The organism is Pseudomonas sp. XS1P51 (genome assembly GCF_054897845.1).
In genome coordinates, this window is sequence record NZ_CM142707.1 from 1362577 (window position 1) to 1420247 (window position 57671).

Below are 57671 nucleotides of genomic sequence, written 5' to 3' on the forward strand. Positions count from 1 at the left end.
CTTCCTCGTCCTCGCGCACAACGAGCCGTACTTCCCGCAGTTGGTTACGCAGGTCCCAGCCAAGTGACTGACCGACTTGCAGTTCACGCAAATTGCCATTGGCATCGAAGCCGTTGGCCAGTTCGTCATCGGTCGGTGGCCGGTTGTCGCGCTCGGGCAAACAGCGGTTGCTGTAGCGGGCACGGGTCAAGGTGCGGCCATGCGCTTGCGCGCCGACATGCACCAGATCCAGCAGGTTGCCGCCGGCGTCGTAGTAATAGGTCTGCGTGTAGTTGGCGATCTGGTTGGGGTCGGGGGGCAGGGGTTGCAAGTCGGGCAGGGTGGGGCCGCCGCGTCCGTTTTTGGCCTCGCATCCCGTGGCGTGGATCAACTGGTAGAGCGTGTCGTAGCGGTAGATCTTGGTCGTTGCGATGCGCTGGTTGTTGAAGTAGCGGATCGGTTGCGCGGCATCTTCGATGCTCAGCACATTGCCCACGGCGTCGTAGTGGTAGTTCAAGTCTTGTAGCGGCGTGCCATCGGCTTTGTATGCGCTCAGTCTCGTCAGCCGGCCGTTGGCCTCGTCGTAGTGATGGCGGGTGATGACCTTGTTGCCTGCCGTTTCAGACTCAATCTGGCCCGTGGCGTTGTAGTGGATAGCGCTGACCAGCACTTGTTCGAGCTGCCCGTCGCCAGCCAGCGTCAGGCGGGTGTCTTTCAGTTGCCCATCGACGGTGTAGGCGAAAGCCTGGATGTTGCCCAGTGCGTCGGTCTGCCGGAGCGGTTCGCCGGTGGATGCATAAGTATTCCGGGTAATCGCACCGTCGACGGATTCGAGCAGGTTATCCCGCTCGACGTCGTTGTTCGGCCAATTCGGTGGATTTGTTTCCCGCAGGAACTGTCGGGCCTGTTTCAGCAGCGCACCGCTGAGACCCAGGTCGAGGATACGCAGGGTGCCGGCCGGGTCGTCATGGCGAATCAGCTGACCGCACAGGTTATGAGCACCAGCGTCAGTGCCCGCATAAGTAAAACACTCCAGCGTATGCCCGGCGACGTCCCGACCGCTTTCGCGCACGACCACGGGGCGAAGCAGCGGATCGTATTCGGTCAGTGAGTGGCTGCCGCGTCCGTCCCAGCGTTCGACGATGTGCCCAGCGTGTCCCGGCAACGCCAGTCGCCACCCCGCATCCACACTGTCAGTCAGCACCGTAACACCAGACAGGCTAAAGCTCTGATTCAGGTTCTCCGGAACGCGCTCTTCGGTTTGGGTCAACACAAACAAATACGGATCACGTCTGCCCACCAACCGGTCAGCCGCATCGAACCGTTGCTCCATCACCCGTGTTTCAAGCGGATCGATAGTCTCCCGCCGATGAAACTGCACAGTGCGGACCACCAAGCCACGCGCATCCGACACCACCAGGGTCGGTGTGTCGGTATGTACGTATGTCGAAGCCTCTGTTGGCATCCCTGCGGATCCTGATCAAAGTGGACTGCTCACCACAATGCATGACCACCAGAATCCTGGATACTGTAAGAACTAACAGGTCGGAGGTGTCGTGTCAGGCTTATCGGGTTGGGAGAGGCTGGTTGCGGGGCGTTGGACTTAGGTGATTAACAGTGATGTTGCGATCTATGCTGGGTCAAATTATGGAAACAGTAGTGGGGCGTTTACCGAGGAAGAGGCGAGTCATGGGCAGGTATTGTCGTTGGTGCTGAATTTGTCGCCGTTGGCGGTTTTGATGTTGCGGTCGGAAGTGTGATTGCATCGTGTGAATATCCGGCGATATGTAAAAAGTCGCCAGATAAGCACTCGTCAATGCCCGTGTGCGAAAACTGTCTCGATAATTCGCTTGGTTTGTGCCCATTATTTTTTTTCGTCACATGTCTACGCTCAATTGTTAAGTGGCTCTTTATGAGCGTTGATGAGTTGCAGCTGATTGTCTGCGCACACGGAGTGTCTCTAGATGCGCCATCCGTTGTCCAACTATCTGAAAGGCTTGAGTGGCTCTTTCCGCAACATCAGGTGTGCTGTCCAAGTGCAGTCTGTCGGGATGAATAAGTAGAGCGATACGCCGATAACGAGTTGTTGTTTCGTGTTCGCTCTCCTCAGGCAACATAGTGCTCGTGGTAGCCGGGTTATTAATGATATTGATGGAAAGCTCATACCCTTGGATTATCCTAGTGTCAGTACCCAATGGGAGTGGTACCGTATACGCCATTTGATTCGGTTGGTCGGCAGCATAGCCAGTATTTGAGCGATCTGAGGTTGGGCCATTACTTCCAGATCTGTTACCGCGGCGTGACTGCTGCGAACTGCTTGAATCCCTTGGTCTTTGATCTCTATGAAAACGATCTGAACCACTAGTGTTCGGAGTGGCTCCAGTTGCTCGATCTTGCCGATACCCTTGTTGGTAAAGGTTATCAAAAGGTTTAAAGTCTTTAGCGCGAATGAGAATCTCAAAAAAAATGAAATTACTATCTTTGTCGTTGTTGGTGAGTTTTGAGGATGCGTAAACTGCTTCCTGAGTTGGAAGATGTTTGCCAAGCTTGCGAATCTGCCTATTAAAATATTCGCGTTCTTTCCTGTTTCTTATACTTTCTATTTTAGATATTTTATCTCGGTAATATGTTACTTTGTTAGGATCAAGCGTGACTAGGTTTTCCGGTTCAAACTTGTCAAATAGCGTTTTAAACTCTTCTAGGTAACGTTTGTGGTTGAAGTCATCTCCAACTTTTCCCAGCATGTCAATATAAGTAACAGGGTTATTGTTGACCATTGAAAACAAATTCATCCCGTCCACATATCCTGCCGGATCCGGATTGATCCACCGCTGCAACCACGGCGCGTAATAGCGGAAACCGTAATAATAAAGTCCCGTTGCATCCCGCTCCTTGCCGGAATAACGCACGATTTTGTAGTTGGCCTCGGTTGCGTCTCGACCTGCCCAGTAAGCCGTGCCGCCGAACGGGTAATACCATTCCTGGCTAATCAGGCCGGCATTCTGGTCCAGTTCCAGGGTGCTGGATTTCAGGTGATCGCCAAGGCAGTAGCGCACCTGCTCCTTGGGAGCTTTCTCCGGTTGTCTGGTTGCCCAATGCAGCACTTGCACGCTGTTGCTGCCGGCACTGGCAGCGATGACGTGAAGGGTTTCACCGGTGCTGCTGTGGCTGCGGATTTCCAGGCCGGGCAGGTAACGCACTTCGCTAACAAGGGTGCGGGCGTTGGTCTGGCTTGAGCGGACCTTGCGTACACGTTGGCCACTGCCATCGTAGATATAGCACTCGCAATCGTCTTCCTCATCCTCGCGCACAACGGGCCGTACTTCCCGCAGTTGGTTACGCAGGTCCCAGCCAAGAGACTGACCGACTTGCAGTTCACGCAAATTGCCATTGGCATCGAAGCCGTTGGCCAGTTCGTCCTCGGTCGGTGGCCGGTTGTCGCGCTCGGGCAAACAGCGGTTGCTGTAGCGGGCACGGGTCAAGGTGCGGCCATGCGCTTGCGCGCCGACATGCACCAGATCCAGCAGGTTGCCGCCGGCGTCGTAGTAATAGGTCTGCGTGTAGTTGGCGATCTGGTTGGGGTCGGGGGGCAGGGGTTGCAAGTCGGGCAGGGCGGGGCCGCCGCGTCCGTTTTTGGCCTCGCATCCCGTGGCGTGGATCAACTGGTAGAGCGTGTCGTAACGGTAGGTCTTGATCGGCTCGATACGCTGGTTGTTGAAGTAGCGGATCGGTTGCGCCGCATCCTCGATGCTCAGCACATTGCCCACGGCGTCGTAGTGGTAGTTCAAGTCTTGCAGTGGCGTGCCATCGGCTTTGTGCGCGCTCAGTTCCGTCAGCCGGCCGTTGGCCTCGTCGTAGTGATGACGGGTGATGAGCTTGTTGCCTGCCGTTTCAGACTCAATCTGCCCCTTGGCGTTGTAGTGGATAGCGCTGACCAGGATTTTCTCGACCTGTCCATCGCCGGCCAGCGTCAGGCGGGTGTCTTTCAGTTGCCCATCGACGGTGTAGGCGAAAGCCTGGATGTTGCCCAGTGCGTCGGTCTGCCGGAGCGGTTCGCCGGTGGGCGCATAAGCGTTCCAGGTAATCGCACCATCGCCGGGTTCGAGCAGGTGATCCCGCTCGACGTCGTTGTTCGGCCAATTCGGGGGATCGGTGTTGCGCAGGAACTGTCGAGCCTGTTTCAGCAGCGCACCGCTGAGACCCAGGTCGAGGATACGCAGGGTGCCGGCCGGGTCGTCATGGCGCATCAACTGACCACACAAGTTGTGCGCGATAGCCTCGGCCCCGGCGTAGGTAAAACGTTCAAGCGTATGTTCGGTCACGTCCCGACTGCTTTCGCGCAAGACCACCGGGCGCAGCAGCGGATCGTATTCGGTCAGTGAGTGGCTGCCGCGTCCGTCCCAGCGTTCGACGATCTGGCCAGCGCTACCCGGCAACGCCAGTCGCCACCCGGCATCCAGACTGTCAGTCAGCACCGCAACACCGGACAGGCTAAAGCTCTGATTCAGGTTCTCGGGAACGCGCTCCTCGGTTTGGGCCAGCGCAAACAAATGCGGATCACGGCTGCCCACTAACCGGCCAGGCGAGTCGAAGCGTTGCTGGGTCACCCGTGTTTCAAGCGGATCAACAGTCTCCCGCCGATGAAACTGCGCAGTGCGAACCACCAGGCCACGCGCATCCGACACCACCAGGGTCGGTGTGTCGGCATGCACGTGTGACGAAGCCTCTGCTGGCATCCCTGCGGACCCTGATCAAAGTGGACTGCTCACCACAATGCATGACCACCAGAATCCTGGATACTGTAAAAACTAACAGGTGGAGGCAGTTTTTTTCACCACCGCATCCGTACCCCAAGACTCCCAATCAACCCGTTCAAGTCATTGTCATCCACGTCACTGCTGTAATCGGCGCTGATGTACAGGCTTACGGCGGGCGTCACTCTGGCCACCAGCCCCAACCCCACTTCGACCGTCGATGAATTACGGCTGCTGCTGATCTTGTCGACCTGATCGAGGGTCACGGTATTGCCGGTGTACACGGTGTGCCACAAGTTGGTCCGCACGTAAGGTTCGACCCCCAGGCCGTTGATGTCGTAGCTACCTTTCAATCGTGCACCGACCCGTCCGCTCCAGGACGTCAGGTCGCTGGACGACGCATTGCCCGAGTCTGCGTAAGGGGTGTCCAGGGTAATCCGCTGATTGATCAACTGCGCCTGAGGTTCGACGACCCAGTTTTCGCTGATACCAATGGGGAATCCACCTTCTACCGACAGCGTCACAGCACTGCCCTCGGTGACCTGCCGGGCACCCTGGTCATTGCGGCTGTAACCGTTGACGCGCCCACCACTGGCCGTCAAATCCACGTGCCAGCCTTGGGGGCCGGTCAGGCTCCAGTAGGCGCCGAGGCTCTGGCCTTCAAGGTTGAGGGTGTCGGTGGTGGGGTCAGCGAGGGCGCGACTGGTCAGCAAACCGTTGCTGTTGCCCTGAAAGTGACTCGTGCCGCCGACCAGCCCGACCCGCTGAACATGGCCACTGCCGCTTTGCAGCGTCAGGATCGCCGGGCCTTTGAGATCGTTGACGCCGGGGACGGAAGAACCCTGGGCCTGAAAGTCGGTTTGTGCCTGCCGCGAAGCCTGTCCATAGAGCTGATCCCAGGCCGAAGGCGCGGCGTCTTCGACCGTCAGGCGTGTACTTCGCAAGTCAGGGTTGGCGCTGAAGCGGCCGGGGTAGGTTGAAGCAAGGGCGGGCAAGGTGAGCACCGGGATCTCCTGGTCGTACCAGGGCGCTGTTTCTTCCTCGGCAGGCGAGGCCTGCACTTCCATGGAGGAGCACAGCAGGAGGGAGCTCGAGACAGTGCAAAAAGTAACTTTGATCTCTTGTGGGGTGAGTGATGTTTTCATGGAGGTCTACCTTGCAGTCGCATGCGGTATCTCGCTCTGGCGTCTCTCCTACCCCGAATGAGGGGCGACCGAATGGATTGGGGCAAGCCTCTGCCCGCCCGTTTTCGCGGGTGTCTGGGGGTTTGTCCCTGATGGTGATTCCGGGGGTAGTAACGTGAAGCTAAGAAGACTGATGGCGTCGCGTCAAGAAAATGAACGATGAGCGGTATGGCTAAATTAGCCGATGCAACTGATTGTTTTTCTGTGATTATCTAAGTTCTTGTTTGTACGAAAAATCATCAGTGGAAACCGTGTGCCAGAGGCGTTCGGCAACCGACAATCGGTATTGGTATTTGTCCGAATCGTCGGATTACCAATGCCGTCTCGTAAAGGATTGCTGTCAATACTGATGCAGAATCGATGCCTTTCCCGCTCACGCGTAGCGTGTCACAGACGCACTTCAACGGCCAACGGCAAATGGTCCGACAGGTGCGTCCAGGGCTTATGCCCCAATATTCGCGGGTCATGACTACTCGCGTTACGCAGATAAACCCGGTCCAGACGCAGCAGCGGAAACCGCGCCGGATAGGTCTTCGCGGGGCGGCCATGGTGGCGTTCGAAGGCTTCGTGCAGGTCACTTTCACTCCTCTGTATCGGGGGCCTGCTTAAGTATGCGACTGATGTTGGCACGTGCAGTTCAGCGTGATTCGTCGTGATGTTAAAAGATCGCAGCCTTCGGTAGCTCCTACATTTGAACGGTGTACACCTGTAGGCGCTGCCGAAGGCTGCGATCTTTTGATCTTCTCAGACAAACACGATTTCATAGGGCAACCGCATACGTTCCAGCAGCACCGGTGGCAGCAGCGGGGCAAGGCCGATGGCCGGTTCACCGTCGAGCTGGCTGGCATAGGCGTGGGTGGCGTGGCTTTTGCGCGCGACGGTCCAGGTGTCGAGGCGAACCTTGCGTGCGCGATGCCAGGGGATCAGCCCGCGATCGCGCGTCGGCCAGTGCCAGGCCCAGACCGGCACTTCGTTGAACGCCGCACCGACCATGGCCGCCGCCTTGGCGCTGGCCCGGCCGACGGTGTCATGGTCGACATTGCCGTCCTCGCACCAGGTGCTGAACACCACATCGCCGGGGCGCAAGTAACGGGCAATGAATTGAGTCAATTGAACCTCCCGCTCCGCCAGGGCATTGTCGGTAAAACCGCCGCGAATCCACTTGAGGCTGTGCATCGGTAACCCGAGCCGGCGCAAGGCTTCGACGCTTTCCTGGGGGCGGAACACACTCAGGCGTTTCTCGGACCACTGCTGTGACCCCGGATGGCTGGCGCTGCCGTCGGTGATTGAGATCAATTGCAGGGGGTGGCCCAGGGAGCTGAGCAATTGCAGCAGGCCGCCGCACGTCACGACTTCATCGCCGGGATGCGGCGCGATCACCACGGCGCGCGCGCCCGTCGGTACCAACGTCTGGGTGTTGATGACAGGAATATTGTCCAGCTGAGGGGCGTTGTTCCAGATCTGTGCTGACAGGCTGGTTTCGCTGATGGAAACAGGTTTCATCGGGCTACGTCCTTGTTCTGGTTGATAGCAATGTGCCGCGCTCCGAACCCTGGATTGCCGCGTGCAGAGTATTGCTCATGTAACGTTATTCGTCGCGTCGATGTTCCATCCCGTTCGTGGTTTTATCCGGCCTGGACCAAGTCCCGCAAATAGTCACCGAAACCGCCCCGTGCCCGACTGTCCAACCGGGCACTGGTGAGCACCTGAGGACGCTGACTCCAGGCGATCGTCGCACCGCAGCGTTCAAGTTGCCGCACCAGTTGCACGTCTTCGTCACACGCCAGCGGTTCGAACCCGCCAGCGCGTTGGTAAGCGTCGGCACTGATACCCAGATTGGCGCCGTGGATGTGCCGATGACCTTCGCGTGCCTGGTAATGCCGGTGATAGCGAATCTGCGCCGACTCATCGAACGACTCGTGCCACACCTCCACGGTCACCGTGCCGCACACTGCGTCGGCGCCGAGCGCCAGTTGCGCCACCAGCCAATCGTGGGCCACCCGGCTGTCGGCGTCGGAGCAGGAAATCCAGCGTACCCCGAGGTTGAGCAGAAACCGCGCACCGGCGGCGCGAGCCCGACCGACGTTACGCGCCTCGATCTCAAGGCTGTGCACCGGGTAACTGCCGACGATCTCTGACGATCGATCGGTGCAACTGTCGAGCACCACCAGCACTTCGACCGTTTCACCGCCCAACAGCTCATGTTGCGCGGCGCGCAGGGCGGCTTGCAGGCAGTCTTCGAGCAAGTCTTCTTCGTTGTGCGCCGGGATCAGAATGCCAATCATCGCAAGCCCTCCAGTGCCGCCACGGAGCGCGGTTCGCGGCTCCAGACCTCCAACAGAAAATCGGCTTCCTGATGCAGAATCAGGCGCGGCAGGTGCAAGTGCTCGTGGAGCAAGTCATGGACTTGTCGGGCGTTCAGCGGGCAGCCATCAATTGGTGGACGCCAGTGGCAGGCGAGGAGTTGGCCATCGGCGGTCAGCGATTGTGCGGCGTGTTCGATCAGGCGTTTGAGGTCATCGGCGTCCAGGTAATAACCGACCTCGCTGAGCACGATCAGGTCGAACTGTTCGTTTGGCCAATCCCCCGGCAAACGACTTTGGCGGACTTCGGCATGATCGAACAGGCTCAACCGCGTGCGGGCCAGCGCCACGGCAGCGGCGGCGGTGTCGCAACACAACAGGCGGTCGCAGCGGGTGGCCAGGTCAGCGCTCAGTTCGCCGTTGGCGCAACCCGGCTCGAAGATGGCGCGGTAGTGGGGCCTGGGCAATGCGGCGACGGTGATCGCGCGTTTGCGTTGTTCGTACCAGCGTTGACGAAAGGCCCAGGGATCGTCGCTGCCGGCAAACAAACCATCGAAGTAGCGATCCTCGACGCTCATAGAAACACCACTTCGAACGGCTGCAGCAATCGGTCCAGTACATAAGGCGCCAATACCGGCGGCAAGCCGATTTGCGGGTCGCCTTCCAACTGGCTGGCGAAGGCGTGAATGGCATGCCGCTTGCGGGCTACCTGATGCGGCTCCAGCAGGATTTTCCGCGCCCGGTGCCAAGGTACAAAACTGTCTTCGGGGGTTGCCCAGTGCCAGGTCCAGACGGGAAGTTCATGCAGGGTCGCCCCGACTTTCCGGGCAGCCTCGGCACTGGCACGCCCCACGGCTTCGTGATCGCAATGGCCATCCTCGCGCCACGTGGTAAACACCACGTCGTTGGGGCGCAGATGGCGTTCGATGAATTGGCTCAACTCGGTTTCCCGTGCCGCCACCTGACTGTCGGCGAATCCTCCGCGCAACCATTTCAGGCTGTGCAACGGCAGGCCGAGTCGTCGCAGGGCTTCGACGGATTCCTGCGGGCGCACCGCGCTCAGGCGTTCCACCGGCCAGCGCCCGGAGCCAGGATGGCTGGCGCTGCCATCGGTGACCGAGATCAGCAGTAGCGCACGACCCGCGGCGGCGAGCATTGGCAGGAAACCACCGCAACCCAGCACTTCGTCATCCGGGTGCGGTGCGACGATCACCGCTCGCGAGCCTTCGGGCACCAGGGTCAGAATGTCGATCACGGGGAGTTGCGCCAGATGGCTGGAGGTTTGCCACAAATGCAGGGGGGTGCCCTGGCCAACGATCGGATTGGTTTTCATAACGTCCATGTCCCGGTGATAACGGTCTGCCCAAGGGCGGCGAGGTCCCGTTCGGCATGGCTTTGACGCAGGAACACCGGCAGGTCGGCGATCAACCGGGCAAACTGCCGATCCCTGCAATAGGGCGCGGCCCCCAGTGCGTGGCCGACGTGCTGGATGACCTGTTCAGCACAGTGTTCAACCACCGCCCGGACACGTCGGGCCAGCAGTTCTGCGTTGTCCTGAGGCGCGGCGTCGATGGTCAGTGCGCTGACCCGCAGCACCTCGGCAGCGGCATGCAATGCGCTGTCGACCGCACCGAGGTGGGCGAGGGCATGAGGTTCTTCGTGGTGCGCGCAGTGACTGCGCAGACGTTCGGCGATGCTCTGCGCGGCGCCGTACCAGCAGGCGGCAATGCCGATCCCGCCTTGCCAGAAGCCGGGACGTTGCAGGTAATCGCCGGGGTTACCGATGGCTTGCGCTTCAGCGCCGTCGAACAGCACCTCGACGCTACCGGTCGCGCCCATGCCAATCGCTTGCCAGCCCTGATCCGTGATGGTCACCCCGGGTTGATCCAGCGCCACCGCCACCAATTGCTGACGGTTCTGTCCATCCCATGCGGTCAGCAATGCATGACTCAACACTGCAGCCCCCGAGCACCAGGCCTTGCGGCCATTCAGCGCAACCAGTTGGCCCAGGGGGCTGACCCGCACCCGAGCCTGGGGCGGTTCGGCGGCCCACATGCCCCACGTGCTGGAAGGCGTGGGCGAACCGCCGAGCTGCTGGATGATCGCCAGCGCGTCGGTATGGCCTTCATACAACTTGCACAACCCCAGATTATGACCGCCAACGTCAGCCAGACACCGAAACCGCTCCAGCGTCTGGCCACTGCCGGGCAGTGGAAGCTGATCGAGACCGGCCTCCACCAGCGCCCGCAGGCACCGGCCTAACGCCTGAGTGTCGGCGTAGTCCGGTGACTGGCGATGAAGAAACGCCTGGAGGTCCATTTCACTCTTCTTCCTCATGCTGCAATTCGAACAGCAGCAGCGAGCGACCGGTGACCGAATATTCGTGACCGAACTCGAAACGCTCCTGACCACGGATCGACGGTTGATTGGTGTCGATCATGCAGGTCCAGAAACCGCCATCGGGCACCTCCGGCAGGAGGAAATTGACGATGTCGTGATGGGCATTGACCACCAGCAGCAACGTCTCGTCGGCACCTTTGCGACGGATGCCGGTTTCCTGTGCGCGCCCGTCGAGCAACATGCCCAGGCAGCGGCCATGGGCTTCTTCCCATTGCTCGATGCTCATTTCGCTGCCATCGGGCGCGAGCCAGGTGACGTCTTTGACGCCGATGTCCTCGTTGTAATTGCCCACCAGGAACCGCCCGCGCCGCAGGATCGGGTAAGTCAGGCGCAACTTGATCAGGCGCTTGACGAACTTCAGCAACGCCTTGCCGTCTTCGCTCAGGTCCCAATTGACCCAACCGATCTCGCTGTCCTGGCAATAGGCGTTGTTGTTGCCGTCCTGGGTGCGGGCGAACTCGTCGCCGGCCACCAGCATCGGCGTGCCCTGGGACAGCAGCAGCGTGGCGAAGAAGTTGCGCATCTGCCGCTGGCGCAGCGCATTGATTTCGGGATCGTCGGTCGGGCCTTCGACACCGTGGTTCCAGGACAGGTTGTTGTTACTGCCGTCCTGATTGTTCTCGTCGTTGGCTTCGTTGTGCTTGTCGTTGTACGACACCAGGTCGTTGAGGGTGAAACCGTCGTGGGCAGTCACGAAATTCATCGACGCATACGGCCGACGGCCACGCTGGTTGAACATCTCCCCGGAGGCGGTCATGCGGCTGGCAAAGTCCGCCAGTTGGCCGTCATCGCCTTTCCAGAACGCGCGTACGGTGTCGCGGAATTTGTCGTTCCACTCGACCCAGCCCGGCGGAAAGTTGCCGACCTGGTAACCGCCCGGGCCGCAGTCCCAGGGCTCGGCGATCATCTTCACCTGACGCAGGACCGGGTCCTGGCGACAGGCCACGAGGAAGCTGTGACGCTCGTCGAAACCGTCGTGGTAGCGGCCGAGGATGGTCGCCAGGTCGAAGCGGAAACCGTCCACGTGCATTTCCGACGCCCAGTAACGCAGGGAGTCGGTGACCATTTGCAGCACGCACGGGTGACTCAGGTCCAGGGTGTTGCCGGTGCCGGAATCGTTGATGTAGTAACGCTTGTCGTCGGGCATCAAGCGGTAATAGGAGGCGTTGTCGATGCCGCGCATGGACAGCGTCGGCCCTTGTTCATTGCCCTCGGCGGTGTGGTTGTAGACCACGTCGAGGATCACTTCGAGATTGGCTTCGTGCAGGTGCGCGACCATCTCCTTGAATTCGGCGATCTTGCCGCTGGCCAGGTAACGCGGATCGGGGGCGAAAAACGCAATGCTGTTGTAGCCCCAATAATTGGTCATGCCCTTGTGCAGCAGGTGCTGGTCGTTGACGAACGCGTGAATCGGCAGCAACTCCACGCTCGACACCCCAAGCTTGCGGATGTGTTCCAGCACGTCATCGACCATCAACCCGGCGAAGGTGCCACGCACGTTCTCGGGGACGGAAGGGTGACGCATGCTGAAGCCGCGCACATGAGTCTCATAAATAATGGTTTTGTCCCACGGCACGCTGACCCGATGGTCGTGGCCCCAGGTGTGGGCCGGGTCGATGACCTTGCATTTGGGCACGAAAGGCGCGCTGTCCCGCTCATCGAAACTGAGGTCGGCATCGGGGTGGCCGATGGTGTAGCCGAACAGTGCCTCGGACCATTTCAATTGGCCGACCAGTTGTTTGGCGTAGGGGTCGATCAGCAATTTGTTGGGGTTGAAGCGGTGACCGTTGGCCGGGTCGTACGCGCCATAGACGCGGTAGCCATAGATCAGCCCCGGATGGGCGTCGGGCAGGTAGCCGTGGTAGATCTCGTCGGTGTATTCGGGTAACTCGATGCGTTCCAGCTCCACCTCGCCGGCATCGTCGAAGATGCACAGTTCGACCTTGGTGGCGTTGGCGGAAAACAAGGCGAAGTTGACCCCAAGGCCATCCCACGTCGCGCCCAGCGGGAAGGGCAATCCTTCACGGATTCGCGAGGCCTCGACGTGAGGTTCTGGCGCGGCTTTCTTTGGACTGGTCATAGGTGCTCCTGCAATAGGGGGACAAAGCTGCGCCTCTGTAGGAGCGAGCTTGCTCGCGATGAACTCAACAGCGGCGCGTTTATTCAGAAAATGCGCGTTATCGTTAGCGTCCATCGCGAGCAAGCTCGCTCCTACAATGGCTTACTGCTTGGCTCTGGTTTTTTTCGAGGACGAGCGAGCCCTCGGTGGCGAGAGGGCTCGCCACGAATCAAATCAGGACAAAGATAAGAAGCGTCAGACAGCGGGTGGTTTACGCGCTGCCCGAGGCTTTTTCTCGGTGGCTTTTTCGCCCGGCGGGATGACCTTTGAGGCCTCGGCTGGCTTGGCTTTGGCTTTGGTTTTTGGCTCGCCGGCCTTACCGTTCGGGGCTTTGCTGGCCGGGGCCTTGGTGCCGGCGGTTTTGCTGCCAGCCGCTTTCGGCGACTTGCTCGGGGCGAGCGCTTCGGCTTCGGCCAGTTTGCGTGCCATCTCCCAGTGACGGGCTTCCTGGCCCTCGGGTTTTCCTTCCGATTCCCAGATCTGATAGGCAAATTCGCGGACGCGTTTATCGTCGGTACTCATCGCAATACTCCTGAACTGAACTCAAGTGTGGGTAGTTTGGATAAAGAGATTGACCGGGAAATCCCCCAGCGCGGCGCTAATCATCAGCTCCTTGTGATTTGTGACTGCGACGGTTGAAAAAAGTCCCTTCAGATTTTCATCAGGGGCGGCGTACGGCAATTTGACCCGCGTATCGCCCCACAGCAGCGCGCCGATCTGCGGGTCGGCACTGTTTTTCAGCAGTTCGGCGCAACGTATCGGGACGATCACGATGGCCCGTTTTCCTCCTTGCTCGCGAGCAAATGCCAACACCCGGTGAGCTTCGCTGCCAACGACTTCCAGGGCTTGATACGTCCCTCGCCGAAACAGCTCGGCATGCTCGGCACGCAGGTTCAACGTGCGTGCAATCAGGGTTTGCTTGATGCGCCCGTCACGCCAGTTCGCCAGCAGATCGGGCAGGTTCAACGGCAGCCGCAGTGCGTGTTGTCGGCTGACGTAATCCACCGGCCGGCGGTTGTCCGGATCGACCAGGGTGAAATCCCAGTAGTCGTTGCCCTGATAGAGGTCCGGCACGCCCGGCACCGTCATGCGCAGCAAGGTTTGCGCCAAACCGTTCAAGGCACCGGCGGTGGCGATGGACTTGATCGCCTTGCCGAGGGCCACGCGCAACAGTTCACCCTCAGGGCTCAACAGCAGACGCTGGATAAACTCCTGCGTCGCATTTTCATAAGCCTCGTTCGGCGCGCCCCAACTGCTTTGCAGCTTGGCTTCGCGCAAGGCTTTCTGTTGCCACTGCCAGAGGCGTTTGGCGTATTCCTCGAGTGCGGGCTGATCGTCACTGCGCAGTTCCAGCGGCCAGCTGCCGAGGATCGCCTGGTACAGGATCAACTCATCACCCGCCGAAGGCATCTGGTCGTCGTTGCGCAGAGGCCGGGCAAGCGCCTGCCACAACGGCACCTGCTCGGCGTACCAGGCGCTGCGCTCGCTCAACACCGCCAGCCGTGCGCGGGTGTCTTCGCCGCGTTTGTGGTCGTGGGTCGCGGTGGCCAGCAAGTTATCCGGGAATGCTTCGAGGCGACTGAGGCAGACCGCATGAAAATCGGCAACCGGCGCACTGAACTGTTCGGTGCTGAAACCCACGTCATTGCGCGACAGCAAAACGGCCGAGCGATAGAACGCGGTGTCTTCCACCGCCTTCGCCGCCGCCGGAGACGTCAGTTGCTGAAAGCGCACGCAAGCGTGCTTGAGCATCTTGCGTGGCCGACCGACCGGGCGTTTGCGCCAGGGCTCGCCGCCCAACCAGCCGGCCAGGCAATCGAGCACCGGCCAGTCGGCCTCGCCGAGGGTTTGTCTTGCACCGTCCATGGCTTGCTGGAAAAACACATCGTCTTCAGCGGAGCGGCCTCGAGGGCTGATATAGGTACGATACACCGGGAAATGCACGATCAGTTCCTGCAACGCCCGACGGATCGCGCCGAGGGTCAGGTCGCGGGTCATCAGGTCATCCCGGGCCACTTGCAACAGGGCCTGGGCGACACTTTCGAAATCGCCGGCGAGGGAACCGTTGAGTATTTGCTGGCGCGCCAGTTGTGCTTCCTGACGGAAATCGGCAGGCCGTTCGCTGTAGCGACTCCACAGTTCGCCCAACGTTCGGGCGCCTTCGGGATCGTGTTGCAGCAACGACAACTGGTTCATGAATTCGTAGCCGGTGGTGCCATCCACCGACCAGTCGCGGTGCAAGGTTTCGCCTTCGCCGAGGATCTTCTCGACGTAGATCGGCAGGTGCCGGCCCGGAGACAGGCTGTCGACCCGCCGGCGCAGTTTGCGGCAATAACCGCGTGGGTCTGCAAGGCCGTCGATGTGGTCGATGCGCAGACCGTCGATCAGCCCTTCACTGATGAGCTCGAATATTTTTGCGTGCGTCGCTTCGAACACGGCAGGCCGCTCGACCCGCAGGCCGCCCAGTTCATTGACATCGAAAAAGCGCCGCCAATTGATGTCGTCCGCGGCGGTGCGCCAACTGGCGAGGCGATAACTCTGGCGTTCCAGCAGCGTGTGCAGGCGCTGGAAACCTTCCAGGGTCAGCGAGTCGTAGCCTTTCAGGTTTTGTTCAATGGCTTGAAGAATGGCCGGATCAGTGACCAGTTCACGCAACTCTTCTTTCAACGGGATCGCCAGGCTGTGGGCGTCGGTCTGGTAACTCAAGGTGCTGAAGCGGTCCGCCAGGAATTTGAGCTGCTCAGCCCGTTCGGCGTCCAGTTGATCGTCTGCCTTGAGCAACTCGCCATAACTGGTCGGGCAGATCGGGAAGTGATGCTCGTAATGCTCGACAAAAAAAGCACCGTGCTGCGCATCGAACCGCAAGGGCAGGGTGCCGTCCTGCAGCGCGATGCCGTAATCGCTGCCGAGGAACGGCAGCAGCAACTGGCCCTCCATCAACGGATCGGGCGAATGCCACTGAATATCGAAGAACTCGCCGTAAGGGCTCAGGCGCCCCCATTCGAGCAAGTCCAGCCACCAGGGGTTATCGCTACCGCCGACCGCCATGTGGTTGGAAACGATATCGAGGATCAGCCCCATGTTCTGCTCGCGCAAGGCGCTGACCAAACGACGCAACGCCGCTTCGCCGCCCAGCTCGGGGTTGACCGTGGTCGGGTCCACCACGTCGTAGCCATGCATGGAACCGGCACGTGCGGCAAGCAATGGCGAAGCGTAGAGATGACTGATGCCCAGGCTGGCGAAATACGGCACCAGCGGCACCGCTTGATCCAGCGTGAAGCCTTTATGAAATTGCAGCCGCAGGGTCGCCCGCAGCGGTTGGATAAGCGCTTGATTCATTGGTCACGCTCGGCCGCCTGAAGTCGCGCACAGGCCAGTAGTTCCAGGCGTCGGGCGGCGTCCGGGTCATCGAGCAGGGCTTCGCTGTCGCCGGGCAGGCGTCGGGACCAGTTGGGATGGGTGTTGGTGGTGCCGGGCAAGTTGGCCTGCTGTTCGATCCCCAGGGCATCCTCCAGCGGCAGCAACACCAGCGGCGCACGGGTATGGCCGAGGAAGCGAATGGCGGCGTCCAGCACCTGATCGGTTTCATGGGACTCTTCGCGGAAGTTCTGCGGGTCTTCGCTCAACACCCGACGCAAGCCTTCACGCTCCCGTTCGCGATGATGGCGCCATTCGATTTCACCCGTGGCGTCAACCAGGCCGAGTCGGGCGTTCCAGTCGATATCGCGGCCATGCCACCAGCCATTGAGGGTCGGCAGGTCATGGGTGCTGGTAGTCGCCAGTGCGTTGTCCGGCCAATCGAGAATCGGTTTGAAGTGTGTGTTGTCCTGTTCAAACAGCAACACGCGCATGCCAAGGATCGAACGGGCGATGAGTTTCTCCCGCAGGCCGTCCGCCACGGTGCCAAGGTCTTCGCCCAAGACGATGGCCTGATGGCGATGGGATTCGAGGGTGAGCAACCGCAGCAGGTCGTCCACCGGATAATAGAGGTAGGCACCGTCAGCGGGCGATGCGCCGTTGGGGATCACCCACAGCCGTTGCAGACCCATGACGTGATCGATGCGCAGGCCACCGGCGTGAGCGAAGTTGGCCCGGAGCATTTCGATGAAGGCGCGAAAGCCGTGGCGAACCAGGCCTTCCGGGGAGAACGCGGAAATCCCCCAGCCCTGACCGCTGCGGTTGAGGATGTCCGGCGGTGCGCCCACGGTCAGCGAGGCGAGCAGTTCGTCCTGACGACTCCAGGCCTGGCTGCCGCCGCCGTCGGCACCGACCGCCAGATCGGCGATCAGCCCGATACTCATGCCGCTGCTGCGGGCGGCGGTTTGCGCGCGCTCCAGGCAGCGAGTGATCAACCATTGGCAGAAGGCAAAGAAGCCGATGCGTGTGGCGTTTTCTTCGGCGAATTCGGCCAGGGCAACGCCGCGCGGGTCGCGCCATTGCTCGGGCCATTCGCGCCAGTCCAGGCTTTCACCCTTGGCGGCGCGGGCTTCTTGAATGGCTTCGAAGCGACAGTGGTTTTCCAGTGCTTCGCCGGCGGCGTGACGGAAGCTGCTGAAGTCAGCGTGCAGCGGGTGTTCACCCTGGACAAACCCTTCGTACAACGCCTGCAACAGCCGATGTTTGGCCTCGGCGGCGACTGGCCAATCGATCAATGGCTGCTCTTCCAGGTGTTTCAGTTCCGCCGCCAGCCCGGTGGCATCAATCGCGGTACGCAACGCACGCTCCCCGAGAATGGCACCGGGCGCGGCATACAGGCTGTTGAGGAACAAACGACTGGACGGTGAATAAGGGCTGTAGCGCTGGGTGTCGCTGCTGAACATCGCATGCAGCGGGCTGATCGCCAGCGCTTCGGCACCACGTTCGCCGGCCACGCGGGCGAGGTCTTCCAGGGCCTGGGTATCGCCGAACCCGCCATCGCCGGGACGACGCAGCGAATACAGCTGCACGCTCAGGCCCCAGGCACGTGGGATCGGGCTGTCGACGGCATCGCCGACGCTGTAGCAGCGGGTCGGTGCAACGGCCAGGGTGAATGTCTGACCGTCGATGCTGACGTGCTGATAACCGACCGGAATCAGGCCCGGCAGAATCGCCTCGGCATCCAGTTTCAGGTTAAGTCGCGAGCCATCTTCGAGGTGGACCTCGCAGGGTGTTTCAGGCTCAAAGTAATGCGCCAGATTGAGGCCGACGCCGAAGTCTGCGGTCAGCAGTGGCGGCAGGTGACGGGTCTGTTGCACCTGTTGCAGTTCGAGCAGGCTGGCGTCGATTTCCTGAGCGCTGCCGGCCGGGTGGCCGAGTCCGGTGAGGACGGCGCGCAAGACTGATGGAGCGACTTTCTGTGGGCGGCCATTGGCGTCGATCCAGTCGACGGCCAGGCCGGCTCGGCTGGCCAGTATTTCCAGTTGCGCATCGCTCATTGGCGCTCTCCATCCGGGGGTAGCAAAGGGGCTGCGGCCGTGAGGCTGACTAGCGCGCAATACGGGGCAAGCGTGCCCTGTTCCAGCAGGCCGGCTGATTTCGGCGGGTGTTCGAACAACAACGCAGCGCCGACCTGTGGGGAGTGGACCACGGGCGTGTCGCTGAGGTTCAGGTCAATGCGCAACTGACTGCCATCGCCGAGTTGCCAGCGTGCCGACACCGCGCCTTGCGCCAGTACCTCCGCGCCCAGCGGATGGGCACCGGGCAGGCGCGCAATGATGTGCTGGTGGCGGATCTGCAACAGTTGGCGATACAGCGCGTAAATGGCCGATTGTCGGCTCGCCGTCAGGTTCGGACGGGAGTCTTCAAAGGTCTGCCGCGCGTTTGGATCGGGAATCCTTTCGCGTTTATGGGGATCGGCAAAGGCGCTGAACGCGGCAAACTCGTTACGTCGTCCTTCGCGAACCAGCTCCGCCAGTTCGCCGTGATGACTGGTGAAGAACAGGAACGGTTGCTCGGCGGCGAACTCGTCGCCCATGAACATCAGCGGGATCATCGGCGACAACAGCAACAGGGCTGTCGCGGCTTTCAAGGCGTCGGGGTGGGTCAGTTGGTGCAGCCGTTCGCCAAAGGCGCGATTGCCGATCTGGTCATGGTTTTGCAGAAACAGCACGAACGCGCTGGGTGGCAAGTGGCCGCTGGGCTCGCCCCGGGCTTCACCGTGGCGGTTGATGTGGCCCTGGAACACGAACCCCTGGCTCAGGCAGCGCGCCAGTTGTTCAGTGGGGTTGTCGGCGTAGTCGGCGTAATAGGCGTCGGTTTCGCCGGTCAGCAGCACGTGCAAGGCATTGTGGCCGTCGTCGTTCCACTGCGCGTCGAACCCTTCTTGCAGCAGGCTGGCCTGGTTGTGTTCGTTTTCGACCGTCAGCCACACGTGCCGCGCCGGATCGATCTGCTGGCGAACCCGTTGCGCCAGTTCCTGAAGAAAGTCCGGGCTTTCGATGGCATGTACCGCGTCGAAGCGCAAACCGTCAAAGCGGTACTCCAGCAGCCACATCAACGCATTGTCGATGAAGAAGTCGCGCACCTCGCGTCGCCGGAAGTCGATGGCCGCCCCCCACGGCGTGTGCTTGTCTTCATTAAAGAAGCCCTTGGCGTAGCGATGCAGGTAATTGCCGTCCGGGCCGAAGTGGTTGTAGACCACGTCGAGAATCACCGCCAGGCCATGGTCGTGGGCGGTGTCGATCAGGTGCTTGAGTTGTTCGGGAGTGCCATAGGAGGCTTGGGGCGCGTAGGGCAGAACCCCGTCGTAGCCCCAGTTGCGATCACCGGGAAACTGCGCCAGCGGCATCAGCTCGATCGCTGTAATGCCTAACTCGACGAGGCGCGCCAAGTGTTGCTCGACTTCGGTAAAGCCGCCGAGCGCACCGACGTGCAATTCGTAGATCACCGCCTCATTCCATGGCCGCCCCAGCCAGGTACTGTGTTGCCAGGTGTAGGCGAGGGGATCGACCACCACGCTGTGCCGATCGATGTCGCCGGCCTGTGCGCGGGAGGCGGGGTCAGGCACGTCCAGCTCGCCATCGATGTTGTAGCGGTAACGCGTGCCAGCGGGGCAGCGGGTGTTGATCACGAACCAGCCATCGGCCTGAGGCAGTAGCGGCAAGGATTGTCCATCTTCCAGTTCGACGCTGACGTAAAACGCATCTGGCGCCCACAAGGCAAAACGCGTGTGCTCTGCGTCCAGCATGATTGCGCCGTGGGGCCAGGTCTCAAGGGTCCGTAACGGCATCGTTGAAAACCTCTTACTATTTATTTATGGCCCGATTTACCCAGGGCTTTAGCCACCAGTTGTTCGTAGAGTTCGGCGTAGGGTTCGACCGCCTTGCACCAGTTGAAGGGTGCGGCCATGGCTCGGCAACGCATGGCGTTGAGAAGGTCGGGGAAGGCAAACACCTTGAATGCCCGGCTCAGGGCTTCCTGGTAGCTCTCCATCGTCGATTCGTCGAACAGGAAACCGGTCACGCCGTTTTCAATGGTGTCGGCCAAACCGCCGGTGTTGCGTGCCACCGGTAACGAACCGAAGCGCTGGGCGTACATCTGGCTCAGGCCGCAAGGTTCGTAACGCGAAGGCATCAGCAGGAAATCGCTGCCGGCGAACATGCGACGGGCGTCGGTTTCGTTGAAGCCGATACGTACGCCGATCTGGCCAGGGAAGCGCAGGGCCAGTTCACGCATGGCCTGTTCTTCTTCCGGCTCGCCACGACCGATGATCGCGATCTGGCCGCCCGACTTGACGATGTACTCGGAGACCGCTTCGGTCAGGTCCAGGCCTTTCTGATAGACCAGTCGCGACACCACCGCGAACAGCGGACCTTCGGAACCTTCCAGGCCAAACAGATCACGGACGTGGGCGGCGTTGACCGCTTTGCCCTCCCAATCGCCGATGCTGAAGGGGCAGAACAGGTGCGGGTCGGTGGCGGCGTCCCAGCTTTCGTCGATGCCGTTGGGAATGCCGCTGAGCAGGCCTTGCTGGGTCTTGGCGGCGAGAAAACCGTCGAGGCCGCAGCCGAAGGCCGGGGTGGTGATTTCCTGGGCGTAGGTCGCGCTGACCGTGGTGATGTGGCTCGAGTAAGCCATGCCGGCCTTGAGGAACGACATCTTGCCGTAGAACTCCATGCCTTCCTGTTGCAAGGCATGCATGGGAATACCAAGTTCCGGGCATGAGCCGAGACTGGTGACGCCTTGATACGCCAGGTTATGAATGGTGAACAGCGTCGGGGTGCGCTGTCCACGCCAGTGCATGTAAGCGGGCGCCAGACCGGCAGGCCAGTCATGGGCATGCACCAGGTCCGGGCACCAGTGAATTTGTGCGAGGTTGGCGGCGATATCGGCAGCCGCCAGGCCCAAGCGGGCGAAACGAATGTGGTTGTCCGGCCAGTCGCGGCCGTTGTTGGCGCCGTAGGGCGAACCTTCGCGCTCGTAGAGTTCGGGGCAGATCAACACGTAAATGACCAGACCGTCGGGCATGTCCATGCGCCCGATCTTGCAGGGAGGCAACGCGGCGTGACCACCCAGCTCACCAATGATATGAATCGGGTTTTCGCTGTGCAGCACTTGCGGGTAACCGGGGATCAGCACCCGCACATCGTGCAGTTGAGCCATGGCCCGGGGCAGCGCTGCCGAGACGTCACCCAGGCCTCCGGTCTTCACCAGGTCGGCAATCTCGGAGGTGACGAACAACACTTTCTTTCGGTTGGGATTCTGTCTGGCAATCGGTGCCATCGTCTTCGTGCCCGGGATACTGATCGACTGGGCACTGGGGGCACTCACGGCGCTCGATTCGCCGACCTGCTGATGAGCACGTTCTCCCTGAATGTCTAAAGCCGTACTGATCATATGAATCTCCCGTGTTGTTGATCTAATTCTTAGGTCTGGCAAACGGTGTTCCGTGGCCAATTCCTGTGGCCGGGCGCAAACGCGCTACGCATTGGTGAGCAAACGCTGCCCATGCGTTGATGCAGAAAGGCTTGAAGTGGACATTGCAAGGATTGCACCAGTCGCAACGCACCTCCCTTTCAGGTGACCCGTCGCGGTGGGTAAAAGTTTCGACTTTTTTTCCACTTTGTGACCGACCGGTTTTGCCCCGCGAAAATGAGTCTAGGCCAGAAGTTAGAGCGGGGCAGGTCAAATGGCAAAATTGTTCGACAATCGGTTTGAAGAGGTACGAACGTCCCGGTTGGAGAACGAAACGCACCGACGAAGGGCAGTTTTTTCTACGGTTGCGCCTCAAAAAATATTCACAACGTCACATTAATGTGCGAAGCGTGGCAGCACTGACGCACCATCAAGGTGCGCTCTTGGCGTCCCGCTTTTGGCCGAACCACTGCCTTTGCCAACCGGCATGCCTTGTTATAGTTCGGGCCTCATTTTTACCCGGTAAAGGATCACTACCATGTCTCAGTACACCGCGTTCACCGTCGAACTGGCTGACAAAATCGCCCATGTGCAGATCAACCGCCCGGAAAAGATCAATTCGATGAACGCTGCGTTCTGGAGCGAGATCATCGAGATCTTCCAATGGATCGATGACACCGACGAAGTCCGGGTGGTGGTGCTCAGCGGCGCCGGCAAGCATTTCTCCTCCGGCATCGACCTGATGATGCTGGCCGGTGTGGCCAATGAACTGGGCAAGGACGTTGGCCGCAACGCGCGCCTGCTGCGGCGCAAGATCCTCGCCCTGCAAGCGTCCTTCAACGCCGTCGACAACTGCCGCAAACCGGTGCTCGCGGCGATCCAGGGTTATTGCCTGGGCGGTGCCATCGACCTGATTGCCGCGTGCGACATGCGTTACGCCGCTGAAGACGCACAATTCTCGATCAAGGAAATCGACATCGGCATGGCCGCCGACGTCGGTACCTTGCAACGCTTGCCGCGGATCATCGGTGACGGCATGCTGCGTGAACTGGCTTACACTGGTCGCACCTTTGGCGCTGACGAAGCGCGTGGCATGGGCCTGGTGAATCGCGTCTACAGCGACACCGCCAGCCTGCTCGACGGTGTCATGGGCATCGCCCGCGAGATTGCCGGCAAGTCACCGATCGCGATCACCGGCACCAAGGAGATGATCAGCTACATGCGTGACCATCGCATCGACGACGGCCTCGAATACGTCGCCACCTGGAACGCCGCCATGCTGCAATCCACCGATCTGCGCGTGGCCATGGCCGCCCATATGAGCAAACAGAAACCCGAATTTCTGGATTGAATGAAAAATGACTTCACGCTGGACCACTGCAGTACTGGATACCGATCAGCCCGGCGGCTGGGCTGTAGCACGCAGCCCCGAGGGCTTTCTGTTCGATGACAATGGCGCGCTGTTCCCGCGCGAATGGCTCAAGCGCCAGGACCTGTCGATCCTTGCCGAACATGGCATCGGTCATCTGGATGGCGAACCGGTCTACTTGCTGGAGCTGCGCAGCCACAGCGAAGTACCGGGCTGCAACTGGAAAGGCCTGCGGGCGTTCATGCTCGAAGGCGATCACACGGTTTACAGGATGCTCGGTTATGCTGCGCAGATAGGCACCTGGGCCCGCGAACACCGCTTTTGCGGTAACTGCGGGCAGGCAACGCACCAGGTGCCGCGGGAGCGGGCGATGTATTGCGAGCCTTGCGAAATACGCTATTACCCGCGTATCGCGCCGAGCATGATCGTGCTGATCACCCGTGGCGATGAAGTCCTGTTGGCGCGCTCACCGCGCTTTGTCATCGGGGTCTACAGCACGCTGGCGGGGTTCGCCGAGCCGGGTGAGTCGGCCGAGGACTGCCTGATTCGCGAGGTTCGCGAAGAGGTGCGGATCGAGGTCAAGAACATTCAGTACATGGGCAGCCAATGCTGGCCGTTCCCGCATTCGATGATGCTCGGCTTCCATGCCGAATACGCCGGTGGCGAGATCGTGTGTCAGGAAGACGAGATCGAAGACGCCCAGTGGTTCAACGTTCACGACTTGCCGCCGTTGCCGGCGTCACGCTCGATTGCCCGTTACCTGATCGACGTCTACGTGGCGCGGCGCTTAGGCCACGCTGAACCAGTGTTGCCAGGCTAACCGTACAGTCAGGCCCAGCACCACGGTGATGAACACCGGGCGAATGAACTTCGCGCCGCCGCTGATGGCGGTGCGAGCCCCGAAGAAGGCCCCGACCATCACCGACAGGCCCATGCTCAGGCCGATGATCCAGTCCACTTGCCCGGAAAACACGAACACCGACAGCGCCGCAATGTTGCTGACGAAGTTCATGCTGCGTGCCACGCCGCTGGCCTTCACCAGGTCGATCGGGTACATCAGCAGACTGCTGACGGTCCAGAACGCACCCGTGCCGGGGCCGGCCACACCGTCGTAAAAACCGAGGCTGAAGCCTTGGGTCGATTGCCACTTTTTCTTGATCGGTGCATCGCTGTCCAGCGGCGCTTTCGGCGTGCCGCCAAATAGCAGATAGACACCGCAGGCAAACACGATCACCGGCAGCATTTTGTTCAGCCATTCGGCGGGCAGGTAATGAGCGACGACTGCACCGGTCAACGCACCGACCAACGTGCCGACGATGGCGTGCATCCATTGCCGGGGGTGGAACAGCTTGCGTCGATAGAACGTGAAGCTGGCGGTGGCCGAGCCGAAGGTCGAACTGAGTTTGTTGGTGCCCAGCACCAGATGCGGCGGAAGGCCCGCGGTCAGCAGCGCCGGGGTCGTCAACAAGCCACCGCCGCCGGCAATGGCATCAATGAAACCGGCAATGAAAGCAACAAGGGCCAGAATGGCCAGGGTGGTGAGGTCAACGCTGAGTTCGAAAGGCATGGAATCGGCTTATTCGGCGGGGTGCAGAACAGGGCTGCTGGGGGAGGGCCGATATCTTACCTATATCCAACTTCTGCGGCGACTGGTCTGACGCCATCGCGGGCAGGCTCGCTCCCACAGAGATCTCCGGTGCGGCATAGATCAAATGTGGGAGCGAGCCTGCTCGCGATGACTGACTTCCAGGCGCTACATTACTTAACCTGTGGCCCGTTCCCGATCTGCCACACAAACGGCGGCTCGGTCCCGTTGATCGACCAGTCCCCGACAATCCGCGCCTTGTAGATCACCGGATTGTGCGACGACACTGTCCGCGCATTGCGCCAATGACGGTCCAGCGCTTTACCCTCACGCGTATCCGAAGCGCCCAGTGCATTGAACAGCTCAGTGGTCGCACGCTGGATCAACTCCGAGACCACCACCTGAGCCTTGGCCGATTCGATTTCCGCCGCGACATTCGCCGCCCGCTCCAGGGTTTCATCCCCTGAGAACCGCGCCAGGTAAGCCCGCTGTGCCGGTTGTGCCGCCCTGACTGCGCTGGCTTCTGCGGCGTACACCCACGCCGCCACCTCACCGACCACTTGCTGCACCTGCGCATCCTGGCTGACGTGCTGGGCGTTGCCATGACTGTAAATGCGTTTGCGCTCCCGCACCTGATGCGCCACATCGCGCAACGCCGCGCGACCGATCCCGGCCAGGGTCGCCAGCAAGACAAGCTGATAGAAGGCCGTCTGGTATTTGAAGCGGGTGGCGAAGTCGATGATGTTTTCGGCCTCCACTTCGGCATCGATAAACCGTGAAGTGCCGCTGCCGGTGGTGCGCTGGCCGAAACCGTCCCAATCGTTGCTCTGCACGATCCCCGACTGGCGAGTGCGGACCGCGGCAATCACGTCGCCGCCGGTGTCGCTGCGCTGGGCGTAGACGTCGATCCAGTCGGAAAACAGGCTGCCGGTGCTGTAGAACTTTTCGCCGGTGAGTCGCCACTGATCGCCGTGGGGCGAGACTTTGGTGATGACGTCGCCAATCGCCACGTTGCCAATCTCGGTCCAGGCGTTGCCGACAATGTCACCGTCGACGAAGCGTTTGAACCACAGATCCCGGGCCGGCCCCGGCGCAGCGTTCAAGCGATCCTCGGCAAACGCGAAATGCCCGCGCAAGGCCTGGGGCACATTGGAATCAGCTTCGGCCAGTTCGATCAGCAGCTCGAACAACTGGGGCAGGGAGGCGCCACCACCACCGTATTCAACGGGCACCCGCACCGCGCCAAACCCGGCGTCCTTGAGCCACTGAATCGGCTCGAACGGAAGACTGCGAGACTGTTCGCGCTCAACGGCGCCGGCGGCGATGCGTTGAAAGATCGGGCGGAATTTTGTGGCCAGCGCTTCATAGTCGGTGCCAATGGACAGCGGGTTGATTACCTGGTGTTCGGTCATGGGATGGCTCCTTGGGTCGGCAGTGAGTGCCAAGGGGGATTGCACGGTCCATGCCGGACAGGGGCGGCCATGATTTGCTGGGAAGTGTGGATGTCGATGCCGCTAGAACTGTTGCTGTACCAACAGTGCAGCAGCAAATTGCCCTGACACACCCGAATCAGTGTGGGAGCGAGCCTGCTCGCGAAGAGGCCATCAGATTCAATATTGATGTTGGCAGGCACACCGCCTTCGCGAGCAGGCTCGCTCCCACAGGGGTTCTCGCTCGGGTCAAGACAGTCGTGTCAAGTGCTGGCACGGTTGCTGCTCTCACCCAAGGACTTCCAAAAAGTCCCGAGGACATGCCAATGAGTCAGCAAGCCGTCAAATTTGCCTACTGGGTGCCGAACGTCAGCGGCGGGCTGGTGGTCAGCAAGATCGAGCAACGCACCCATTGGGGCATCGACTACAACCGCAAGCTGGCGCAACTGGCCGAAGAGGCGGGTTTTGAATACGCCTTGACGCAGATTCGTTTCACCGCCGGTTATGGGGCCGAGTACCAGCATGAATCGGTCGCCTTCAGCCACGCGCTGCTGGCGGCTACCACAAAATTGAAAGTGATCGCCGCGATCCTGCCTGGCCCATGGCAACCGGCACTGGCGGCCAAGCAACTGGCGACGATTGATCAACTAACTAATGGTCGGGTAGCGGTGAACATCGTCAGCGGCTGGTTCAAAGGCGAATTCCAGGCCATTGGCGAACACTGGCTGGAACACGACGAACGCTATCGCCGCTCCGAAGAGTTCATTCGCTCGTTGAAGGGCATCTGGTCCCAGGACAACTTCACCTTTCGCGGCGACTTCTACCGCTTCGACAACTACAGCCTCAAACCCAAGCCTTTGGGCCAGCCGGAAATCTTCCAGGGCGGCAGTTCCCGCGCAGCCCGGGACATGGCGGCGCGGGTCTCGGATTGGTATTTCACCAACGGCAACACCCCGGAAGGCATCAAGGCCCAGGTCGACGATATCCGTATCAAGGCCGCTGCGAACAATCATTCGGTGAAGGTGGGTGTGAACGCATTTGTCATCGCCCGTGACACGGAAGAAGAGGCGCGAGCGGTATTGGCGCAGATCATCGACCAGGCCGATCCGGAGGCGGTGAATGCGTTTGGCGATGCCGCGAAACAGGCGGGCAGGGCGTCACCTGAAGGCGAGGGGAATTGGGCCAAATCGACGTTCGAAGACCTGGTGCAGTACAACGACGGCTTCAAGACCAACCTGATCGGCACGCCGCAGCAGATTGCCGAGCGGATCGTGGCGCTGAAAGCGGTGGGCGTGGATCTGGTGCTGGCGGGATTTCTGCACTTTCAGGAAGAGGTGGAATATTTCGGCAAGCGGGTATTGCCGTTGGTGAGGGAGCTTGAGGCCAAGGCTCAGTTGAAGCAGACCGCCGCTGTCGCGTGACGGCGAACTACCCCTGTAGGAGCTGCCGAAGGCTGCGATCTTTTGATTTTGCTCTTTTAAGATCAAAAGATCGCAGCCTTCGGCAGTTCCTACAGGGGGGATTGTGTTTACAGACCGAGGTCAGACAGCCCCGGATGATCATCCGGGCGACGGCCCAGCGGCCAGTGGAACTTGCGGTCGCTTTCCTTGATCGGCATGTCGTTGACGCAGGCATACCGGTTGGCCATCAAACCATCTTCATTGAACTCCCAGTTTTCGTTGCCATAGGAACGGAACCAGTTGCCCGAGTCGTCGTGCCATTCATAGGCGTAACGCACGGCGATGCGGTTGCCAGTGAAAGCCCAGAGTTCCTTGATCAGTCGATAGTCCAGTTCCTTGGCCCATTTGCGCGTGAGGAAACCTTTGGCTTCTTCACGGTTGTAAGCGAACTCGGCCCGGTTGCGCCATTTGGTATCCAGGGTGTAGGCCAGCGACACCCGTTCCGGGTCGCGGGAGTTCCAGCCGTCTTCGGCCAGGCGAACTTTTTCGATGGCCGATTCACGGGTGAATGGCGGCAATGGCGGACGAACTTCGGCGTTAGACATTTAAAGTCTCCCTATCAAATTAAAGTTCAAGCAAGTTGTCGGGCTTGGTTAAAGTGTTACAGGTCCAATAACGTTCGCGCCATGCATTGCGCATTATCGGCGGCACTGTGATCACCCATGACAAGCGCCACGGTAATGGAGCCGTCGATCAGGATCAGCAGCTGTTTGGCCAGCGTCTCCGGGTCTGTCGCGCCATGTTCGGTGCAGAGCTCGCACACGTAGTCGAGCAGCTTCTGTTTATGTTCTTTGGCGACCAGGCGAACCGGGTCTTGCGGATCGCCGGTTTCACCGCTGGTGTTGATAAATGCGCAGCCACGGAAACCTTCGGAGGCAAACCAGGACTTGAGCACGGTAAACAGGTTGAGCAGCCGGTCGGCCGGGGTTTCGGCCTGGTCGACTGCGCTTCTGTACCAGTGCATCCAGCGCACGTCGCGGCGTTGCAGGGCCGCGACGATCAGCTCCTCCTTGCTGGCGAAGTAGCGGTAGATACTTTTTCTGGAGACGCCGGCGGTTTTCACCAGAAGATCCATCCCGGTGGCAGCGATGCCACTTTTGTAGATCAACTTTTCGGTGACATCCAGAATGATGTCGCGTGTGTCGTTGCTAGTGATTTCGTTCATGCGGCCAACAGTAGAACGATCGTTCTCCTTGGTCAAGCATCTATTTTATTCGCCTGTGAAATTGCTATCGCGAGCAGGCTCGCTCCCACAGGGGAATGCATTTCAAATGTGGGCGCGAGCCTGCTCGCGATGGGCCATTACAGACACTAACAAGACCCAAGCCCATCCATGGTGTAAGCTCTCGGGTTCTTCGGATTCGACCCATTGCGAGCCCTATGCCGTCGCTTTTCAAACGCTCTCTGCTGCCCAAACTGCGCAGTTTTCCGCTGACCGCCGATGCCGTCACCATCCTCTCTGGCGCTGCCGAGTTCCGCCGTTGCCTGCTGGAAAAAATCGCCCAGGCGACCCAGCGCATCTACATCGTCGCGCTGTATCTGCAACAGGATGAAGCCGGCCAGGAAATTCTCGATGCCCTGCACGCCGCCAAACTGGCCCGCCCGGAACTGGACGTGGTGGTGGTCGTCGACTGGCTGCGCGCCCAACGTGGCTTGATCGGTGCAGGCAAGCAGCCGGGCAACTCGGCCTGGTATCAGGAAACCACCCGCACTCACGACAGTGTTGTCCCGGTGTACGGCGTGCCAGTGCAGACCCGCGAGTTGTTCGGTGTGCTGCATTTGAAGGGTTTCGTGATCGATGACTGCGTGATCTACAGCGGCGCGAGTCTGAACAACGTCTATCTGCACAAGTTCGACAAGTACCGCTACGACCGCTATCACCTGCTGCAAAACCGCGCTTTGGCCGATTCGATGCAGCACCTGATTCAGCACGGCTTGATCGCCTCCAAAGCGGTGCATCGCCTCGACTTGCCGAACCTGCCAACCACCCGCAGCCTGCGCAACGATATCGGCGACCTGCGCAGCCGCCTCAAGCACGCGACGTACGACACCACGACGGGCACCACCGCCAAAGGTGGTTTGTCGGTCAGCCCGTTGCTCGGTGTGGGCAAGAACAACCCGTTGAGCCGGGTGATTTGCGAGTTGATCGCCAGCGCCCAGCATCAACTGACGATCTGCACGCCGTACTTCAATCTGCCGCTGGCGGTGACCCGGGAAATCAACCGGGCGCTGGCACGAGGCGTGAAGATCGATATCGTGGTCGGCGACAAGACGGCCAACGACTTCTACATCCCGCCAAGCGAACCGTTCAAGGTCATCGCGGCGTTGCCGTATCTCTACGAGATCAGCCTGCGGCGCTTTGCCAAGCGTCATCACCGCAGCGTCGACAGCGGTCAGTTGAACCTGCACCTGTGGAAGGACGGCGATAACACCTATCACCTCAAAGGCATGTGGATCGATCAGCGCTACACCTTGTTGACCGGCAACAACCTCAATCCACGGGCGTTCCGTCTCGACCTTGAAAATGCGCTGCTGATTGATGACCCCAAAGGTGAACTGCTGGAACCGCGGCGCACAGAACTGGCCGAGATCTTCCAGCACACCCGCCGCATCGAACGTTACCAGGACCTGGAAACCCTTCCGGATTACCCGGCGGGCGTGGCCAAATTCCTCAAGCGCGTCAGCCGTGTGCGGATCGAACGCTTGCTCTATCGCATTCTATAAAGCCTGGCGCTGCCTGGGGGCCGGCCACAGGGCCACGAGCAGCAGCAACGCGGCGGCCACCAGGTAGGGAAAACGCGGATCGATGCCGTAAATCAGCGTCGCCGCCAGCGGCCCGATCACCACGCCGAAACCTTGCGCGGCACCGATCGAACCGGCCGTCGCGCCTTGCTCGGAAGCCTCGACCGCGTTGGCGGCGAGCGCGGCGAAGGACGGAAAAATCAGGCCCATGCCGCCCGCCGAAACAAAGAAGCACAGCCACAAACCCCACGCGGTGTCGGCAATCATGCTGCCGGAGAACCCTGCGGCAGCCACCAGTGCGCCGACCCGGATCAGTTGCAGCGGTGGCCATTCCAGTCGACGCACCACCAACTGCGAACAGATCAACGCAAAACCGACCATGGTCAGGGCGATACCGGCCGTTTGCGCGGCGTCTGCCGGGTTCATGCCGAGTCGGTCGAGGGCGAAAAAGCCGACGGTGATCTGTGCGATGGACACACAGAGCATTGCCACAAACGCCACCGCCATTGGCCGGCACAGACGCGGATCGTTCAGGTGAACCTTGCGCGGCGCCTGGCGCAGGTGCAGTTCCTGAGCCTTGAGCTTGTAGCGCAGCACGAGGAATGCGAGCAACGGCAGAAAGGCCATCGCGTAAAACGGCAGGCTCAGGCTGTAACGAGACAGCAAGGCCGCTATCGCCGGGCCGATCACCAGCCCACAAGCGTTGGCGGCGCCCAGTGCGGCCATGGATTTGGCGCGGTGCTGGGGTTCGACGTTGTCGGCAATCAGTGCATTGCAACCTACCGGGATCGCGGCATAGAACATCCCGATCAGCCCGCGTCCGAGCATCAGCCCGATAAACGCCAGCAGCGCCGAAGGCAGTATTCGCAATGACGTGTCGATGAACAGGCACAAGGCCCAGTAGGCGAGGGTGAAACCACCGGTGCCAAGCAGCAGGATCCGTCGCCGCCCGAAGCGGTCGCTGGCCTGACCCCAGGGACGCGCCAGCACCATCCAGATCACGCCGGACACCGTGACCGCCGCACCCGCCTGCCAGGTGGCCAGACCCAGCACCCGGGCAATCGGGCCGATCAGGGAGACGAACGCCATCATCGCCATGGTGCAGGCCATGTTGGCGATCATGAGTGGGCGCAGGTCGAAGGTGGGGGCAGGCATGGGGTGAGTCTTTCGTGAACATTATTATTGGCGAGGGATGTTAGCGCGGCCTGTGCAATCCATCAGGAAAATGTGTCGCCGGTGAGAAAGCAATCGCGAGCAGGCTCGCTCCCACAAGGGATCTGTGCCGACCACAAATCCAATGTGGGAGCGAGCCTGCTCGCGATGAGGCCCGCTCAGACGCTATAAAACTCAGTTCAGCCCTAGCTTCCCACGCAACGTCGACAAATCCTCAGCCAGGGTATTCACCGGCCCGACCAGCGCCTTGCGGTCGCTTTCCTTCACTTTGTCGTAGGTCTCGAAACCGCCACCCTTGGTTTTGTACTTGGCCAGCGTCTTGTTCACCGTGGCGAAGTTCTTGTCGACCTTGGCAATGAACGCCGCGTCCTGTTTCTCGATCTGCGGACGGAACAGATCAACGATTTTCTTCGCGCCGTCGATGTTGCCCTGGAAGTCATACAGATCGGTGTGGCTGTAACGGTCCTCTTCACCGGAGATCTTGGTTGCGGCGACTTCTTCCAGCAGCGCGGCAGCACCGCCCACCACTTTTTCCGGCGGGAAGGTCAGGCCAGCCACGCGGGCTTGCAGGTCTTGTACGTCCTTGTTCAAACCATCGGCCAGTTCGTCCAAGCCTTTGGTGCTGTTTTCCGAGAACAGTGAGTATTCGATGCGGTGGAAACCGGTGAAGTCTTCGGCTTTCACGCCTTTTTCGTGGTCATCGACACGGGAGTCGATGGACGCGTCCAGGTCACTGAACAGTTCGGCAATCGGTTCGATCGACTCGTAGTAAACCCGGGTCGGGGCGTAGAGTTTTTTCGCGGTGGCCAGGTCACCTTTTTTCACCGCGTCGGTGAACTGCTGGGTGTGACTGGCCAGCTCGTCCAGCTGTTCGGTGACGTAAATCTTGTAGTCCGAGATCGGCCCCACCAACTCCAGCGGCGCCGTCGCCGCGAAAGCCGAAGGCGGGGTGTTGAGCAAACCAAGGGTCAGCAGTAACGCGAGTGGCGACTTTTTCATGGGACGGTTCCGTGTGGGGGTTGGTTTATGCAGTTGTTTTTGGAGATGCAGCGTCAAGCAGCGAGCGGCCGATGAAATCCTCGTCGCCCGTTACACCCGGCAGGGTGAAGAAGTACCCGCCGCCGACCGGTTTGAGGTATTCCTCGAGCGGCTCGCCGTTGAGTCGGGTTTGCACAGTGATGAAGCCTTTTTCCAGATCGGCCTGGTAGCCGATGAATAACAAGCCCATGTCCAGCTGACCGTTCTTGTTCACGCCATTGGAGTAGTTGAACGGCCGACGCAGGATCAGGTTGGCCTGGGTCGCGGCGGTGCGCGGGTTGGCCAGGCGAATGTGCGCATCGAGTTTGGTCAGCTTGCCTTCCGGGTCCTTGGCGTAATCCGGGACCTCGGTTTCGTGGGCGCCGCCCATGGGCGCACCGGTGCTTTTGATGCGACCCAGAATGCTTTCCTGTTCCTGCAGTGGCGTGCGGTCCCAACGCTCGACGAAGTTGCGGATGATCCGCACCGCTTGATAGCTGCCATTGGCCGTCCAGGCCGGTTCGTCGCTGCCGGGCTGGACCCAGACGATGCTGTCCATGGCTTTGGCATCGTTGGAATCGGGGTTGGCCGAACCGTCGCGAAACCCCAGAAAGTTACGCGCGCTCTGCGCCGGTACACCCGGTTTCACCGGAGCCTGGGGCGGCACGCTGCCTTCCTGTTTCCAGCGCACCAGCAGCAAGTCCGGCAGGTTTTTCACGATGTCGCGCAAGGCGTGGATGTTGGTATCGGTGGTGTTGGAGCAGAACTGCAAACTCAAGTCGCCGTGGCAGCAGTCGGCTTCCAGCGCATCGTTGGGGAAGCCGACCATGCGGATCAAACGCGTGGGTTTGGCGTGGGCCAGACCGAAGCGCTCGTCGAACAACGACTCGCCCACCGACACGGTGATGGTCAGGTTGTCTGGCGTGACGACCGGGCCAAGAATGCCCGAATCCACCGGCGGCAGTTTCGGATCGACCTGCGTCACCGGGCCGCCCTTCATCAGGAACGCGATGCGCTCGTTGAGGGTGCGGAACAGCCGTTCCAGATCGTCGCGGTCGCTGGCCAGCACATCGAACGACACGAGCATGCCCGACGCCGGGCGCGGGGTGACGATGCCGGTCTGGTGCTTGCCGTGGAACTCGTGACGGTCTTCGGTCTTGTCGCTGCTCGGCGCTTCGGTGACTTGCGCCGGGCTGGCGGCCATCGCCGGGCAGCTCAGTGCCGAACCGGCCAGGGCCACACCGGCGGCGCCCATGCCCATCAATACCCGGCGACGCTGAAGGTTGAATTGCTCTGATTCGTTCATCTAAAACTCGTCTTCTGCTTACAGGCCGGAAAGGCCAAGGGCGGGATCGATTCCATCGAGTGCGTCGGCCAGCGCCTTGGCCTTGTCGGCGATCTGTTTACGCTGTTCGGCGCTGACACTGTCGTAGCTCGCGTAGCCATCGTTGACCTTGAAACCGTTGAGTTCGGCATCGAGGCCGGCGACAGCGCTGTCGATCTTCGGTAGCAGCTCGGCGGCAGACTTGGTCAGCAGCGGACGCAACAGATCGACGACTTTGCGGGCGGCTTCCAGGTTGGCGGCAAAACCGTTCAGGTCGGTGTGGCTATAGCGTTCCTCTTCGCCGCTGCTGGCGCGCACCTCGGCGATGCTGTTGAGGTTGCGCACCGCAATGCTCACCAGTTGCTCCGGCGGCAGCGATTGGGCCAGCAGTTGTTGTTTGAGCGTGGTGACGTCGGCAATCAGCCGCTGGGCCACCGGTGTCAAACCGTCGAGACTGCGTTGCTGGAACAGCGCATATTCGAGGCGATGGAAACCGCTGAAGCCGGGGTCCTGCTCGCGTTTTTCGAAGTAATCGGCACGGGCGTTGATTCCATTGTCCAGCTCGGCCAGACGCTGTGCGGCCGGCGCAATACGTTGATAGGCGGCGCGGGCCGGTACGTACAAGGCTTGTGCCTGGCTCAGGTCACCGGCTTCGATGGCTTGCTCAAGGGCGGTGACGGCTTTGATCAGCGCGGTGCCTTGGCTGCTCAGGTAAACGCGGAACTCCGACAACGGACCCACGAACGCCACCATCGAAGGCTTGGCCTTGGCGGCCGCATCGGATGCGGCGGTCGGCGTGACATGCAAGGTGCCGCGCGGGTTGCTCAGCAGGCCACAGGTGATCGCGTAGTCGCCGGGCAACAGGTTGGCGTTGATTACCTGACTCAGGCCGGGCGCGATGTTTTCCCGTTCTTCGACCACCAGCACGCCGTCGAGGATTTCCCATTCAACGGCCCGGTCCGAGCGGTTGACGATGCGGAAACTGGCACGACCTGCCGGGACGGTCAGCGCATTCGGTTCGCAGCTGTGCGGGTGGATGGTTACCAGCACTTCGTCATGGTTGGCCTGTCGCTTGGCCGCGGCCATTTTCGAGGCGTAATAGAACAGGCCGCCGGCGGCGATCATCACGATCACCGAACCGGCCACCGCCCAGCGCAAGGCGCGGGGAGGGGAGGCCTGAGGAGGGGCTTGATTTGGCATGGGTGCCCTTACTGGCTGGAAATCATTGCTGGAAATCGCAACCCTGTAGGAGCGAGCTCGCTCGCGAAAACACCACAGGCGCCGCTGTACATCTGGTTTTGCGCGTTATCGTTAACGACCATCGCGAGCAAGCTCGCTCCTACGGGAGGGTGGGGCCGGGAGAAAGAACATCACCAGCGCCACCACCAGATAAATCAGGTACGCCCCGAGGGTGCTGACGGTCGGCGCGTCCTGATAGCCAAACATGCCGGCCAGCACCGAGCCCAACGGGCCGTCCATCGGCAGCGTCGCGCTGAAGTCAAAGAGCACGGTTTGCAGGTGATTCCAGACCCCGGCTTCATGCAGCGCTTGCACGGAATTGGCCAGAATCCCGGCGGCCACCACCAGGATGAACAGGCCGGTCCAGCGGAAAAACGCGCCGAGGTTCAGGCGCATGCTGCCGGTGTAGATCAGGAAGCCGACGATGATTGCCAGGATCAGCCCGAGTAGGGCACCGATGGGGGCGGCCGGGCCTTCGCTTTGCTGGAACACCGCGAGCAGGAAGAACACGGTTTCCAGGCCTTCGCGGGCCACGGCGAAGAACACCATGGCGATCAGCGCCGTCACCTGGTGTCTGGAACCGGTCAACGCGTGATCGAGGGAAACGTGCAGCGAATGCTTGATCGAACGCGCGACTTTGCGCATCCAGAACACCATGGAGCTGAGGATGCCGACAGCGACGAGGCCAACCACACCTTCAAACAACTCCTGTTGTTTCTGCGGGAACTCGGCGCTGACCAGTTCCAGGCCACCGCCTACCAGCAACGCCAGGGCCGCGGCGAGGAATACGCCGATCCACACGGCGGGCATCCACTCGCCACGGCCGGTCTGCTTGAGGTAACTGGCGATAATGCCAACGATCAATGCGGCTTCAATGCCTTCGCGCAGCATGATCAGAAAAGGAACAAGCATTCAGCACCGTCGCAGAACTAGATAGGGTGCTAATTTGTAACATAATGACACTCATTCCCAAATGGCAATAGTTGACATTTACCTGAACCTAGCCTGAACAACCCTGAAGATCACCCGTGTCCCCTGTGGGAGCGAGCCTGCTCGCGATAGCGGACTGTCAGCCGAAGTTGATGTCACCTGACACGCTGCTATCGCGAGCAGGTTCGCTCCCACAAGGAATCTGTGTTGATTGAGCGGCTGCGCTAATATGCCCACCACTTCAAACAAGAACAGGGCTTGCCTCGCTCAATGTCGGAAAAAGACACCATCTCCATTCAACTGGTGCGTGAAGCGCTGTTGCAAAGCTGTGCCCCGGGCGTCGCCACCGAAGAGGTGTTGAACAAGGTCGGCATCGATCCGACGCTGCTGGCCACCCCCGATGCCCGCGTCGCGGCCACGGCTTATGCACGCTTGTGGCGTTTGCTGGCCCGACGCAGGGACGATGAATTTTTTGGCATGGACCCGCGCAAGCTCAAATCCGGCAGTCTGGAGTTTCTCTGTCGTTGCTCCATGGTCCAGCCGAGCCTTGCTGCGGGGCTGATCTCCGGGCTGGGTTTCCTGTCGTTGATGCTCGAACACCTGCCGGCGCAGCTGGTTCGTCAGCAAAGCCTCGCGGAGATCGTGCTGCTGGAGGACGACCAGGATCCGCGCCGCGCCTTCACCTATTTCACCTACTGGATGATCGTTCATGGTGTGGCCTGCTGGCTGGCAGGGCGGCGGATTCCGATCCTGGCCATCGAGTTGCGATGCCCGGCGCCGGACTTCTGCGATGACTATCAGGTGATGTTCTCGGAAAACCTGCGCTTCGACCGGCCGCGCACCCGGATGATTTTCTCGGCCGATTGCCTGGATTTACCGATCAAGCGCAGCGCTGAAGAACTCAAGCGTTTCCTGGCCCATGCGCCGGCGAACATTCTGGTGAAGTACCGCGATCCAGAGAGTCTGGCCAGCCGGGTCAAGCACGATTTGCGGCAACTGCCTGCCGAACACTGGCCGGAGACCGAGGCCCTGGCGCAACAGTTGTGCATGTCGGCCTCGACCCTGCGCCGGCGCCTGGCGGAGGAAGGGCAAACCTATCAAGGGCTCAAGGACAGCGTGCGCAAGGAATTGGCCATCGTCTGGCTGGCCGAACCCGCCATCAGCTTTGCCGAAATTGCTGCGCGGCTGGGGTTTGCCGATACCAGTTCGTTCTACAAGGCGTTTCGCAAGTGGTCCGGGTCGAATCCGGGGCATTACCGCAGCCTGATTTTGAATGAGGCTGACTGATCCAGACTGATCCAGACCTTATGTTGATGCAGCCGGCCTCATCGCGAGCAGGCTCGCTCCCACAGTTGATCTCTGTCGCACTGAAAATCCAATGTGGGAGCGAGCCTGCTCGCGATGAGGCCCTCCCAGGCGCCACATCTCTCGGATCTTGGCCAAACCAGTCACGCAACTTGATAGCTTTGACCATTGCCCCACCCCCCGCGCAGAGCGAGTATTTCCCTGTTAGTTACGGTTCCCCCAACCTAATAAAAATACAGAGGGATTCTGGCAATGCGCGACTACTTGTCTGCTACATCTCAGTTCAATTATCAGCACACCGTCGACGCCTCGCTCGCCGGCGACTTGACTGCCCTCAACGCCTGTATCGAGTGTTGTGACCGGCACGCCTTGCCGGGGCGCATTGCGCTGTTCTGGGAAGGCCGCGACGGCGCCAGTGCGACGTACACCTTCAGCGACTTGCAGGACAAAGCCGCGCGTTTCGCCAATTTCCTGCTGGCCCAGGGCGTGAAGAAAGGCGACAAGGTCGCGGGCCTCTTGCCGCGTAACATCGAATTGTTGATCACCGTGTTCGCCACCTGGCGCATCGGCGCGGTCTATCAGCCGCTGTTCACCGCGTTCGGCCCCAAAGCCATCGAACATCGCCTGAGCTGCTCCGGCGCCAAAGTGGTGGTGACCGACGCGGTCAATCGCTCGAAACTCACTGAAGTCGCTGACTGCCCGACCATCGTCACCGTCGCCGGTCCCAAGGGGCAGGGCATTGTTCGTGGCGATTACAGCTTCTGGGCCGAACTGGCCAATTATTCCCCTGAGTGCGAACCGGTCCTGCTGACCGGCGAAGACCCGTTCCTGCTGATGTTCACCTCGGGCACCACCGGCCCGTCGAAAGCGCTGTCGGTGCCGCTCAAGGCCATCGTCGCCTTCGAGAGTTACACCCGTGACGCCGTGGACCTGCGCCCCGACGACGCATTCTGGAACGTGGCCGATCCGGGTTGGGCCTACGGCATCTATTTCGGTGTGACAGGTCCCATGGCCATGGGGCATCCGATCACTTTTTACGATGGCCCGTTCACCCTCGAAAGCACCTGCCGGGTGATCAACAAATACGGGATCACTAACCTCACCGGATCACCGACCGCGTATCGCCTGTTGATCGCGGGCGGCGACGAGTTTGCCAAGTCGATCAAAGGCAAGCTGCGCATCGTCAGCAGCGCCGGCGAGCCGTTGAACCCGGAAGTGATCCGTTGGTTTGCCGACAACCTCGGCGTGGTCATTCACGACCATTACGGCCAGACCGAACTGGGCATGGTCCTGTGCAATCATCATGCGCTGGAACACCCGATCCACATGGGGGCCGCGGGTTTCGCCTCGCCCGGCCACCGCATCGTGGTGCTGGACGATGAGTACAAGGAACTCGGCGTTGGTCAGCCAGGCATTCTGGCCATCGACCGTACCCAGTCGCCGATGTGCTGGTTCGGTGGTTACGAAGGGGCGCCGACCAAGGCCTTCGTCGGCAATTACTACCTGAGCGGCGACACTGTCGAGTGGAACCCGGACGGAAGCATCAGCTTCGTCGGCCGCAGTGACGATGTGATCACCACGTCTGGCTATCGCGTCGGTCCGTTCGATGTGGAAAGCGCGTTGATCGAACACCCGGCCGTGGTCGAAGCCGCCGTGGTCGGCAAACCCGATCCGGAACGCACCGAGCTGGTCAAGGCGTTCGTCGTGCTCAGCGCGCAATACCGCGCCGCGCCCGAGTTGGCAGAAGAACTGCGCCAACACGTGCGCAAGCGTCTGGCCGCGCATTCGTACCCCCGTGAAATCGAATTTGTCAGTGAGTTGCCGAAAACCCCAAGCGGCAAATTGCAGCGCTTTATCTTGCGCAACCAGGAAATCGCCAAGGCTCAAGAGGCTGCGGCGAAGAACGTTTCAGCTTGAATCCAAGGAAACAATGATGCAGATCGAAAACAAGGTTTTTCTCGTTACCGGCGGCGCGTCCGGTCTCGGTGCGGCCACGGCTGAAATGCTGGTCGCGGCCGGCGCCAAAGTGATGCTGGTGGACATGAACGCCGAGGCGGTCGCAGCCCAGGCTCAACGCCTCGGTGCGCAGAGCGTGGTGGCCGACATCAGCAACGAAGCCGCGGCCGAAGCGGCCGTGCAGGCGACGGTCAAAGCCTTTGGCGGCCTCAATGGCCTGGTCAACTGCGCCGGTATCGTTCGTGGCGAGAAGATCCTCGGCAAGAACGGCCCCCATGTGCTGGCCAATTTCAGTCAGGTGATCAACGTCAACCTGATCGGCAGCTTCAACATGCTGCGACTGGCGGCGGCGGCGATTGCCGAAACCGAAGCAGATGTCGACGGCGAGCGCGGCGTCATCATCAACACCGCCTCGGCGGCGGCTTATGACGGCCAGATCGGTCAAGCCGCCTACGCGGCGTCCAAAGGCGCAATCGTCAGCCTGACGTTGCCAGCCGCCCGGGAACTGGCGCGCTTTGGCATCCGGGTGATGACCATCGCCCCGGGCATTTTCGAAACGCCGATGATGGCCGGCATGACCCCGGAAGTCCGCGAGTCCCTGGCCGCTGGCGTGCCATTCCCGCCGCGCCTGGGCAAACCCGGCGAGTATGCCGGGCTGGTCAGGCATATCATTGAAAACAGCATGCTCAATGGCGAGGTGATCCGTCTCGACGGTGCCTTGCGCATGGCCGCCAAGTAAGGAGGATTTGTCATGACCCTTTCCAACGATCCCATTGTTATCGTCAGCGCCGTCCGCACCCCGATGGGTGGTTTCCAGGGCGAACTGAAAAGCCTGACCGCGCCACAACTGGGCGCTGCGGCGATTCGCGCTGCGGTTGAACGCGCCGGTGTGGCGCCTGAATCCGTCGAAGAAGTGTTGTTCGGCTGCGTGCTGTCCGCCGGCCTCGGCCAGGCCCCTGCGCGCCAGGCCGCACTGGGTGCCGGGCTGGATAAATCGACCCGCTGCACCACCCTGAACAAGATGTGTGGCTCGGGTATGGAAGCCGCCATTCTGGCCCACGACATGCTGATCGCCGGCAGCGCTGACGTGATCGTCGCGGGCGGCATGGAAAGCATGTCCAACGCGCCGTACCTGCTGGACCGCGCACGCAGCGGTTACCGCATGGGCCACGGTCGCGTGCTCGATTCCATGTTCCTCGACGGCCTGGAGGACGCCTACGACAAGGGTCGCCTGATGGGCACCTTCGCCGAAGATTGCGCCGAAACCAACGGTTTCAGCCGCGCAGCCCAGGACGAATTTGCCATTGCTTCGACGACCCGCGCGCAACAGGCGATCAAGGACGGCAGCTTCAAAGACGAGATCGTGCCGCTCACCGTGACCGTCGGCAAAGAGCAGGTGCTGATCAGCAACGACGAGCAGCCACCGAAAGCCAAACTGGACAAGATCGCCTCGCTGAAACCGGCGTTCCGCGAGGGCGGCACCGTCACGGCGGCGAACTCCAGTTCGATCTCCGATGGTGCGGCGGCACTGGTGCTGATGCGGCGCTCCGAAGCCGAAAAACGCGGTCTCAAACCACTGGCAGTGATTCACGGCCACGCAGCGTTTGCCGATACGCCCGGCCTGTTCCCGGTTGCACCGGTGGGCGCGATCGAGAAACTGATGAAGAAAACCGGCTGGTCCCTGGACGAAGTGGATCTGGTCGAAGTCAACGAAGCGTTCGCGGTGGTCAGCCTGGTCACCATGACCAAACTGGAAATCCCCCACGAGAAGATCAACGTGCATGGCGGCGCTTGCGCCCTGGGCCACCCGATCGGTGCGTCCGGCGCGCGGATCCTCGTGACCTTGCTCTCGGCCCTGCGCCAGAAAGGCCTGAAACGCGGCGTTGCGGCGATCTGCATCGGCGGCGGTGAAGCGACGGCCATGGCCGTTGAATGTCTCTACTAAGCCCCGCACGGTTCCTGTAGGAGCTGTGTAGGTGCCATGTAGGAGCTGTCGAGTGAAACGAGGCTGCGATCTTTGTTTTTAAAAAATCAAAGTCAAAAGATCGCAGCCTCGTTTCACTCGACAGCTCCTACAAGGTCAATTGTATTTTTAAGGACTTGGCATGATTCCCAATGACGAACAACTTCAGATCAGCGAAGCGGCCCGGCAGTTTGCCCAGGAACGGCTGAAACCGTTCGCCGCCGAGTGGGACCGTGAGCACCGTTTCCCCAAGGAAGCCATCGGCGAGATGGCCGAACTGGGCTTCTTCGGCATGTTGGTGCCGGAGCAGTGGGGCGGTTGCGACACCGGTTACCTGGCCTACGCCATGGCCCTGGAGGAAATCGCCGCTGGCGACGGCGCCTGCTCGACCATCATGAGCGTGCACAACTCGGTGGGTTGCGTGCCGATCCTCAAGTACGGTAACGACGACCAGAAAGAGCGCTTCCTCAAGCCGCTGGCCAGTGGCTCGATGCTGGGCGCCTTCGCGTTGACGGAGCCGCAGGCCGGCTCCGACGCCAGTGGCCTGAAAACCCGCGCCAAGCTGAACGGCGATCACTACGTGCTCAACGGCTGCAAGCAGTTCATCACCTCCGGGCAGAATGCCGGGGTGGTGATCGTGTTCGCCGTGACCGACCCGAGTGCCGGCAAGCGCGGCATCACGGCGCTGATCGTGCCGACCGATTCGCCGGGTTACAAAGTCGCACGGGTTGAAGACAAACTCGGCCAGCACGCGTCCGACACCTGCCAGATCCTGTTCGAAGACGTGAAGGTCCCGGTGGCCAACCGATTGGGCGAGGAGGGCGAAGGCTACCGAATCGCCCTGGCCAATCTTGAAGGCGGGCGTGTCGGTATCGCCTCGCAATCGGTGGGCATGGCCCGTGCGGCGTTCGAAGCGGCCCGTGATTACGCCCGTGAGCGCGAGAGTTTCGGTAAGCCGATCATCGAGCACCAGGCGGTAGCGTTCCGTCTGGCGGACATGGCGACCCAAATCGCCGTTGCCCGGCAGATGGTGCATTACGCGGCGGCGCTGCGTGACAGCGGAAAACCGGCGCTGGTCGAAGCGTCCATGGCCAAGCTGTTCGCCTCGGAAATGGCCGAAAAGGTCTGTTCCTCGGCGTTGCAAACCCTCGGCGGTTACGGTTACTTGAACGACTTCCCGCTGGAGCGGATCTACCGCGACGTACGGGTCTGCCAGATCTACGAAGGCACCAGCGATATTCAGCGCATGGTCATTTCGCGCAATCTCTAAAAAGGAACCCCTGTAGGAGCGAGCTTGCTCGCGATAAACGTTAACGATGACGGGGGCCAGGATAAAACGCGGCGCTCTCACGTCCTTCGCGAGCAAGCTCGCTCCTACAGGGGATCGAGCTTTTTTGCAAAACAGGAGTTATTTATGAGTTACGAAACGATTTTGCTGGAAACCCACGGCCGCGTGGGCCTGATTACCCTCAACCGTCCGCAAGCACTGAACGCGTTGAATGCACAGATCGTCAGCGAACTGAACCACGCCCTCGATGGCCTGGAAGCCGATTCGAACATCGGCTGCATCGTGCTGACCGGCTCGAAAAAAGCCTTCGCCGCTGGCGCCGACATCAAGGAAATGGCCGAGCTGACCTATCCGCAGATTTATCTGGACGACCTGTTCAGCGACAGCGACCGCGTGGCAAACCGCCGCAAGCCGATCATCGCGGCGGTGAACGGTTTTGCCTTGGGCGGTGGTTGTGAACTGGCACTGATGTGCGACTTCATCCTGGCCGGCGACAACGCCAGGTTCGGCCAACCGGAAATCAATCTCGGCGTGTTGCCGGGCATGGGCGGCACCCAGCGCCTGACCCGCGCGGTGGGCAAGGCCAAGGCCATGGAAATGTGCCTGAGCGGTCGACTGATCGACGCGGTGGAAGCGGAGCGTTGCGGAATCGTTGCGCGGATCGTGCCGGCGGATGAGTTGCTGGAAGAAGCGCTGAAAGTCGCAGCAACGATTGCCAGGAAGTCGTTGCCGATTGCGATGATGGTCAAGGAAAGCGTCAACCGCGCCTTTGAAGTGAGCCTGTCGGAAGGCGTGCGCTTTGAGCGTCGGGTGTTCCATGCGGCGTTTGCGACGCAGGATCAGAAAGAAGGGATGGCGGCGTTTATTGCCAAGCGTGAGGCTGAGTTCCAAGGTAAGTAATGCGGCGTTTTCGCTGACGCTATCGCGAGCAGGCTCGCTCCCACAAGGGATCTCATGAACGCTGGAGATCTACTGTGGGAGCGAGCCTGCTCGCGATGCTTTTAGGGCATCACACCAGGTAGTGCTTCAGTTCCCGGGCAATCACCATGCGCTGAATCTCGCTCGACCCTTCATAAATCTGCGTAATCCGCGCATCCCGGTAGTAACGCTCCACCGGGTAATCCTCCAGATACCCATACCCGCCATGAATCTGCATCGCCGACGAGCAGACCTTTTCGGCCATCTCCGACGCAAACAACTTCGCCTGTGAAGCCTCCGACAGACACGGTTTGCCGGCACTGCGCAACCGCGCCGCATGCAGGATCAACAACCGCGCTGCGTTCAGGCGGGTGTGCATGTCGGCCAGCATGTTGGCGATGCTCTGGTGCTCGATGATCGGCTTGTCGAACTGCACCCGATCCCGCGAGTAGGCCAGCGCCGCTTCGAACGCCGCACGCGCAATGCCCAACGCCTGCGCCGCGATGCCGATGCGCCCGCCTTCGAGGTTGGACAGGGCGATGGCCAGGCCTTTGCCGCGTTCGCCGAGCAGGTTGGCTTCGGGAATGCTGCAGTTGCTCAGGGTGACCGCGCAGGTATCGGAAGCACGGATGCCCATCTTGTGTTCGGTGCGATCAACGATGAAACCCGCCGTGTCCGTTGGCACCAGGAACGCTGAAATACCGCGCTTGCCCAGATCCGGGTCGGTCACCGCAAACACGATCGCCAGTTTCGCCCGCTTACCGTTGCTGACGAATTGCTTGGCGCCGTTGATCACCCACTGGCCGTCGCGCAGTTCGGCGCGGGTGCGCAGGTTGTGCGCTTCGGAACCGGCCTGCGGTTCGGTCAGGCAGAAGCAGCCAATGGCCTGGCCGCTGGCCAGATCCGGCAGCCAGGTCTGTTTCTGTTCTTCGGTGCCATAGTTGAGGACCGGCCCGCAGCCCACCGAGTTGTGGATGCTCATCAGTGCGCCAGTGGCGCCGTCGCCGGCAGAAATCTCTTCCACCGCCAGGGCGTACGCGACGTAGTCGACATAAGTACCGCCCCATTCTTCGGGCACCACCATGCCCAGCAGGCCGAGTTCGCCCATCTTCGCCACCAGACCGTCGTCAATCCAGCCGGCCTTCTCCCAGGCTTGCGCATGGGGCGCGATTTCGCCGCGGGCAAAGTCCCGGGCCATGTCGCGGATCATCACTTGCTCTTCGCTCAATTCGATATCGTGCATGGCTCAGCTCCCGCTCCGCTCAAAACCCGTGAAAAAACTCGCGACGTGTTCGGCGTCCAGCGCCTGCAAGGTCGGCGGATTCCAGCGCGGGTTCTTGTCTTTGTCGATCAGCAAGGCGCGCACGCCTTCGATCAGGTCGCCGCGTTCGAACCATTGGCGGTCCAGGTGCAGCTCCAGGGCGAAGCAGTCTTCCAGGCTCAAGTGCCGACCGCGACGCAGCATTTCCAGGGTGACGCCCATGGCCAGCGGCGAACGGCTTTCCAGCAGGTCGGCGGTGGTGACTGCCCACTCATGGCTGTCGGCGACCGTTACTTCACGCAGTTGCTCAACAATACTCGGCACATCGGGCAGGGCGAAGAAGTGATCGATGGCCGGGCGCAGTTTGCTCAGTGGCGCATCAGGCAGTTGCTGCACCGCGAGTTTCGCCAACAGACCTTGCAGGTCTTTCAGCGGTGTTTCATGCCATTCGAGCTGATCGAGTTGTTCATCGAGCGTGCCCAGTTGGGCGCTCTCCAGGTACCAGTCGGCCAGGCCGCAATAGAGCGCATCGGCCGCGCGGATTTGCACGCCACTGACGCCGAGGTAAATACCCAGTTCACCGGGAACCCGTGGCAGGAAGTGGCTACCCCCCACGTCCGGGAAATAACCAATGGCCACTTCCGGCATCGCCAGACGGCTTTTCTCGGTGACCACCCGCAAGTCGGCACCTTGCACCAGGCCCATGCCGCCGCCCAGGACAAAACCGTCCATCAAGGCGAGCACGGGTTTGCGGTAATGGTGGATAGCGAGGTCGAGGGCGTATTCCTCGACGAAGAAATCTTCGTGCAACGTATCGCTGCTTTTAAAGCTGTCGTACAGCGAGCGGATATCGCCGCCGGCACAGAAAGCCTTCTCGCCAGCACCGCGCAACACCACCGCATGCACGAGCGGCTCGTGCGCCCAGGCTTCAAGCTGACGGTGCAGGTTGCGGACCATGTCCAGGGTAATGGCGTTGAGGCCGGCGGGGCGGTTCAGCGTCAGGTGACCAATGTGGTTGCGAACCTCGGCCAGCACGTGGTTTTGCGTGGCATCCATGGACGAAGTCCCCTTCGATGAAACCTGAGCAGTCATCACTAACTCCCTGCTTTTATTGTTCTTTATAGAGAAGCTCGCGCGCGAGCGATGCTGGATCGTAACAGTGCAAATTTGCCATGTACAACCGAGATATGTGCAGGTCTCGTCTGCGTTTTTGCCTTAACGCAAGATCAAAAGATCGCAGCCTCCGGTAGCTCCGACCGAGGATCGCGTTCCAGATGTAGGAGCTGCCGAAGGCTGCGATCTTTTGATCTTTCAACCCTTACTGGAAAAAACATCACCAATGCTGCGGCGCTTGGCATGCAGCTCACTGGCGTGAATCAACTGCTCAAGGTCTTCGGGCGTGACATCAAAGAACGCCTCCATGTCCGCCAGGGCCAGCTTCAAGTCCTGGGCGGTGATGGCCTGGCTATCGACAGGAGGATGATCGGCCGGCACGACCGCCACCGGTTCACTGGCGCGTTTTGGGTAACGAATGCGCGTCAGGTTGTTATAGGTCACGGCACTGAGCAGCATGCTCGATGCGCCGAGCATCACCGGGGCGAGGGCTTTCCAGTCCAGGGCAATGGTGGCCGGGTCGGCCAACACCAGCAGCAGCGCCAGCGCCCCGGCCGGCGGGTGCAGGCAACGTAGCCAACACATCAGAATCAGCGCCATGCCCGCCGCCAGACAGGCGCTGCCGAGGGTGCGTCCGAGCACGTGAGCGACCAGGAGCGAAATCACCCCGGCACTGAAGTAGCCGCCGAGAATCGACCAGGGCTGGGCGAGGGCCCCGGAGGACACCGCGAACAACAGCACCGCCGACGCCCCCAGCGGACCGATCAGGTGCTGCGCCACTTCCATGCCGAATACCAGGCTGCAGAGCCAGACGCTGAACATCGTGCCCAGGGACATGCCGATGGCGGCGCGGCTCCATTCCGAGGGGCGAGTGTTAATGGCAGCAGGAAACCAGCGAGCGAACATGAGGCGAACGTTCCATTACAAAAATCGAGGCAAAAAAAAGGCTTAGCTGGGGATACCCAGAAAGCCCTTGAAGTAGTTCCAACAATTGGGGGAGGAACGAGGCACAGTGTGCCGTTCATTCCAGATAATGACAAATTCATATTAATGCAGCTTGAGTGCATTATTTTTGCTGTATGGCCACGCGACGGCCACTCATGAAGCACAGGAAACCACCGATGGCGGTCAACGCACTCAGGGCATAGAACATCGTGGGTGCGGGCGTGTGCATCAGCAGGAAGCCGCAAATCACCGGGCTCAACGCACCGCCAAGGGCCGCGAGGTTCTGTGCGCCGTAGTAACTGCCGCGCAGTTCTTCCGGGGCCAGGGTGTCGACGAAGAGGAATTCGGCGGGGTAAATGATCATTTCACCGAGGGTGAAGATGAACATCGCCACGCACCACGACACCAGGCTGTCGGCCAGACTGAAACCGATCAGCCCGAGGATGAACAGGCTGGTCCCCCCCGCGACCCAGCAGCGCAGTTGCTCGCGCTTGAGGAAGCGGCCGATCTGGTATTGCAGCAGGATCACGCTGATGGCGTTGCAGGCGAGCAGGGCGGCCATGGTTTGCAGGGCACGCTTGGAATCCTGGGTCACCAGCAGGTATTGCGACAGGTACAGGGTGAATCGGCCGTGGACCACGGTGCTGAGCAAACAACCACACGTGAACATGATCAGGGTGCGATCGTTTTTCAGGGTGATCAGGGTTCTGAGAAAACTTTGCGGCTGGCCGATCAACGGGACCTGGGCCGAGTCTTTCGGGATTCCACTCATCAGGAAGATGCTGAAGAACGCGATGCCGCCGGCCATCAGGAACGGCGCAATCGGATACACGCCGGCTATCACCACGCCGAGCATCGGGCCGGTGGCATAGCCGATGTTGGTCAGGGTGTAGCGCAGGGAAAAGGCCTTGGCGCGCTGACCGACAGGCAGGTTTTCGCTGAGGGTCGCCTTCGAGCCGATCAGGAACAAGGCCGACGCCGTTTCGGTGATCACCAGGGTCAGGGTGGTCAGGTAGAGGTTTTCGGCGAAGGTCAGCAACACGAAGCCGATGGCGCTCGACAGCATGGCGAGGATCAACAGCCGACGTTTCTCCAGGCGGTCGATGATGTAACCACCATAAAGGGCGAGCAGGGTGGCAATGAACACCGCAATGCCCAGCAGCAAACCGACGTCCTGCTGGTTGAGGCCGAGCTTGTTGCTCAGGAACAGGGTGAGCAGCGGGCTGGTGATGGCGCGGCTGACGACAATGGTCAGCGAGCAGATCATCAGCCGGCGGATAACGAGCGAGTAGGTGGCCACGGTGGTGCAAATGTCCTTATTCAGATGGTGTAGTGTTCATCGCGACACCGTGTCGCCGCCGATCGCGAGCAGGCTCGCTCCCACATTTGAAATGCGTTTCCCTGTGGGAGCGAGCCTGCTCGCGAAGAGGCCGGATCAGGCAACACAAGACTCAAGTCAGCCACCGATCCAGCGAACGAACCGATTCAAGCGCATCCAGCCGCCACAACTGCTCCAGTAATTCTTCCGCCTTTCGCCGCGGCATCCCCCGCAGCGCCAGACTGAAAAACTTCTCCTCAAGCGCTTCATCACTCAACCGATTGCCCGGTGCCCCCAGGGGCACGTCAACGCAAAGACTCGCCTGCCGACCGTCCACGGTCCGTACGCTGACAACAGGCTCGCCATCCTCTGACAGTTGCGGGTCCACTTCAAGGCGAATGCGCGACATCCACTGAGCAATACGCGGATCGCTACGTTGCTCATCGTCATACGCTTCCAACCGGCAATGACCATGCACCAGCCGCGCCGCGAGGGCATACGGCAGGCTCATCTGCGCCGCCGCCAGACTGGCCACGTCGCGCCCGCCGCACATGTCCTGAAGAAAACCGCACAGCGACACCTGAACATCCTCGATCTGATCGATGCTGACCTGCAGTTGGTCCAGCAACAGACCCAGCGCATCGATTGCCGAATGAGTCCCCCGGCACGCGGCGTAAGGCTTGATCGAGCAGCGGGCGAGTTTCCACACGTGGCCCAATTCGGCATCGAGCGCGTTCGGGTCTGACGTCACGCCAGCCAGGGTTCTGAGAAATCCGCCCCAGACATCCTCGAACAACTTTGTCGGCCCGCTGATGCCTTGCTGGGCAAACCGCGCCGCCAGCAATCCGCCCTCGGCCGCGCGACCGCTGTGCAGCTTTTTACTCTGCGAACCGTCATGAATGAAGGCCCACAGGCCGCCGCTGAAACTGCCAGCGATGCCCAGTGCCGACACGGTTTGCGCGGTATCCAGTCCGAGAATCCGCGCACAGGCCGCCGCCGCACCAAACACCCCGCAGGTGGCGGTGGAGTGCCAACCGGCGCCGTTGTGCGCCGAATAACCGCCGCAAGCTTCAAGCACCCGACGGCCGACGTCGTAGCCGATCACCACGGACGTGATGAATTCACGACCGCAAACCGGTTTTGCCGACATCGCTACAGCGGCCATGACCGCCGGCAGCACCACCGCGCCGGAGTGATCGCAGCCACCGGTGTCGTCCAGCTCCAGCGCGTGGGCGGCGACACCGTTGAGCATCGCAGCCTGGGCGGCGCCGACCCGCAGGTCAGTGCCCCAGACCAGCGTATTACCGGCCTCGTCCTCGAATATCAGTCGAGCCTGCCTGGCCACATCGCTACCGGCTCCGGCCAACGTCGCGCCAAAGGTATCGAGAATGTGCCGTTTGGCTTGCGCCACCAATGCCGGGGGCAAGTCTTCAAACTGCGTGTCGACGCAGAACTGCGCCAGTCGCTGCATGGGCTCCGTCATACGAGGTAATCCCGATAATGCCGCTCATACACCGACGCCGGATGGTCCTCGGCTACGGGTGCGGCCGAATCCGCCCACCACTGAGCGACTTCAGCACCCGTGGCGATCCATACGTCGTCGTGCTGTTGGATGCCCTCAAGCAACTCACGCAACACGCCGATCCGCCCTGGCGTGGCGATGATCTCGGGGTGCAGCCGCAGCACATAACACAGCCCGAACCGGTGAAATCCGGCGAAGTCCATTTTCAGGTTGCCCAGGGTGTGGCTGTAAGAAGCGATCCGCGATTGCGCCGGCGGCACGGCCGGGCTGAGGTTGAAGGCGAAGTAGGGTTCGTCCTCCAGTTCATAGTGCAGCGGCAGTTCGATCACGGCGGGCGCCGTCGGGTGAGCGAACGGCAAATCATCCCCGCGCCACGACGAAGACCAGCGAATGCCTTGATCTCTTAGTGCCTCGATGAACCCCGGCGCACCGTTACCGGCCGGGAGGCGAAACCCTGTCGGTCGCTGGCCGGTCAGCGCCGTCAACGCCGCGCAGCCCTTGGCGATCTCGGCGCTCTGCGCGGCCAGATCCAGGGTGTCGTAGTTCTGATGGCGATAGCCCGCACAGGCGATTTCATGCCCGCCGGCCTGGATCGCCCGGAGGTGCTCAGGGTTTTCCTCAGCGACGATGCCCGGAACAAACCAGCTGCTGGCAACCCCCAGCTCGGCGAACAATCTGAGCAAACGGTCGACGCCGCGCTGGGTGCCATAGCGCCAGACCGACAGGGTCTTGTCGCGCCCGGCGACTTCCGGGGCCTGGGTGAGGATGCCGTGGATGTCGTTGTAATCGACGGTCAGCACCACGGCGCAGCGGTAACCTTTGGGCCAGACAGTGGAATCAGCCATGGTGATGCTCCTTCAGCCACCACTGGGCGACATCGCGGCAGGTGGCGAACCACACGTCGTCGCGCTGGCGCATGTGTTCGAAGAGTTTTTCCAGCAGCAGGATGCGCCCCGGTTTACCGGTGATCTTGGGGTGGAACAGGGTGGTCAGGCACAACCCTTCATTCATGGCACCGTCGAACTCGCGGCACCAGTTGTCCAGCGTCAGCGCGTAGCTGGCGGTGCGGTCCAGCCCGGAAGGAAAGTCCGGCGCGCGGGTATAGGCGATGGAGGCGTAGTCATCCATTTCCCAGCGGCCGGGGATTTCCACCAGTGGCGTATCAAAGCCGGGCACTTTCACCAGGTACGGTCGGTCATCGCCGCGCATGCTGCTGGAGTACGTGACGCCCGCTTCGACCAGCATGGCCGGCGTCTCGGCCCGCCAGTCGCCAGACGGGGTGCGGAAACCTTCGGCGCGGATGTTCAGGTGCTTCCAGAACACTTCGCGGGATGTGTTCATCACGTCCTTTTGCTGTTCCAGCGTCAGGGCGTAAAACGATTCGTGTTTGTAGCCGTGGTAGGCCACCTCATGCCCGCGCTCGACAATCGCCTGGCACTGTTTCGGCCAGTTCTCCACGACCCAGGCTGGGACGAAGAACGTCGTCGGGATCCGGAACTCGTCGAGCAGATCGAGAATCCGTGGCAGCGCCCGATAGGGGCCGTAACCACCGAAACCGAAGTACTCGGGCTTGCGCCAGATCGAGCCGTTGAGCATGGCATCGCCGGTCGGCCCATCGAGGTCGAAGGCCAGGGCGAGGCAGGCTTTGTGCTGGTCGGGCCAGGTGGGTTGCAGCGAGGAGGACATCTCGGACACTCCGTTGATGAATAGATATGACGCAAAACCTGTGGGAGCGAGCCTGCTCGCGAAAGCGGTGCGTCAATCGACATAAATGTTGGCTGACACTCCCTTTCGCGAGCAGGCTCGCTCCCACGGGATCTGCGATTGGCAGACCGGTATTAGTCGCGAACGAGTTACGCATCCACAAGCAAACAGTAACTTTCAAGTCGAGTCGCGGTTATTACAAAAGAGTGACTTCAGGCAACTGACACAGCAGGCAAGCGCAGCAGCGGAATCGGCAACTTGCGCGACTCGCCACGGCCCATCGGGAAGTACAAAAATCCGCTGCGAGCCAGGCGCTCGGCGTCGTACAGGTTTCGTCCGTCGAAGATCACCGGCGCAGTGAGCCGCTGCTGGATCAGGTTGAAATCCGGCGCCTTGAACTGCTGCCACTCGGTGCAAATGATCAGCGCGTCGGCACCGGCCAACACCGATTCCGGGGTGCCCATGAGCATCAACTTCGATTCATCGGGATACAGCTGCTGGGTTTCCTGCATGGCTTCCGGGTCGAACGCACGGACGTTAGCCCCGGCGGCCCATAGCGACTCCAGCAACACCCTGCTCGGCGCGTCGCGCATGTCGTCGGTGTTGGGCTTGAACGCCAGCCCCCACAGGGCAAACGTCTTGCCGCGCAAATCACCTCTGTAGAACGCGTTGATGCGGTCGAACAATTTGTGTTTCTGCCGCTGGTTGATCGCTTCCACCGCTTGCAGCAGGTCGCTGGAGCAATGCGCTTCTTCGGCACTGTGGATCAGGGCGCGCATGTCTTTGGGGAAACACGAGCCGCCATAACCGCAGCCGGGGTAGATGAAGTGATAGCCGATGCGCGAGTCGGCGCCGATGCCCAGGCGCACCGACTCGATGTCCGCACCCAGGTGTTCGGCCAGTTCGGCGATCTGGTTGATGAAGCTGATTTTGGTCGCCAGCATGCAGTTGGCGGCGTACTTGGTCAGCTCGGCGCTGCGCAGGTCCATGAACATGATCCGGTCATGGTTGCGGTTGAACGGCGCGTAGAGATCGCGCATCACATCGCGCACGTCATCGCGTTCGCAGCCGATGACAATGCGGTCCGGGCGCCGACAATCGGCCACGGCGGAGCCTTCTTTCAAAAACTCCGGGTTGGCGACGATATCGAACTGCAGCAACCGACCGACCTTGATCAGGCACTTGTCGATGTGCGCGCGCAAGGTGTCGCCGGTGCCCACCGGAACCGTGGACTTCTCCACCAGAATCACCGGTTGCTCGCGATGACGGGCGACCGCTTCGCCCACCGACAGCACGTAACGCAGGTCCGCCGAGCCATCGTCCCGGGACGGTGTGCCGACCGCAATGAACAATACCTGACCATGCTGCACGGCGAACTTTTCATCGGTGGTGAACTGCAGCCGATTGGCGTCCAGGCTTTCGCGCACCAGGCTGGCGAGCCCCGGCTCAAAAATGCTCACGTGGCCTTGTTGCAGCAACTCGACCTTCTTCTCGTCAATGTCCATGCAGACCACGTCATGGCCGACTTCAGCCAGCACCGCGGCTTGCACCAGGCCAACGTAACCGCTACCAAATACACTGATTTTCATAGGCCACTCCTGAGCTCGGGCGCGCGAGCAGGTCGAGAGTTGATGGTGATGACGCCGAGGATGACCAAGGCCACCCCGAGGGTTTTTGAAAGGCTGAAATCTTCGTTGAACAGCGGCAGGGCGGCGGCCAGCAGATACACCAGCGCGTAGCTGATGCTCAGCAGCGAATACGCGCGACCCAAGGGCAGATCCCGCAGGGCGACGAGCCAGCTGAGCATCGAGAAGGCGTAGGCAAGGATGGCGGTCAGCACCACGACGACGGCTGTCAGATCGACGCTGGCGGTGAGCCAGTGTTCGGGGGACGGCAGCCGCGTCATGCTCCAGCGCATGCCCAACTGCGCGGCGCTGCCCAGCAGCACACTGCCCAGGGCAAAGGTGACGCCGCGACGCCGGTTCATGTGTGCAGCCCCAGCAGCACCACACCACCGATCACCAGTGCCACACCCAGCCAGTGTCGACGGTCGATGGTTTCGTGGAAGACAAAACGCGCGACCAGGGTGATCAGCACGAAATTCAGGCTCAGCATCGGGTAGGCGATGCCGACTTCCAGCCGCTGCAACACCAGCAGCCACACCAGCAAGCCCAACCCCAACGACGCGAGGGCCAGCCACAGCCACGGCGAGCGCAGTTTTTCGCCCCAGCCCGACGCCTTGCCGCGCCAGCTCTCCACGGCGTACTTCTGGGCGATCTGGCCCAGGCAGGTCAGCAGGCAGGTGGCCAATAGCAGCAACAGGCTCATAACGCCCCCTGAGGAAAGATCAGAATCACCAGATTGCCTTGCTCATAGCGTTTGCCATCCTTGGGCAACCGTTCGATTTCGCGCAGCTCGTCGTCACCCTTGACCCGCATGACCACGCCCACCGAGCCGTTCTGGCGGGCTTCGCGCATCCACTCTTGCACCTGGTCGGGATCGACTCGCTGCTTGACCCCGTCAGGATAGGCAAGGCCATATTTCAATTCGCCTATCGTGTTGTACAACGCCACGTCCGGGCGTTTGACACGCCAGGCCAGCGCAGCGGCGGCGCCCATATCGTTGCTCAACAACCGGCCACTCTGACCGAGTTCCCCGGCATGTTCGAGGATGAATTGGTCGGGCATCTTGTTGGCCACCACCGAGTTGGGCAGTCCGGCCGGCAGCAACGCGATCAGCAGCAGACTGCCAATGGCCGGTGCCGCCCAGCATTGCAGGGGCCGGAAGGCTTGCAGCAGGTTGGCCATGATCCAGCCCATCAGGCCGATGAACACCAGCACCAGGTTATGCAGCTCATGGTTGTACAGCGGCTTTTTCAATTGCAGGTAAACCAGGACGAGCAGGATGGTCAGGCCCAGCAGCAAATTCAGCAGGCCATTGATGCCCAGTACCCGGCCTTGCTCCAGCCGCAAGCGATCCGCCAGTGCGTGGCCCAGCAGCAAGGCCAGCGGCAGCAGGCACGGCAAGATGTAGGTCGGCAGCTTGCCGTTGCTCAGGCTGAAAAAAATCAGCGGCATCAGCAGCCACAGCAACAGGAACGCGATGCTGGCCTGGCGTCGTGTGCCCCACGCCTGTTTCAGCGCCGACGGCAACAACGCCGCCCACGGCAGACTGAACGCCACCAGCAACGGCAGATAGAACCACCACGGCGCGTCATGCTGCGCGTCGTCCCCGGCGAAGCGACGTATGTGTTCGTGCCAGAAGAAAAACCGCCAGTAATCGGGCTCCTGCGCGTGCACCGCCAGGACCCACGGCAGGCTCACCGCGATGGCGACGACAATCGCCACCGGGCCGTAGACCAGCAGTTCACGCCAGCGCTTTTGCCAGATCATCCAGGGCAGGGCGATCAGCACCGGCAGCAGCCAGGCCAGAAAGCCCTTGGTCATGAAGCCCATGCCGCACGCCAGCCCCAGCACCGCCCAAGCGATCAGACGCTGCCCACGACGGGTGCCGTCCAGCGCAAACCACAAAGCAACCAGGCTCAGATTGACCCAGAAGGTGAATTGCGGATCGAGGTTGGCGTAACCGGCTTGCCCGGCAACGATCGTGAAACTCATGTATAGCAACGCGCAGGCGAAGCTCTTGCGCAGTTCGTTCCAGAGCCTGCGGGCGAGCAGGTAACACAACAACACACTGAGCCCGGTGCTGACGGCCGAGGCAATGCGTACGCCGAACAGATTGTCGCCAAACAGCGCCTGGCCGAGGGCGATCATCCAGTAACCGGCCACCGGTTTTTCGAAGTAGCGCAGGCTCATGAAGTGTGGCGATACCCAGTTGCCGCTCAGGAGCATGTCCTGGCTGACTTGGGCGTAGCGAGTTTCGTCAGGAATCCATAAGCCGTGACTGCCCAGCGGCAGCACATACGCCAGCGCAAAAATGGCCAGCAGTAACGGCAATGCCCAGCGTTTGCTCATGCCTGTTGCACTCCCAGCCAGCCTTCGCGGCCTGCGAGCATGCCGCGCACCACTCGGCCGGTCGGCAAGGTGTCGGGGGGCTCGGGCAGCAGGTCGCCAAGAGGTTGAAAACGGATACCACGTTGACGCGCATCGGCCAGCAATTGACGGAAGTCGCTGGCCATCAGCATCCCTTCCACTTCGGCATGGACCGTGTAGACGTTGAGTTTTGCCGGGGTAAACCGATCAAGCATGAAGGCGTTGAAGTCTTTGGCCGCAACGTTCGCGCCGACCACCTCATCGAAGGTGGGCAAGTCCACCGGAATCTGCGGCGTCCCCAGGCCACCCTTGGTCAATGTCGGCCGGAACAGGCTCTGGCCGCGACAATCGCTGTTGTAGCGAAAGCCGAAACCCTCTTTGGCCTCGATCACACGCTCGTCTGCGCGCCACCCGGCGGCCGCCGAGCACTCGACTTTTTGCCCGAGGATGTCGCTGAGGCTGTCCACGCCCCGGCGGATCTGCTCGATCAGCTGCGCGTCGCTCCAGCGTCCGGCATGAGCCTGCCAACCGTGGTGATCCCAGGCGTGCAGGCCGACTTCATGCCCGGCCGCCAGGGTTTGGCGCATCACGTGCCCAAGGTCGCGGCCGATGGGTTTGCCCGGCCACGCGGTGCCGGCCAGCAGGATGTCCCAGCCGTACAGGCCGGCGGCGTTGGAGCGCAGCATCTTCCAGAAAAACTGCGGGCGAATCAGGCGCCACACGTGACGCCCCATGTTGTCCGGCCCGACACTGAAGAAAAACGTCGCCCTGACCTGGGCTTCCTCGAGTATTTCCAGCAGTCGCGGCACCCCGTCTCGGGTGCCTCGGTACGTGTCGACATCGATCCGAAGGCCTGCCAGCATTAATGTTTATCCGAGATTTCGAACATGGCCTCGCGCAAGAAGAAATCCAGCGTGTTGCCGATGGTTTCGCTCATCTGCACGGTGGGCGTCCAGTCCAGCAAGCGCCTGGCGTTGGCGATGCTCGGTTTGCGGTGGGAGACGTCCTGGTAACCGTTTCCGTAGAACGCCTTGCTTTCGATATCGCGGAACCCGGCGAACGGCGGGAAGTTGGCGCGCAACGGGTGCGCCTCGAACTGACGCAGCAGTTCCTCGCCCAACTGGCGAATGCTGGCTTCGTTGTCCGGATTACCGATGTTGATGATCTGGCTATTGCAGGCATCGTTCTCGTTATCAATGATTCGCGCGAGGGCTTCTACGCCGTCGGCAATGTCAGTGAAGCAGCGTTTCTGCTCACCGCCATCGAACAGGCGAATCGGTGTGCCTTCCACCAGGTTCAGGATCAACTGCGTAATGGCGCGGGAGCTGCCGATGCGCGCCGAATCCAGGCGGTCCAGGCGCGGGCCCATCCAGTTGAAGGGACGGAACAGGGTGAAATTCAGGCCTTTCTGGCCGTAGGCCCAGATCACCCGGTCGAGCAGTTGCTTGGAGATCGAGTAGATCCAGCGTTGCTTGTTGATCGGCCCGACCACGAGGCTGGAGGTGTCTTCATCGAATTGGGCGTCCTGGCACATGCCATAGACTTCGGACGTCGACGGGAAGATCACGCGCTTGTTGTATTTGACGCAGTAGCGGACCAGCTTCAGGTTCTCTTCGAAGTCCAGCTCGAACACCCGCAGCGGATTGCGGGTGTACTCGATCGGCGTGGCAATCGCGACCAGGGGCAGGATCACGTCGCACTTCTTGATGTGGTACTCGATCCACTCGGAGTGAATGCTGATGTCGCCTTCGACGAAATGGAAATTCGGATGGCTGCGCAAGCGCTCGATGGCGTCGGAGCCGATGTCGAGGCCATACACCTCGTATCGGTCGTCACGCAGCAGGCGTTCGGACAGATGATTGCCGATAAAACCGTTGACGCCGAGGATCAGCACGCGTGTGCGACGCGGGGCGCGGCCAGACTCGGCGCCACGCAGCACGGAGCCATCCACCAGTCCCAGTTCACTGGCCAGTTGCGGGCCACTCAGAAACAAGCCGTTGTCGTTACGCTGACCGGACATGATCAGCAAAGAGTCTTCGCCGCAGGCAATGCGCAACGGATCGACGCTGATCACCCGGCCCGGCGCCTGTCCTTCATTGCCCTTGGCAACTTCGGCGCTCCAGACAATCAGCTTGTGCTCGCCCACGGCGCAGAAAGCGCCCGGGTATGGCTGGGTAGCGGCGCGGACCAGGTTGAATAGTTCTTCGGCCGGTCTGTTCCAGAGCAGTTTGCCGTCGGCCGGGGTGCGCCGGCCAAACACCGTGGCCCGGGATTCGTCCTGAGGGGCTTCACTGATCTTGCCCTGAAGCAACGCCGGCAAGGTATCGCGCAGCAGGTCGGTGGCGGCCACGCGCAATTTGCCGTGCAGGCTCAGCGCCGTGTCACTGCGCTCAATCGCCACCCGATGCTGGGCGAGGATGGCGCCGGCATCGGCACGTTTGACCATGCGGTGCAGGGTCACGCCGGTTTCGGTTTCGCCGTTCACCAGCACCCAATTGGCCGGCGCGCGCCCCCGGTAGCGTGGCAGCAACGAACCGTGCAGGTTG

46 protein-coding genes and 2 pseudogenes (2 of these 48 only partly in view) are annotated in these 57671 nt (G+C 61.0%); 11 read left to right on the forward strand and 37 right to left on the reverse strand.

Annotated elements, in window-relative coordinates:
• On the reverse strand, positions 1–1444 hold the 5' portion of the coding sequence (locus ACYZUD_RS06320) for an RHS repeat domain-containing protein (protein ID WP_462023139.1). 1328 nt of this gene lie to the left of the window's left edge; 1444 of the gene's 2772 nt are visible here — the first part of the coding sequence; its start codon is at positions 1442–1444; its stop codon lies beyond the left edge, outside the window.
• A gap of 124 nt (positions 1445–1568) precedes the next feature.
• Here ACYZUD_RS06320 and ACYZUD_RS06325 point away from each other — a divergent pair.
• Positions 1569–1739, forward strand: a pseudogene (locus tag ACYZUD_RS06325) (alpha amylase C-terminal domain-containing protein); the annotation flags it as partial.
• 150 nt (positions 1740–1889) lie between these two features.
• On the opposite strand, the gene ACYZUD_RS06330 reads toward ACYZUD_RS06325, so the two are convergent.
• The 14 genes and pseudogenes from ACYZUD_RS06330 to glgA all read right to left on the reverse strand — a co-directional run bounded on the left by ACYZUD_RS06330 (position 1890) and on the right by glgA (position 21553).
• Positions 1890–4586, reverse strand: a complete 2697-nt coding sequence (locus ACYZUD_RS06330) for an RHS repeat-associated core domain-containing protein (protein ID WP_462023140.1) — start codon at positions 4584–4586, stop codon at positions 1890–1892.
• 224 nt (positions 4587–4810) lie between these two features.
• Positions 4811–5878, reverse strand: coding sequence for an autotransporter domain-containing protein (locus ACYZUD_RS06335; protein WP_462023141.1), 1068 nt, complete (start codon positions 5876–5878; stop codon positions 4811–4813).
• A 426-nt stretch (positions 5879–6304) separates the two neighbouring features.
• Positions 6305–6490, reverse strand: a pseudogene (locus ACYZUD_RS06340) (endonuclease/exonuclease/phosphatase family protein); the annotation flags it as partial.
• A gap of 171 nt (positions 6491–6661) precedes the next feature.
• Positions 6662–7420 (reverse strand): PIG-L deacetylase family protein, encoded by a 759-nt coding sequence (locus ACYZUD_RS06345; protein ID WP_462023142.1) that lies wholly within the window; start codon positions 7418–7420, stop codon positions 6662–6664.
• A 122-nt stretch (positions 7421–7542) separates the two neighbouring features.
• Positions 7543–8202 (reverse strand): glycosyltransferase family 2 protein, encoded by a 660-nt coding sequence (locus tag ACYZUD_RS06350; protein WP_462023143.1) that lies wholly within the window; start codon positions 8200–8202, stop codon positions 7543–7545.
• Complete coding sequence (locus ACYZUD_RS06355) at positions 8199–8798, reverse strand: SAM-dependent methyltransferase (protein WP_462023145.1); 600 nt, start codon at positions 8796–8798, stop codon at positions 8199–8201. The genes ACYZUD_RS06350 and ACYZUD_RS06355 overlap by 4 nt, the downstream gene beginning before the upstream one ends.
• Positions 8795–9553 carry a PIG-L deacetylase family protein gene (locus ACYZUD_RS06360; protein ID WP_462023146.1) on the reverse strand — a complete coding sequence of 253 codons (759 nt, stop codon included), beginning with the start codon at positions 9551–9553 and terminating at the stop codon, positions 8795–8797. The genes ACYZUD_RS06355 and ACYZUD_RS06360 overlap by 4 nt, the downstream gene beginning before the upstream one ends.
• Positions 9550–10539: an acyl-CoA dehydrogenase family protein gene (locus ACYZUD_RS06365; RefSeq protein WP_462025192.1), complete on the reverse strand. Its 990-nt coding sequence runs from the start codon at positions 10537–10539 to the stop codon at positions 9550–9552. Before ACYZUD_RS06365 ends, ACYZUD_RS06360 begins: the two co-directional genes overlap by 4 nt.
• A 1-nt stretch (position 10540) precedes the next feature.
• On the reverse strand, positions 10541–12700 hold the full coding sequence (gene glgX, locus ACYZUD_RS06370; RefSeq protein ID WP_462023147.1) for a glycogen debranching protein GlgX: 2160 nt from the start codon (positions 12698–12700) through the stop codon (positions 10541–10543).
• A 234-nt stretch (positions 12701–12934) separates the two neighbouring features.
• A complete protein-coding gene (locus ACYZUD_RS06375; protein WP_462023148.1) occupies positions 12935–13261 on the reverse strand; it encodes a DUF2934 domain-containing protein in 327 nt (108 codons plus the stop codon).
• Positions 13262–13282: 21 nt separating this feature from the next.
• Entirely contained in the window at positions 13283–16078 is a 2796-nt protein-coding gene (locus ACYZUD_RS06380; protein WP_462023149.1) for a malto-oligosyltrehalose synthase, read from the reverse strand.
• Complete coding sequence (gene malQ, locus ACYZUD_RS06385; protein WP_462023150.1) at positions 16075–18153, reverse strand: 4-alpha-glucanotransferase; 2079 nt, start codon at positions 18151–18153, stop codon at positions 16075–16077. The genes ACYZUD_RS06380 and malQ overlap by 4 nt, the downstream gene beginning before the upstream one ends.
• The gene (gene treZ, locus ACYZUD_RS06390) at positions 18150–19946 is read right to left on the reverse strand and encodes a malto-oligosyltrehalose trehalohydrolase (protein WP_462023151.1); all 1797 of its coding nucleotides are present in this window, start codon (positions 19944–19946) and stop codon (positions 18150–18152) included. Before treZ ends, malQ begins: the two co-directional genes overlap by 4 nt.
• Positions 19947–19966: 20 nt before the next feature.
• The gene (gene glgA, locus ACYZUD_RS06395; protein ID WP_462023152.1) at positions 19967–21553 is read right to left on the reverse strand and encodes a glycogen synthase GlgA; all 1587 of its coding nucleotides are present in this window, start codon (positions 21551–21553) and stop codon (positions 19967–19969) included.
• 556 nt (positions 21554–22109) lie between these two features.
• On the opposite strand from glgA, the gene ACYZUD_RS06400 reads away from it, so the two are divergent.
• Together ACYZUD_RS06400 and nudC are read left to right on the forward strand one after the other, a co-directional pair.
• Complete coding sequence (locus tag ACYZUD_RS06400) at positions 22110–22922, forward strand: crotonase/enoyl-CoA hydratase family protein (protein ID WP_462023153.1); 813 nt, start codon at positions 22110–22112, stop codon at positions 22920–22922.
• A gap of 7 nt (positions 22923–22929) precedes the next feature.
• Positions 22930–23760: an NAD(+) diphosphatase gene (gene nudC, locus ACYZUD_RS06405; RefSeq protein WP_462023154.1), complete on the forward strand. Its 831-nt coding sequence runs from the start codon at positions 22930–22932 to the stop codon at positions 23758–23760.
• Here the strand turns inward: nudC and ACYZUD_RS06410 are convergent.
• Both ACYZUD_RS06410 and ACYZUD_RS06415 read right to left on the reverse strand, forming a co-directional pair.
• A complete protein-coding gene (locus ACYZUD_RS06410; protein WP_462023155.1) occupies positions 23728–24507 on the reverse strand; it encodes a TSUP family transporter in 780 nt (259 codons plus the stop codon). The genes nudC and ACYZUD_RS06410 overlap by 33 nt on opposite strands.
• 191 nt (positions 24508–24698) lie before the next feature.
• Complete coding sequence (locus tag ACYZUD_RS06415) at positions 24699–25937, reverse strand: acyl-CoA dehydrogenase family protein (protein ID WP_462023156.1); 1239 nt, start codon at positions 25935–25937, stop codon at positions 24699–24701.
• A 344-nt stretch (positions 25938–26281) separates the two neighbouring features.
• Between ACYZUD_RS06415 and sfnG the strand changes: the two genes are divergently transcribed.
• Positions 26282–27376: a dimethylsulfone monooxygenase SfnG gene (gene sfnG / locus ACYZUD_RS06420; protein WP_462023157.1), complete on the forward strand. Its 1095-nt coding sequence runs from the start codon at positions 26282–26284 to the stop codon at positions 27374–27376.
• Positions 27377–27483: 107 nt separating this feature from the next.
• Here sfnG and ACYZUD_RS06425 read toward each other — a convergent pair whose 3' ends face one another.
• Together ACYZUD_RS06425 and ACYZUD_RS06430 are read right to left on the reverse strand one after the other, a co-directional pair.
• Positions 27484–27960: a nuclear transport factor 2 family protein gene (locus ACYZUD_RS06425; protein WP_462023158.1), complete on the reverse strand. Its 477-nt coding sequence runs from the start codon at positions 27958–27960 to the stop codon at positions 27484–27486.
• Between the two features lie 56 nt (positions 27961–28016).
• Positions 28017–28580, reverse strand: a complete 564-nt coding sequence (locus ACYZUD_RS06430; RefSeq protein ID WP_462023159.1) for a TetR/AcrR family transcriptional regulator — start codon at positions 28578–28580, stop codon at positions 28017–28019.
• Positions 28581–28795: 215 nt separating this feature from the next.
• On the opposite strand from ACYZUD_RS06430, the gene pssA reads away from it, so the two are divergent.
• Positions 28796–30139 carry a CDP-diacylglycerol--serine O-phosphatidyltransferase gene (gene pssA, locus ACYZUD_RS06435; RefSeq protein ID WP_462023160.1) on the forward strand — a complete coding sequence of 448 codons (1344 nt, stop codon included), beginning with the start codon at positions 28796–28798 and terminating at the stop codon, positions 30137–30139.
• On the opposite strand, the gene ACYZUD_RS06440 is transcribed toward pssA, so the two are convergent.
• From ACYZUD_RS06440 to efeU, 5 genes are all read right to left on the reverse strand, one after another.
• Entirely contained in the window at positions 30134–31312 is a 1179-nt protein-coding gene (locus ACYZUD_RS06440) for an MFS transporter (protein ID WP_462023161.1), read from the reverse strand. The two genes, pssA and ACYZUD_RS06440, sit on opposite strands and share 6 nt — an antisense overlap.
• Positions 31313–31504: 192 nt before the next feature.
• Positions 31505–32329, reverse strand: a complete 825-nt coding sequence (gene efeO / locus ACYZUD_RS06445) for an iron uptake system protein EfeO (RefSeq protein ID WP_462023162.1) — start codon at positions 32327–32329, stop codon at positions 31505–31507.
• A 25-nt stretch (positions 32330–32354) separates the two neighbouring features.
• Entirely contained in the window at positions 32355–33653 is a 1299-nt protein-coding gene (efeB, locus tag ACYZUD_RS06450) for an iron uptake transporter deferrochelatase/peroxidase subunit (protein ID WP_462023163.1), read from the reverse strand.
• Positions 33654–33671: 18 nt separating this feature from the next.
• A complete protein-coding gene (efeO, locus tag ACYZUD_RS06455) occupies positions 33672–34871 on the reverse strand; it encodes an iron uptake system protein EfeO (protein ID WP_462023164.1) in 1200 nt (399 codons plus the stop codon).
• Between the two features lie 111 nt (positions 34872–34982).
• Complete coding sequence (gene efeU / locus ACYZUD_RS06460) at positions 34983–35822, reverse strand: iron uptake transporter permease EfeU (protein WP_462023165.1); 840 nt, start codon at positions 35820–35822, stop codon at positions 34983–34985.
• 288 nt (positions 35823–36110) lie between these two features.
• Here efeU and ACYZUD_RS06465 point away from each other — a divergent pair, with 288 nt between their 5' ends.
• The 6 genes from ACYZUD_RS06465 (at position 36111) to ACYZUD_RS06490 (ending at position 43252) form a co-directional block, all read left to right on the forward strand.
• Positions 36111–37127, forward strand: a complete 1017-nt coding sequence (locus ACYZUD_RS06465) for an AraC family transcriptional regulator (RefSeq protein WP_462025193.1) — start codon at positions 36111–36113, stop codon at positions 37125–37127.
• Positions 37128–37397: 270 nt separating this feature from the next.
• Positions 37398–39062 carry an AMP-binding protein gene (locus ACYZUD_RS06470; protein WP_462023166.1) on the forward strand — a complete coding sequence of 555 codons (1665 nt, stop codon included), beginning with the start codon at positions 37398–37400 and terminating at the stop codon, positions 39060–39062.
• A gap of 16 nt (positions 39063–39078) precedes the next feature.
• A complete protein-coding gene (locus ACYZUD_RS06475) occupies positions 39079–39840 on the forward strand; it encodes an SDR family NAD(P)-dependent oxidoreductase (protein ID WP_462023167.1) in 762 nt (253 codons plus the stop codon).
• A 12-nt stretch (positions 39841–39852) separates the two neighbouring features.
• Positions 39853–41046: an acetyl-CoA C-acyltransferase gene (locus ACYZUD_RS06480; protein ID WP_462023168.1), complete on the forward strand. Its 1194-nt coding sequence runs from the start codon at positions 39853–39855 to the stop codon at positions 41044–41046.
• Between the two features lie 160 nt (positions 41047–41206).
• Entirely contained in the window at positions 41207–42334 is a 1128-nt protein-coding gene (locus tag ACYZUD_RS06485) for an acyl-CoA dehydrogenase (protein WP_462023169.1), read from the forward strand.
• A gap of 144 nt (positions 42335–42478) precedes the next feature.
• Positions 42479–43252, forward strand: a complete 774-nt coding sequence (locus ACYZUD_RS06490) for an enoyl-CoA hydratase (RefSeq protein ID WP_462023170.1) — start codon at positions 42479–42481, stop codon at positions 43250–43252.
• A 109-nt stretch (positions 43253–43361) separates the two neighbouring features.
• Here the strand turns inward: ACYZUD_RS06490 and ACYZUD_RS06495 are convergent, their stop codons facing one another.
• The 13 genes from ACYZUD_RS06495 to arnA form a co-directional block, all read right to left on the reverse strand.
• Entirely contained in the window at positions 43362–44513 is a 1152-nt protein-coding gene (locus tag ACYZUD_RS06495) for an acyl-CoA dehydrogenase family protein (protein ID WP_462023171.1), read from the reverse strand.
• Positions 44514–44516: 3 nt separating this feature from the next.
• Positions 44517–45623 (reverse strand): enoyl-CoA hydratase/isomerase family protein, encoded by a 1107-nt coding sequence (locus ACYZUD_RS06500; RefSeq protein ID WP_462023172.1) that lies wholly within the window; start codon positions 45621–45623, stop codon positions 44517–44519.
• A gap of 219 nt (positions 45624–45842) precedes the next feature.
• Entirely contained in the window at positions 45843–46550 is a 708-nt protein-coding gene (locus tag ACYZUD_RS06505; protein WP_462023173.1) for an HPP family protein, read from the reverse strand.
• A gap of 160 nt (positions 46551–46710) precedes the next feature.
• Entirely contained in the window at positions 46711–47889 is a 1179-nt protein-coding gene (locus ACYZUD_RS06510; protein WP_462023174.1) for an MFS transporter, read from the reverse strand.
• A gap of 151 nt (positions 47890–48040) precedes the next feature.
• Positions 48041–49390 (reverse strand): MmgE/PrpD family protein, encoded by a 1350-nt coding sequence (locus ACYZUD_RS06515; RefSeq protein ID WP_462023175.1) that lies wholly within the window; start codon positions 49388–49390, stop codon positions 48041–48043.
• Positions 49387–50274, reverse strand: a complete 888-nt coding sequence (locus ACYZUD_RS06520) for a polysaccharide deacetylase family protein (protein ID WP_462023176.1) — start codon at positions 50272–50274, stop codon at positions 49387–49389. The genes ACYZUD_RS06515 and ACYZUD_RS06520 overlap by 4 nt, the downstream gene beginning before the upstream one ends.
• Entirely contained in the window at positions 50267–51115 is an 849-nt protein-coding gene (locus tag ACYZUD_RS06525) for a polysaccharide deacetylase family protein (RefSeq protein ID WP_462023177.1), read from the reverse strand. The genes ACYZUD_RS06520 and ACYZUD_RS06525 overlap by 8 nt, the downstream gene beginning before the upstream one ends.
• A gap of 230 nt (positions 51116–51345) precedes the next feature.
• Positions 51346–52722 (reverse strand): UDP-glucose dehydrogenase family protein, encoded by a 1377-nt coding sequence (locus tag ACYZUD_RS06530; RefSeq protein WP_462023178.1) that lies wholly within the window; start codon positions 52720–52722, stop codon positions 51346–51348.
• Positions 52719–53120, reverse strand: a complete 402-nt coding sequence (arnF, locus tag ACYZUD_RS06535) for a 4-amino-4-deoxy-L-arabinose-phosphoundecaprenol flippase subunit ArnF (protein ID WP_462023179.1) — start codon at positions 53118–53120, stop codon at positions 52719–52721. The genes ACYZUD_RS06530 and arnF overlap by 4 nt, the downstream gene beginning before the upstream one ends.
• The gene (gene arnE, locus ACYZUD_RS06540) at positions 53117–53461 is read right to left on the reverse strand and encodes a 4-amino-4-deoxy-L-arabinose-phosphoundecaprenol flippase subunit ArnE (protein WP_462023180.1); all 345 of its coding nucleotides are present in this window, start codon (positions 53459–53461) and stop codon (positions 53117–53119) included. Before arnE ends, arnF begins: the two co-directional genes overlap by 4 nt.
• A complete protein-coding gene (arnT, locus tag ACYZUD_RS06545; protein ID WP_462023181.1) occupies positions 53458–55107 on the reverse strand; it encodes a lipid IV(A) 4-amino-4-deoxy-L-arabinosyltransferase in 1650 nt (549 codons plus the stop codon). Before arnT ends, arnE begins: the two co-directional genes overlap by 4 nt.
• Positions 55104–55988, reverse strand: a complete 885-nt coding sequence (arnD, locus tag ACYZUD_RS06550) for a 4-deoxy-4-formamido-L-arabinose-phosphoundecaprenol deformylase (protein WP_462023182.1) — start codon at positions 55986–55988, stop codon at positions 55104–55106. The genes arnT and arnD overlap by 4 nt, the downstream gene beginning before the upstream one ends.
• Positions 55988–57671 carry the 3' portion of a bifunctional UDP-4-amino-4-deoxy-L-arabinose formyltransferase/UDP-glucuronic acid oxidase ArnA gene (gene arnA, locus ACYZUD_RS06555; RefSeq protein WP_462023183.1) on the reverse strand. Its footprint extends 308 nt past the window's final position, so the window shows 1684 of its 1992 coding nt (coding positions 309–1992); the start codon falls outside the window, past its right edge; its stop codon occupies positions 55988–55990. Before arnA ends, arnD begins: the two co-directional genes overlap by 1 nt.

Bases quoted from the DNA above. Each gene is read 5' to 3' on its own strand.
- ACYZUD_RS06335 (WP_462023141.1), bottom strand. From the start codon at position 5,878: ATGAAAACATCACTCACCCCACAAGAGATCAAAGTTACTTTTTGCACT.
- ACYZUD_RS06345 (WP_462023142.1), bottom strand. From the start codon at position 7,420: ATGAAACCTGTTTCCATCAGCGAAACCAGCCTGTCAGCACAGATCTGG.
- ACYZUD_RS06350 (WP_462023143.1), bottom strand. From the start codon at position 8,202: ATGATTGGCATTCTGATCCCGGCGCACAACGAAGAAGACTTGCTCGAA.
- ACYZUD_RS06355 (WP_462023145.1), bottom strand. From the start codon at position 8,798: ATGAGCGTCGAGGATCGCTACTTCGATGGTTTGTTTGCCGGCAGCGAC.
- ACYZUD_RS06360 (WP_462023146.1), bottom strand. From the start codon at position 9,553: ATGAAAACCAATCCGATCGTTGGCCAGGGCACCCCCCTGCATTTGTGG.
- ACYZUD_RS06365 (WP_462025192.1), bottom strand. From the start codon at position 10,539: ATGGACCTCCAGGCGTTTCTTCATCGCCAGTCACCGGACTACGCCGAC.
- glgX (WP_462023147.1), bottom strand. From the start codon at position 12,700: ATGACCAGTCCAAAGAAAGCCGCGCCAGAACCTCACGTCGAGGCCTCG.
- ACYZUD_RS06375 (WP_462023148.1), bottom strand. From the start codon at position 13,261: ATGAGTACCGACGATAAACGCGTCCGCGAATTTGCCTATCAGATCTGG.
- ACYZUD_RS06380 (WP_462023149.1), bottom strand. From the start codon at position 16,078: ATGAATCAAGCGCTTATCCAACCGCTGCGGGCGACCCTGCGGCTGCAA.
- malQ (WP_462023150.1), bottom strand. From the start codon at position 18,153: ATGAGCGATGCGCAACTGGAAATACTGGCCAGCCGAGCCGGCCTGGCC.
- treZ (WP_462023151.1), bottom strand. From the start codon at position 19,946: ATGCCGTTACGGACCCTTGAGACCTGGCCCCACGGCGCAATCATGCTG.
- glgA (WP_462023152.1), bottom strand. From the start codon at position 21,553: ATGATCAGTACGGCTTTAGACATTCAGGGAGAACGTGCTCATCAGCAG.
- ACYZUD_RS06400 (WP_462023153.1), top strand. From the start codon at position 22,110: ATGTCTCAGTACACCGCGTTCACCGTCGAACTGGCTGACAAAATCGCC.
- nudC (WP_462023154.1), top strand. From the start codon at position 22,930: ATGACTTCACGCTGGACCACTGCAGTACTGGATACCGATCAGCCCGGC.
- ACYZUD_RS06410 (WP_462023155.1), bottom strand. From the start codon at position 24,507: ATGCCTTTCGAACTCAGCGTTGACCTCACCACCCTGGCCATTCTGGCC.
- ACYZUD_RS06415 (WP_462023156.1), bottom strand. From the start codon at position 25,937: ATGACCGAACACCAGGTAATCAACCCGCTGTCCATTGGCACCGACTAT.
- sfnG (WP_462023157.1), top strand. From the start codon at position 26,282: ATGAGTCAGCAAGCCGTCAAATTTGCCTACTGGGTGCCGAACGTCAGC.
- ACYZUD_RS06425 (WP_462023158.1), bottom strand. From the start codon at position 27,960: ATGTCTAACGCCGAAGTTCGTCCGCCATTGCCGCCATTCACCCGTGAA.
- ACYZUD_RS06430 (WP_462023159.1), bottom strand. From the start codon at position 28,580: ATGAACGAAATCACTAGCAACGACACACGCGACATCATTCTGGATGTC.
- pssA (WP_462023160.1), top strand. From the start codon at position 28,796: ATGCCGTCGCTTTTCAAACGCTCTCTGCTGCCCAAACTGCGCAGTTTT.
- ACYZUD_RS06440 (WP_462023161.1), bottom strand. From the start codon at position 31,312: ATGCCTGCCCCCACCTTCGACCTGCGCCCACTCATGATCGCCAACATG.
- efeO (WP_462023162.1), bottom strand. From the start codon at position 32,329: ATGAAAAAGTCGCCACTCGCGTTACTGCTGACCCTTGGTTTGCTCAAC.
- efeB (WP_462023163.1), bottom strand. From the start codon at position 33,653: ATGAACGAATCAGAGCAATTCAACCTTCAGCGTCGCCGGGTATTGATG.
- efeO (WP_462023164.1), bottom strand. From the start codon at position 34,871: ATGCCAAATCAAGCCCCTCCTCAGGCCTCCCCTCCCCGCGCCTTGCGC.
- efeU (WP_462023165.1), bottom strand. From the start codon at position 35,822: ATGCTTGTTCCTTTTCTGATCATGCTGCGCGAAGGCATTGAAGCCGCA.
- ACYZUD_RS06465 (WP_462025193.1), top strand. From the start codon at position 36,111: ATGTCGGAAAAAGACACCATCTCCATTCAACTGGTGCGTGAAGCGCTG.
- ACYZUD_RS06470 (WP_462023166.1), top strand. From the start codon at position 37,398: ATGCGCGACTACTTGTCTGCTACATCTCAGTTCAATTATCAGCACACC.
- ACYZUD_RS06475 (WP_462023167.1), top strand. From the start codon at position 39,079: ATGCAGATCGAAAACAAGGTTTTTCTCGTTACCGGCGGCGCGTCCGGT.
- ACYZUD_RS06480 (WP_462023168.1), top strand. From the start codon at position 39,853: ATGACCCTTTCCAACGATCCCATTGTTATCGTCAGCGCCGTCCGCACC.
- ACYZUD_RS06485 (WP_462023169.1), top strand. From the start codon at position 41,207: ATGATTCCCAATGACGAACAACTTCAGATCAGCGAAGCGGCCCGGCAG.
- ACYZUD_RS06490 (WP_462023170.1), top strand. From the start codon at position 42,479: ATGAGTTACGAAACGATTTTGCTGGAAACCCACGGCCGCGTGGGCCTG.
- ACYZUD_RS06495 (WP_462023171.1), bottom strand. From the start codon at position 44,513: ATGCACGATATCGAATTGAGCGAAGAGCAAGTGATGATCCGCGACATG.
- ACYZUD_RS06500 (WP_462023172.1), bottom strand. From the start codon at position 45,623: ATGACTGCTCAGGTTTCATCGAAGGGGACTTCGTCCATGGATGCCACG.
- ACYZUD_RS06505 (WP_462023173.1), bottom strand. From the start codon at position 46,550: ATGTTCGCTCGCTGGTTTCCTGCTGCCATTAACACTCGCCCCTCGGAA.
- ACYZUD_RS06515 (WP_462023175.1), bottom strand. From the start codon at position 49,390: ATGACGGAGCCCATGCAGCGACTGGCGCAGTTCTGCGTCGACACGCAG.
- ACYZUD_RS06520 (WP_462023176.1), bottom strand. From the start codon at position 50,274: ATGGCTGATTCCACTGTCTGGCCCAAAGGTTACCGCTGCGCCGTGGTG.
- ACYZUD_RS06525 (WP_462023177.1), bottom strand. From the start codon at position 51,115: ATGTCCTCCTCGCTGCAACCCACCTGGCCCGACCAGCACAAAGCCTGC.
- ACYZUD_RS06530 (WP_462023178.1), bottom strand. From the start codon at position 52,722: ATGAAAATCAGTGTATTTGGTAGCGGTTACGTTGGCCTGGTGCAAGCC.
- arnF (WP_462023179.1), bottom strand. From the start codon at position 53,120: ATGAACCGGCGTCGCGGCGTCACCTTTGCCCTGGGCAGTGTGCTGCTG.
- arnE (WP_462023180.1), bottom strand. From the start codon at position 53,461: ATGAGCCTGTTGCTGCTATTGGCCACCTGCCTGCTGACCTGCCTGGGC.
- arnT (WP_462023181.1), bottom strand. From the start codon at position 55,107: ATGAGCAAACGCTGGGCATTGCCGTTACTGCTGGCCATTTTTGCGCTG.
- arnD (WP_462023182.1), bottom strand. From the start codon at position 55,988: ATGCTGGCAGGCCTTCGGATCGATGTCGACACGTACCGAGGCACCCGA.